The organism is Desulfothermus naphthae, assembly GCF_054657475.1.
Window position 1 is genome coordinate 633,960 of sequence record NZ_BAAHYQ010000001.1, and the last position, 53,541, is coordinate 687,500.

Annotated in this window: 50 protein-coding genes, 2 tRNA genes and 2 rRNA genes (2 of these 54 running past the window's edge); 41 read left to right on the forward strand and 13 right to left on the reverse strand. The window is 34.6% G+C overall.

The annotated features are described in order from the left end of the window. The 13 genes from ACYQ1E_RS03025 to ACYQ1E_RS03085 form a co-directional block, all read left to right on the forward strand. Positions 1 to 631 carry the 3' portion of an aspartate aminotransferase family protein gene (locus tag ACYQ1E_RS03025; protein WP_459875210.1) on the forward strand. Its footprint begins 572 nt before the window's first position, so only the last 631 of its 1,203 coding nucleotides appear in the window; its start codon lies beyond the left edge, outside the window; the stop codon is at positions 629 to 631. Then, positions 628 to 1,470, forward strand: coding sequence for a 50S ribosomal protein L11 methyltransferase (locus ACYQ1E_RS03030; protein WP_459875211.1), 843 nt, complete (start codon positions 628 to 630; stop codon positions 1,468 to 1,470). The genes ACYQ1E_RS03025 and ACYQ1E_RS03030 overlap by 4 nt, the downstream gene beginning before the upstream one ends. A gap of 4 nt (positions 1,471 to 1,474) precedes the next feature. After that, positions 1,475 to 2,128 carry an endonuclease III domain-containing protein gene (locus ACYQ1E_RS03035; protein ID WP_459875213.1) on the forward strand — a complete coding sequence of 218 codons (654 nt, stop codon included), beginning with the start codon at positions 1,475 to 1,477 and terminating at the stop codon, positions 2,126 to 2,128. A 2-nt stretch (positions 2,129 to 2,130) separates the two neighbouring features. After that, positions 2,131 to 3,207, forward strand: a complete 1,077-nt coding sequence (locus ACYQ1E_RS03040) for a murein hydrolase activator EnvC family protein (protein WP_459875215.1) — start codon at positions 2,131 to 2,133, stop codon at positions 3,205 to 3,207. Positions 3,208 to 3,400: 193 nt separating this feature from the next. Then, the gene (locus ACYQ1E_RS03045; RefSeq protein ID WP_459875216.1) at positions 3,401 to 3,862 is read left to right on the forward strand and encodes a TIGR00725 family protein; all 462 of its coding nucleotides are present in this window, start codon (positions 3,401 to 3,403) and stop codon (positions 3,860 to 3,862) included. A 5-nt stretch (positions 3,863 to 3,867) separates the two neighbouring features. After that, the gene (locus ACYQ1E_RS03050) at positions 3,868 to 4,356 is read left to right on the forward strand and encodes an HIT family protein (RefSeq protein WP_459875218.1); all 489 of its coding nucleotides are present in this window, start codon (positions 3,868 to 3,870) and stop codon (positions 4,354 to 4,356) included. 26 nt (positions 4,357 to 4,382) lie between these two features. Beyond that, positions 4,383 to 4,712, forward strand: coding sequence for a LapA family protein (locus ACYQ1E_RS03055; protein WP_459875220.1), 330 nt, complete (start codon positions 4,383 to 4,385; stop codon positions 4,710 to 4,712). Between the two features lie 115 nt (positions 4,713 to 4,827). Continuing rightward, complete coding sequence (gene mutS, locus ACYQ1E_RS03060; RefSeq protein WP_459875221.1) at positions 4,828 to 7,476, forward strand: DNA mismatch repair protein MutS; 2,649 nt, start codon at positions 4,828 to 4,830, stop codon at positions 7,474 to 7,476. Beyond that, positions 7,457 to 7,897, forward strand: a complete 441-nt coding sequence (locus ACYQ1E_RS03065; protein WP_459875223.1) for a hypothetical protein — start codon at positions 7,457 to 7,459, stop codon at positions 7,895 to 7,897. The genes mutS and ACYQ1E_RS03065 overlap by 20 nt, the downstream gene beginning before the upstream one ends. Positions 7,898 to 7,900: 3 nt before the next feature. Continuing rightward, positions 7,901 to 9,835, forward strand: a complete 1,935-nt coding sequence (locus ACYQ1E_RS03070; RefSeq protein ID WP_459875225.1) for an aconitate hydratase — start codon at positions 7,901 to 7,903, stop codon at positions 9,833 to 9,835. A 4-nt stretch (positions 9,836 to 9,839) separates the two neighbouring features. Further along, on the forward strand, positions 9,840 to 11,726 hold the full coding sequence (locus tag ACYQ1E_RS03075; RefSeq protein ID WP_459875227.1) for a SurA N-terminal domain-containing protein: 1,887 nt from the start codon (positions 9,840 to 9,842) through the stop codon (positions 11,724 to 11,726). Between the two features lie 12 nt (positions 11,727 to 11,738). Continuing rightward, complete coding sequence (locus ACYQ1E_RS03080; protein ID WP_459875229.1) at positions 11,739 to 12,623, forward strand: SDR family oxidoreductase; 885 nt, start codon at positions 11,739 to 11,741, stop codon at positions 12,621 to 12,623. A 64-nt stretch (positions 12,624 to 12,687) separates the two neighbouring features. Further along, positions 12,688 to 12,763: transfer RNA gene (locus tag ACYQ1E_RS03085), tRNA-Asn, on the forward strand. A gap of 55 nt (positions 12,764 to 12,818) precedes the next feature. Here the strand turns inward: ACYQ1E_RS03085 and ACYQ1E_RS03090 are convergent. The 3 genes from ACYQ1E_RS03090 to ACYQ1E_RS03100 all read right to left on the reverse strand — a co-directional run bounded on the left by ACYQ1E_RS03090 (position 12,819) and on the right by ACYQ1E_RS03100 (position 14,980). After that, complete coding sequence (locus tag ACYQ1E_RS03090; protein WP_459875231.1) at positions 12,819 to 13,628, reverse strand: enoyl-CoA hydratase/isomerase family protein; 810 nt, start codon at positions 13,626 to 13,628, stop codon at positions 12,819 to 12,821. A 1,063-nt stretch (positions 13,629 to 14,691) separates the two neighbouring features. After that, a complete protein-coding gene (locus tag ACYQ1E_RS03095; protein WP_459875232.1) occupies positions 14,692 to 14,814 on the reverse strand; it encodes a hypothetical protein in 123 nt (40 codons plus the stop codon). Continuing rightward, complete coding sequence (locus ACYQ1E_RS03100) at positions 14,786 to 14,980, reverse strand: transposase (protein ID WP_459875234.1); 195 nt, start codon at positions 14,978 to 14,980, stop codon at positions 14,786 to 14,788. Before ACYQ1E_RS03100 ends, ACYQ1E_RS03095 begins: the two co-directional genes overlap by 29 nt. A gap of 134 nt (positions 14,981 to 15,114) precedes the next feature. On the opposite strand from ACYQ1E_RS03100, the gene ACYQ1E_RS03105 reads away from it, so the two are divergent. From ACYQ1E_RS03105 to ACYQ1E_RS03120, 4 genes are all read left to right on the forward strand, one after another. Further along, positions 15,115 to 15,279 (forward strand): hypothetical protein, encoded by a 165-nt coding sequence (locus tag ACYQ1E_RS03105; RefSeq protein WP_459875236.1) that lies wholly within the window; start codon positions 15,115 to 15,117, stop codon positions 15,277 to 15,279. Positions 15,280 to 15,408: 129 nt separating this feature from the next. Continuing rightward, positions 15,409 to 16,608 carry a tyrosine--tRNA ligase gene (gene tyrS, locus ACYQ1E_RS03110; RefSeq protein ID WP_459875238.1) on the forward strand — a complete coding sequence of 400 codons (1,200 nt, stop codon included), beginning with the start codon at positions 15,409 to 15,411 and terminating at the stop codon, positions 16,606 to 16,608. Continuing rightward, positions 16,608 to 17,462: a UbiA-like polyprenyltransferase gene (locus ACYQ1E_RS03115; RefSeq protein WP_459875240.1), complete on the forward strand. Its 855-nt coding sequence runs from the start codon at positions 16,608 to 16,610 to the stop codon at positions 17,460 to 17,462. Before tyrS ends, ACYQ1E_RS03115 begins: the two co-directional genes overlap by 1 nt. A gap of 4 nt (positions 17,463 to 17,466) precedes the next feature. Then, complete coding sequence (locus tag ACYQ1E_RS03120; protein WP_459875242.1) at positions 17,467 to 18,642, forward strand: TraB/GumN family protein; 1,176 nt, start codon at positions 17,467 to 17,469, stop codon at positions 18,640 to 18,642. Between the two features lie 100 nt (positions 18,643 to 18,742). Here the strand turns inward: ACYQ1E_RS03120 and amrS are convergent, their stop codons facing one another. Continuing rightward, positions 18,743 to 19,753, reverse strand: coding sequence for an AmmeMemoRadiSam system radical SAM enzyme (amrS, locus tag ACYQ1E_RS03125; RefSeq protein WP_459875244.1), 1,011 nt, complete (start codon positions 19,751 to 19,753; stop codon positions 18,743 to 18,745). Between the two features lie 400 nt (positions 19,754 to 20,153). Between amrS and ACYQ1E_RS03130 the strand changes: the two genes are divergently transcribed. Then, positions 20,154 to 20,417, forward strand: a complete 264-nt coding sequence (locus tag ACYQ1E_RS03130; RefSeq protein ID WP_459875246.1) for a TIGR04076 family protein — start codon at positions 20,154 to 20,156, stop codon at positions 20,415 to 20,417. Positions 20,418 to 21,045: 628 nt separating this feature from the next. Here the strand turns inward: ACYQ1E_RS03130 and ACYQ1E_RS03135 are convergent. The 3 genes from ACYQ1E_RS03135 to ACYQ1E_RS03145 all read right to left on the reverse strand — a co-directional run bounded on the left by ACYQ1E_RS03135 (position 21,046) and on the right by ACYQ1E_RS03145 (position 22,898). Continuing rightward, on the reverse strand, positions 21,046 to 21,252 hold the full coding sequence (locus ACYQ1E_RS03135) for a hypothetical protein (protein WP_459875248.1): 207 nt from the start codon (positions 21,250 to 21,252) through the stop codon (positions 21,046 to 21,048). A gap of 342 nt (positions 21,253 to 21,594) precedes the next feature. Then, positions 21,595 to 22,377, reverse strand: a complete 783-nt coding sequence (locus ACYQ1E_RS03140; RefSeq protein WP_459875249.1) for a J domain-containing protein — start codon at positions 22,375 to 22,377, stop codon at positions 21,595 to 21,597. 41 nt (positions 22,378 to 22,418) lie between these two features. Then, entirely contained in the window at positions 22,419 to 22,898 is a 480-nt protein-coding gene (locus ACYQ1E_RS03145) for a YkgJ family cysteine cluster protein (RefSeq protein ID WP_459875251.1), read from the reverse strand. A gap of 151 nt (positions 22,899 to 23,049) precedes the next feature. Here ACYQ1E_RS03145 and ACYQ1E_RS03150 point away from each other — a divergent pair, with 151 nt between their 5' ends. The 16 genes from ACYQ1E_RS03150 (at position 23,050) to tatB (ending at position 40,253) form a co-directional block, all read left to right on the forward strand. Next, the gene (locus tag ACYQ1E_RS03150; RefSeq protein WP_459875253.1) at positions 23,050 to 24,273 is read left to right on the forward strand and encodes a M24 family metallopeptidase; all 1,224 of its coding nucleotides are present in this window, start codon (positions 23,050 to 23,052) and stop codon (positions 24,271 to 24,273) included. Between the two features lie 42 nt (positions 24,274 to 24,315). After that, positions 24,316 to 25,923, forward strand: a complete 1,608-nt coding sequence (locus ACYQ1E_RS03155) for a DNA methyltransferase (protein WP_459875255.1) — start codon at positions 24,316 to 24,318, stop codon at positions 25,921 to 25,923. After that, positions 25,920 to 26,693: a TdeIII family type II restriction endonuclease gene (locus tag ACYQ1E_RS03160; RefSeq protein WP_459875257.1), complete on the forward strand. Its 774-nt coding sequence runs from the start codon at positions 25,920 to 25,922 to the stop codon at positions 26,691 to 26,693. The genes ACYQ1E_RS03155 and ACYQ1E_RS03160 overlap by 4 nt, the downstream gene beginning before the upstream one ends. A gap of 71 nt (positions 26,694 to 26,764) precedes the next feature. Then, entirely contained in the window at positions 26,765 to 28,279 is a 1,515-nt protein-coding gene (locus tag ACYQ1E_RS03165) for a sigma-54 interaction domain-containing protein (protein WP_459875258.1), read from the forward strand. Between the two features lie 11 nt (positions 28,280 to 28,290). Next, positions 28,291 to 30,840 carry a [protein-PII] uridylyltransferase gene (gene glnD, locus ACYQ1E_RS03170; protein WP_459875260.1) on the forward strand — a complete coding sequence of 850 codons (2,550 nt, stop codon included), beginning with the start codon at positions 28,291 to 28,293 and terminating at the stop codon, positions 30,838 to 30,840. A 3-nt stretch (positions 30,841 to 30,843) separates the two neighbouring features. Next, on the forward strand, positions 30,844 to 31,890 hold the full coding sequence (locus ACYQ1E_RS03175) for a hemolysin family protein (RefSeq protein ID WP_459875262.1): 1,047 nt from the start codon (positions 30,844 to 30,846) through the stop codon (positions 31,888 to 31,890). Further along, positions 31,890 to 32,294: a cytochrome c maturation protein CcmE gene (locus ACYQ1E_RS03180; protein WP_459875263.1), complete on the forward strand. Its 405-nt coding sequence runs from the start codon at positions 31,890 to 31,892 to the stop codon at positions 32,292 to 32,294. The genes ACYQ1E_RS03175 and ACYQ1E_RS03180 overlap by 1 nt, the downstream gene beginning before the upstream one ends. After that, positions 32,294 to 34,153, forward strand: a complete 1,860-nt coding sequence (locus ACYQ1E_RS03185; protein WP_459875264.1) for a heme lyase CcmF/NrfE family subunit — start codon at positions 32,294 to 32,296, stop codon at positions 34,151 to 34,153. The genes ACYQ1E_RS03180 and ACYQ1E_RS03185 overlap by 1 nt, the downstream gene beginning before the upstream one ends. Further along, positions 34,154 to 34,768 (forward strand): ABC transporter ATP-binding protein, encoded by a 615-nt coding sequence (locus tag ACYQ1E_RS03190; RefSeq protein ID WP_459875266.1) that lies wholly within the window; start codon positions 34,154 to 34,156, stop codon positions 34,766 to 34,768. A gap of 2 nt (positions 34,769 to 34,770) precedes the next feature. Next, complete coding sequence (locus tag ACYQ1E_RS03195; protein ID WP_459875268.1) at positions 34,771 to 35,442, forward strand: heme exporter protein CcmB; 672 nt, start codon at positions 34,771 to 34,773, stop codon at positions 35,440 to 35,442. Between the two features lie 5 nt (positions 35,443 to 35,447). Beyond that, positions 35,448 to 36,128, forward strand: coding sequence for a cytochrome c biogenesis protein CcsA (gene ccsA, locus ACYQ1E_RS03200; RefSeq protein WP_459875270.1), 681 nt, complete (start codon positions 35,448 to 35,450; stop codon positions 36,126 to 36,128). A gap of 19 nt (positions 36,129 to 36,147) precedes the next feature. Further along, positions 36,148 to 36,273: a CcmD family protein gene (locus ACYQ1E_RS03205; protein ID WP_459875272.1), complete on the forward strand. Its 126-nt coding sequence runs from the start codon at positions 36,148 to 36,150 to the stop codon at positions 36,271 to 36,273. Between the two features lies 1 nt (position 36,274). After that, a complete protein-coding gene (locus ACYQ1E_RS03210; protein ID WP_459875274.1) occupies positions 36,275 to 36,850 on the forward strand; it encodes a tetratricopeptide repeat protein in 576 nt (191 codons plus the stop codon). A 40-nt stretch (positions 36,851 to 36,890) separates the two neighbouring features. After that, on the forward strand, positions 36,891 to 38,354 hold the full coding sequence (guaB, locus tag ACYQ1E_RS03215; RefSeq protein WP_459875276.1) for an IMP dehydrogenase: 1,464 nt from the start codon (positions 36,891 to 36,893) through the stop codon (positions 38,352 to 38,354). Between the two features lie 13 nt (positions 38,355 to 38,367). Next, entirely contained in the window at positions 38,368 to 39,915 is a 1,548-nt protein-coding gene (gene guaA / locus ACYQ1E_RS03220) for a glutamine-hydrolyzing GMP synthase (RefSeq protein WP_459875278.1), read from the forward strand. A gap of 47 nt (positions 39,916 to 39,962) precedes the next feature. After that, complete coding sequence (gene tatB / locus ACYQ1E_RS03225) at positions 39,963 to 40,253, forward strand: Sec-independent protein translocase protein TatB (protein ID WP_459875280.1); 291 nt, start codon at positions 39,963 to 39,965, stop codon at positions 40,251 to 40,253. Positions 40,254 to 40,315: 62 nt separating this feature from the next. Here the strand turns inward: tatB and ACYQ1E_RS03230 are convergent, their stop codons facing one another. The 3 genes from ACYQ1E_RS03230 to ACYQ1E_RS03240 form a co-directional block, all read right to left on the reverse strand. Continuing rightward, positions 40,316 to 41,929 (reverse strand): 3-phosphoshikimate 1-carboxyvinyltransferase, encoded by a 1,614-nt coding sequence (locus ACYQ1E_RS03230; protein WP_459875281.1) that lies wholly within the window; start codon positions 41,927 to 41,929, stop codon positions 40,316 to 40,318. Positions 41,930 to 42,015: 86 nt separating this feature from the next. Further along, positions 42,016 to 42,786, reverse strand: coding sequence for a tetratricopeptide repeat protein (locus ACYQ1E_RS03235; protein WP_459875283.1), 771 nt, complete (start codon positions 42,784 to 42,786; stop codon positions 42,016 to 42,018). Between the two features lie 87 nt (positions 42,787 to 42,873). Next, positions 42,874 to 43,443 (reverse strand): hypothetical protein, encoded by a 570-nt coding sequence (locus ACYQ1E_RS03240; protein ID WP_459875285.1) that lies wholly within the window; start codon positions 43,441 to 43,443, stop codon positions 42,874 to 42,876. Between the two features lie 163 nt (positions 43,444 to 43,606). Between ACYQ1E_RS03240 and ACYQ1E_RS03245 the strand changes: the two genes are divergently transcribed. The 7 genes from ACYQ1E_RS03245 (at position 43,607) to ACYQ1E_RS03275 (ending at position 50,532) form a co-directional block, all read left to right on the forward strand. Beyond that, a complete protein-coding gene (locus ACYQ1E_RS03245) occupies positions 43,607 to 44,680 on the forward strand; it encodes an inorganic phosphate transporter (RefSeq protein ID WP_459875287.1) in 1,074 nt (357 codons plus the stop codon). Then, on the forward strand, positions 44,677 to 45,294 hold the full coding sequence (locus tag ACYQ1E_RS03250) for a DUF47 domain-containing protein (protein WP_459875288.1): 618 nt from the start codon (positions 44,677 to 44,679) through the stop codon (positions 45,292 to 45,294). Before ACYQ1E_RS03245 ends, ACYQ1E_RS03250 begins: the two co-directional genes overlap by 4 nt. 72 nt (positions 45,295 to 45,366) lie before the next feature. After that, a complete protein-coding gene (locus ACYQ1E_RS03255; RefSeq protein WP_459875290.1) occupies positions 45,367 to 46,191 on the forward strand; it encodes an RluA family pseudouridine synthase in 825 nt (274 codons plus the stop codon). A gap of 128 nt (positions 46,192 to 46,319) precedes the next feature. Next, positions 46,320 to 47,201, forward strand: a complete 882-nt coding sequence (locus tag ACYQ1E_RS03260; protein WP_459875292.1) for a CheR family methyltransferase — start codon at positions 46,320 to 46,322, stop codon at positions 47,199 to 47,201. An 18-nt stretch (positions 47,202 to 47,219) separates the two neighbouring features. Continuing rightward, on the forward strand, positions 47,220 to 48,440 hold the full coding sequence (locus ACYQ1E_RS03265; protein WP_459875294.1) for an HDOD domain-containing protein: 1,221 nt from the start codon (positions 47,220 to 47,222) through the stop codon (positions 48,438 to 48,440). 82 nt (positions 48,441 to 48,522) lie between these two features. Next, entirely contained in the window at positions 48,523 to 48,999 is a 477-nt protein-coding gene (locus tag ACYQ1E_RS03270; protein ID WP_459875296.1) for a chemotaxis protein CheX, read from the forward strand. 186 nt (positions 49,000 to 49,185) lie between these two features. Beyond that, the gene (locus ACYQ1E_RS03275; protein WP_459875298.1) at positions 49,186 to 50,532 is read left to right on the forward strand and encodes an adenylate/guanylate cyclase domain-containing protein; all 1,347 of its coding nucleotides are present in this window, start codon (positions 49,186 to 49,188) and stop codon (positions 50,530 to 50,532) included. A 56-nt stretch (positions 50,533 to 50,588) separates the two neighbouring features. Here ACYQ1E_RS03275 and ACYQ1E_RS03280 read toward each other — a convergent pair. From ACYQ1E_RS03280 to ACYQ1E_RS03290, 3 genes are all read right to left on the reverse strand, one after another. Then, a tRNA-Pro gene (locus ACYQ1E_RS03280) sits at positions 50,589 to 50,662 on the reverse strand. A 16-nt stretch (positions 50,663 to 50,678) separates the two neighbouring features. Continuing rightward, positions 50,679 to 50,795 (reverse strand): 5S ribosomal RNA (rrf, locus tag ACYQ1E_RS03285). Between the two features lie 40 nt (positions 50,796 to 50,835). Further along, positions 50,836 to 53,541 (reverse strand): 23S ribosomal RNA (locus ACYQ1E_RS03290) (it continues 646 nt past the right edge of the window).

Sequence of the window (53,541 nt, forward strand, 5' to 3'; positions counted from 1 at the left end):
GGTCATCCAGGGTGAGGGCGGCATCAGACCCCTTAAAAGGGATTTTGTCAAAGGTATAGAAGAGTTGTGTAAGCTAAAAAACCTTTTATTTATAATAGATGAAATCCAAACCGGGATTGGCAGGACAGGAAAGATGTGGGGGTTTGAACACTATAATGTAAAACCCCATATAATTTCCTGTGCCAAGGCCCTGGCAAATGGGCTTCCCATAGGTGCAATGATGGCTACAGAGAAAGTTGCAAAAGCATTTGTGCCTGGAACCCACGCAACTACCTTTGGTGGAGGACCAGTTGTGTGTATGGCTGCCTTAAAAGTCCTTGAAATTATCTTTAGGGACAATTTAATAGACAGGGCAAAAAAAATAGGCGAATTTGCCTTATCTGAATTCAAAAGATTACAAGACAAATATCCCACATTAATAAAAGAAGTTAGGGGTATTGGACTTATGCTTGGGATTGAACTAACGCCTGAGGTGGATGCAAAAAAGGTCTTTGATACAATTATAGATAAAGGATTTATCGTGAATTTGACCCAAGGCTCAACCTTGCGGTTGCTACCCCCTTTAATAATAGAGCAGGATGAAATCAAAGCTTTTTCCAATACCCTTGATGATATTTTAAGTAAACTATGAAAAAAGTATATTTTGTGCTTAACATAAAAATTGATCCCAAATTAATAGCAGATTTGGAATTATTTTTAGCTGAAAACATCTCTTGGGGGTGGGAAGAAGAGAAAAATTTAATAAAAATATATTTTGATTCTTTAGATGGAGCTAAGGATTTTTCAAAAAAAATAAAGAAAAAATTCAAAGGCCTCCAAATAGAGATCATAAAATATTTTGACCTAGACTGGTCAAAGGAATGGAAAAAATATTTCCAGCCAATTGAGGTAGGAAAATTTAAAATAATTCCCTCATGGGACAAAGGAAAGATTAGCCTGCATCCAGGCCAAATTCCAATCTACATATATCCTGAAATGGCATTTGGCACTGGTCACCATCCAACCACAAAACTATGCCTGATCTCTTTGTTAAAAATCCATAAAAAGGGTCTTGTAAAAACAAAAGATACCTTTCTTGATGTTGGAACAGGGACAGGCATTTTAACAATAGCTGCTACCCTGCTTGGTCTTAAAGGTATTGCCCTGGATATAGATAAGGTTATCATTAAAAATTTCAAAAAAAATATTGAGTTAAATGGATTAGATTTCTCCTGTTTTTTTATTGGCACGACTAATTGTTTAAAAAAAGAAAAAAAGTTTAGATTGATAATGGCAAATATTTTACTGGAGCCTATCCTTGATCTAAAAAATGATTTTGTATCCCTTTTAAATAAAGAAGGAATTATTATAATTTCTGGAATTTTAAATGAACAAGAAAATAGAGTCATACATTCTTATGAGACCAATTTTAGTGTTCTGGAGATTTTACAGGAAGGAGAATGGTCATCAATAATATTTAAAGGGAAATAGAAGAATGGATGAAGGGAGAAAAATAATCCTTAATAAGATGTTTAGTGTTTTGTACAACACACTTGGACCAAGTTATTGGTGGCCAGGTGATACGATTTTTGAAATATGTATAGGGGCTATTTTAACACAAAATACAAATTGGAATAATGTAGAAAAAGCAATATCTAACCTAAAGGCCAATAATTTGCTGAGTCCTGAAAGGCTATTTTTATTAGATGATGAGAAATTAGCAGAACTTATTAGACCTGCTGGTTATTTTAGAATCAAAACAAATAGAGTGAAAAATTTTCTCTTGTTCTTAAAACAAGAAGTAAATTTTGAAATAGAAAAATTAAAGGAGTATTCACTTTATGATTTGAGAAATAAACTATTAAGTGTTAAAGGCATAGGTCCAGAAACAGCAGATTCAATGCTTTTATATGGGTTTGAAAAAGAAATATTTGTAGTTGATGCTTATACCCATAGGATATTTAATAGACATAATTTGATAGAAGAACAGATATCATACGAGGACTTGCAAGAATTTTGCATGCACAATTTACCAAAAGATATCCATATATACAAAGAATTTCATGCATTAATAGTTAGAGTAGGAAAAAAATGGTGTAAAAAGAAAAAAGCAGATTGTAATACCTGCCCCTTATCTGACATTAATTAAATATGACAAAAAAGATTTACCTATCTGTTATATTTCTTATTTTCTTAGTCTTACCTCATGTATCCCAAGGATTTAATGATTCTTACAAAAAACAATTAATACAAAAAAAGTCCGAGCTTACTAAAAGGCAAAAAGAATTAAAAAAATTAAAACAAAAAGAAAAGAAAATTTATAATGAAATACTACATATAGAAAAAAATATAGATAGGATTACTGCATCTCTAAAAAAGAATAATAAAAAGCTTATTAATTTACAAAAAAAAGAGAGTGAGCTAAAAAAAGAGATTAGATCCCTCCAAAAAGATATTAAATCTAAATCAGAATATTTATATAAAATTTTAAATATGATGTGGGAGACATACTTACGCAAATTCTATTTATCAACTCCACAGGATTTTAAAGACATACATCTAAAATATATATGGTTAGAATATATTTACCAGGATTACAACAATAAATTAAAAGAAATAAGAAAAAAGCAAAAAGAGTTAGAGAATCAACAAAAAAAATTAGAAACACTTAAAATAAAAATAAAATTACAAACTAAAAAAATTGAGGAGCAAAAAGATGAGCTATTAAAAGAAAAAATGGTGTTGTTTTCAAAACTTCAAAATGTGCGGGCCCTGTCTATTAAAAAAGAAAAACAAATAGAAGAAATAATAGAGACTGTTGAAAAGCTAAAATACAATCTAAGGTTATTGAAAACAAAAAAGTTCAAAAATAGTAAAGGATTACTTCCCTATCCAGTTAAAGGTCAAAAAATAAAAAAAATAAAAAAAGGTGTTATTATCTATGCTGCTAAAGGGTCAACAGTAAAGGCATGTTTTTCAGGTAAAGTAGTGTTTCAGGACAAACTTCGGGGTTTTGGAAATGTGGTTATTATATATCATGGAGAAGGTTATTATACCCTTTATGCATTTCTTTCAAAGGTCTTTGTTAAAATGGGTCAAGTGGTAGAAGGTTCAAGGCCAATTGGTGAGGTAGGTTTTTCTCCCTTTGTAAGGACATATGGACTCTATTTTGAGATCAGAAAAGGCAAAAAAATCTTAAATCCCATGATGTGGTTTAACACAAATTAAAAAACAACAATCATTCTTTGTTTTGGATAATCTCAAGTTTGACAAGATGAGGATAAATAAGATAACAGATGCCTGTTTTTGCCTTGAGAAAGGTTGCATTTTTAGATAATTCTTAGTATGAACAATCATCAGGTGACTCAACTATTTATTGAAAAATTATTGAGACAACCATAAACATAAGGATTAATAGTTTATGCGAATATCTGTAATTGGTGCTGGTCAGTGTTGCCCAACAATATATAACGAAGCAATGGCCCTGGGCAGACTTTTGGCCAAAGAGGGCTTTTTAATTGTGTGTGGTGGACGTGGAGGAGTAATGGAAGCAGTTGCCCAGGGTGCAGCCATGGTCGGCGGCACAACCATAGGAATATTGCCAGGGAGAGATATAAAAGAGGCAAATAGATATATTACCTATCCAATTGCAACTGGTCTTGGTGAGATGAGAAATTTCTTGGTAGTATTAAATGGAGATATTGTTGTGGCTGTATCTGGTGGATATGGCACATTATCTGAGATTGCCCTTGCCAAAAAAATAGATAGACCAGTAATCGCACTTGGTAGGTGGAAAGAAATTAAAGGAGTCATACCTGCCAAAGACCCAAGAGATGTTATTCGCATTATAAAAAAGATAAAAGAGAATCTTAATAGGAGCTAATATTTATGAAGAGGTTATTTGCGCCCTGGAGGATTGAATATATTTTAGGTCCTAAACCCGATGAATGTGTGTTTTGCATAAAGGATATATTAGATGAAGATGAAGAGAGATTAATTCTTTGGAGAGGAAAATTTTGTTTTGTCATTATGAATAAATTCCCTTATAGTTCTGGACATATCATGGTCACCCCATATAGACATGTGTATTCTTTAGATGAACTGAACCCAGAGGAGCTAAATGAGATGATGCTGGTTATGTCTAAATGTGTGACTATATTAAAAAAGGTATTTAATCCACATGGTATAAATATTGGACTAAATATTGGTGAGGCTGCAGGGGCTGGAATAGAAGAGCATCTACACTTTCACCTGGTGCCTAGATGGAAGGGCGATCATTCCTTTATGGCCCTTTTTTCTGAGACAAATGTAATTCCAGAGCACTTGAATAAAACATATAAAAAATTAAAACCCCATTTTGATGAACTAAAATTTTAATAACTTTAAAACTAAGGGAGTTTATTATGAAGTTTATTAAATTACTTTTTTTTCTAATTGTCTTTGTATGCGGCATTGTTTTTTTTATCCAAAATTCAGTGTTTATTACAGAGAAAGTAGCATTAAATTTTGACATCTTTGGCATAAAATGGGCCACTAATCCAATCCCTCTTTACGTATATCTACTAACGGGTTTTGCCCTGGGCGCTATTGTCTCATTTTTTTATCTTTTGGGGGAAAAGTTAAGGCTAAGTGCACAAGTTAAGTCCTTAAAATCCAGGGTGAGAGAGTTGGAAGAAGAGCTTGCTCAATTAGCTACTGAGGAAGAGGAGGAAGATGAGAATCAAGAAGAATAACTTTTTCACCATGATTTTTATTTGACTTTCTAATCAGGATAGGTAGATGGGCAGATATTCTTAAATCCCATCTACCCCTACATTTACCCATGATCCTATTTTTAAAGGCACTTCTATGACAACTCAGAAAAAATTAACTCCAATGCTCAGCCAATATCTCACCATAAAAGAACAATATCCTGATGCCCTTCTTTTTTTCAGGATGGGGGATTTTTATGAGCTTTTTTTTGAAGACGCTGAAATTGCATCTAGGGAATTACAAATTGCATTAACTTCCAGAAATCCCAATGATGAAAACCCTGTTCCCATGTGTGGAGTGCCTTTTCATGCTGTTGATGAATATTTAAAGATACTTCTTGAGAAGAACTATAAAGTGGCAATATGCGAGCAAGTAGAAGATCCTAAACAGGCAAAAGGACTTGTAAAAAGGGCAGTGACAAAGGTTCTCACCCCTGGAGTGATAGTAGAAGAATCCACTTTAACCTCTAAAAACAATAATTTTCTGGCATCTATTTTTTTTAATAATTCAAACTCAATTGGGGCCGCTACCTGGATAGATTATTCAACAGGCGAGTGGCTTGGTTTTTATTCAAAGGACCTTAAAGAGATATGGAAGTGGATATGTAAGGTAAACCCCGCAGAAATAATCTGTCCTGAAAATTATTCAGTTCCATCTGAATATTCCCATCTAAATTCAAAAATCACCTATCTTCCAAAAATGATGTTTGATTTTAAAAGGGCAAAAAAATTAATAGAGCAACATTTTTTGGGGGATAATCTAATTTTACCGCGAATTGACGCAAAAAAAGAGCTAATCCAAGCCTGTGGAGGCATTATCCTCTATTTAAATAAAACCCACAACGAAAATCTCTCGCACATAAAACCAATAAAGATTGTAAATCTGGATAAATTTCTAATAATAGATGAGGTTAGTGAAAGGAATTTAGAGCTATTTCAAACCCTTGATGGTAAGCGGGGTGAAGGAACATTGCTCTCTTTATTAGATAAGACCAAGACCCCTATGGGTGGTAGATTTTTGGTAAATAGACTTAAATACCCCTTAAGAAATCTAAAAGAGATAAATTTTGATTTAGATGTTGTTGAATATTTTGTTAATAATTCTAAATTATTAGAAGATTTAGTTGAAAATCTTAAAGAGATTAGTGATTTAGAAAGACTTATAAATAGAATTTTTTTAAATAGGGCAAATCCACGAGACTTTTTTTGGCTTAAAAACAGCCTTAAAAAACTACCAGGTATTTTAAATGTATTAATAGATGATACTTTGCCTGATAGATTAAAAGAAATAGTCTCAAACTGGGACAACTTAGATGATCTGTATAATCTATTAGATAATGCAATAAAAGACAATCCACCACAGGTTATAACTGATGGCGGGATATTTAAACAGGGATATAATGATGAGCTGGACGAGTTAATTGAATATGCAGAACATGGAGAGTCAAAATTAAGAGAGTTGCTCAAAAAAGAACAAGAAGAGACATCAATTTCTAAATTAAAATTGGGTTATAATCGGGTATTTGGATATTATTTTGAGGTGCCAAAGAGTTACAGAGGGCCTATTCCTGATTATTTTATAAGAAGACAGACCTTGGTTAATAGCGAAAGATACATAACAGATGAGTTAAAGGAGATTGAAGATAAGATATTGACCAGTGAGGAAAAACGAAAATCATTGGAATATAGATTGTTTTTAGAATTAAGAGATAAGGTAGTTGCATATAGGGACAGAGTATTGAACATGTCTTCTATTTTGGCAAAACTGGATTTTTATGGAGCCATGGCTATTTGTGCAAAAAAATATAATTGGAATAGGCCTCAGTTAAGTGAAGATATAAATATACTGATAAAAGAAGGAAGACATCCAGTAGTAGAATCATTTATTGGGAGCAGTAATTACATTCCAAATGACATAGAAATAAATGATGAATCAAAGATACTCTTGATAACTGGTCCTAACATGGCGGGAAAGTCTACAGTTTTAAGGCAAGTTGCCTTAATCTGTATCCTTGCTCAGATGGGATCTTTTGTGCCAGCAAAACAAGCCCATTTAGGGATTTGCGATAGGATTTTTACAAGGGTGGGCGCCTCAGATAAGCTTGCACTTGGACAATCTACCTTTATGGTGGAGATGTTAGAAACTGCTCGTATATTAAAACAGGCAACCAAGAGGAGTCTGGTAATTTTAGATGAAATTGGAAGGGGAACAAGCACCTTTGACGGACTTTCCATTGCATGGGCAGTGGTGGAATCTTTAGCAAATAAGTATGGTGGAATAAGGACACTTTTTGCAACACACTACCATGAGTTGACGGATTTAGAAGGAAAGATTAAAGGCCTTAAAAATTTAAATATTGCTGTAAAGGAATATAAAGGAGACATAATTTTTTTGAGAAAATTATTGCCTGGTCCTGCTGACAAGAGCTATGGAATTGAAGTTGCAAAACTGGCAGGTCTTCCAAAAAATGTTATAAACAGGGCAAAAGAGATCCTTGAGATGTTGGAAAATAGGATGGTGAAGGTGCAGGGAAAAAAAGTAAAGAGAAGACATTCTTTCGTGCTCTTAGATGAGGTAATTAAAAAAAAAGAAAAAAATGTAATTAAGGAAACTTCATCTTATAATGGAGATCATCCCATATTAAAGGAGCTTTTTATGTTAAATCTGGATAACATTACTCCAAAAAAGGCATTGGAAATATTATATACGTGGAAGGAGAAGTGGGGTGAAAAAAAACAGTTATAAATTATTTTGTATCTTTTTCATATTGATTTTATTTTTTTCTTGCGGAAGAAAAAAGTGGCCTACGCCTATAACAGAGGAAGATACATTTAAATTTGACAAAATTGTGGTCTATAAAAAGAATGATTGTCTAAAGATAAATGGAAATATCATAGGTAATACAAAAAATATAAAAGAACTTTTGTTAGAGGTAGAAGAGCTTAGTTCATGTATCAAATGTCCATTTAAACCTACCCTTAGGATAAGATATTCCCTTTCCTCTGAGGATTTGCATCTAAAAGATAATTCTTTTTTGTTGACATACTGCAAAAACAAAGGACATAAAGTTTCAAGGCTAAGGATTGTGGGGATAAATAAATTCAAGGTGTTGGAGCCAGTTTTTTCTGAAATTATTGTTGTAAAAAATTTAGATGAGGAGAAGTAGTATATGAAGATGAATCTTGCAAAAAAAATAATTTCTTCACACCTTATAGATGGAGAAATGATTTATGGAAAGGAGATTGCGATAAAAATTGATCAAACCCTAACCCAGGACGCAACAGGCACAATGGCCTATTTACAATTTGAAGCAACAGGTGTTCCTAGGGTGCGGACTGAGCTATCTGTAAGTTATGTGGATCACAATACACTTCAAGTGGGTTTTAGAAACCCAGATGACCACAAATATTTGAGAACCGTTGCTATGAAATATGGGGTTATATTTTCTCCTCCAGGAAATGGCATATGCCATCAACTCCATCTGGAGAATTTTGCAGTTCCAGGCAAGACATTGCTTGGATCTGATAGCCATACTCCTACTGCTGGAGGAGTTGGATCTCTGGCAATGGGTGCTGGAGGACTCTCAGTTGCCCTGGCAATGGCAGGTGAGCCATATACTCTCTCTATGCCAAGGATTATAGGAGTACACCTAAAAAACAGTCTTAAAGGATGGGCATCTGCCAAAGATGTTATTTTGTATTTGCTTAAAAAACTCACAGTAAAGGGTGGTGTTGGTGCAATAATGGAGTATTTTGGGGAAGGAGTAAAGACTTTGACAGTGCCTGAGAGGGCAACAATTACCAATATGGGTGCAGAACTTGGAGCTACTACATCTATCTTTCCAAGTGATGAACAAACCAAAAGATTTTTTAAATTAATGGGCAGAGAGCATGATTTTGTGCCTTTGAGAGCAGATGATGGATGTGAGTATGATGAGATTATAGAAATAGACCTATCAAAAATAGAGCCTATGGCAGCCTGTCCCCACATGCCTGACAATGTGGTGACAGTCAGGGAATTAGATGGCATGAAAGTTGATCAAGTGGCAATTGGGTCTTGTACTAATTCTTCTTATCTAGACCTAAAAATGGCAGCAAATATTTTAAAGGGAAAACAGGTAAATAAAGACCTAGATGTGCTGCTCTCTCCAGGTTCAAGGCAGGTTGTTAAAAAATTGATTGAAGAAGGAATTTTTGAAAATTTTATTGATGCTGGAGTCAGGATTTTAGAGTGTGCTTGTGGTCCCTGTATAGGTATGGGGGGTTCTCCAATTAGTGGAGGAGTTAGTGTTAGGACATTTAATAGAAATTTTGAAGGAAGGAGCGGGACATTAGATGCCAAGGTATATTTAACCAGCCCAATTACAGCGGCCCATGTTGCAATATCTGGAAAATTTTTAGACCCGGCTAAATGGGGAGATCCTGTGTCTTTTGATCTTCCAGATAAAATGCCCTCAATTAGGGAACACTTTATCTTTCCCCCTGATGATACAAGTGATATTGAAATTTATAGAGGACCAAATATTGTTCCATTATCTAAGTTTGAACCCCTGCAGGATAGGATTGAAAAAAAAGTAGCAATTGTTGTGGGAGACAACATTACAACTGATCATATTTTACCTGGAGGCGCAGAAGTCACATCTCTTAGGTCAAATATCCCTGCAATAAGCGAATATATTTACTCACGGGTTGATAAGGACTTTGTGCCCAGGGTAAAAAAATATGGTGGCGGTATAATAGTTGGTGGGGAAAATTACGGTCAGGGCTCTAGTAGAGAACATGCTGCCCTTGCACCCCGTTACCTTGGAATAGTGTGTATAATCGCCAAATCCTTTGCACGGATACATCGGGGAAATCTGGTAAATTTTGGAATACTTCCTTTGATCTTAAAAAACAAACAAGATTATAAGCTATTTAAAGTAGGACAGGAGATTTTAATCCCAGTAAAAGACATCTCTGCTGGAAAGGAGATAGAGATAACAATTAAAGATATATCAAAAAATATTTTGGTAACAAATGATTTAAGTGATGGGGAGTTAAAGATAATCTTGTCTGGTGGGAGATTGGCTTATGTTAGAGAGAAACTAAACAACAAAGGAGAATAAATTCATGTTAGATGGAATGAGAAGGAATGCACGATCATGGGTGATTAAACTAATATTTGGTATTATTATTCTTGTTTTTGTGTTTTGGGGTGTTGGTGGTCTTAGGGTAAATAAAAGGAGTGTGCTTGCTAAGGTAAATGGCGAGCCAATAATGACCCAGGAATTTTTAAAGGCCTATCAAAGTCAGTATGAGAGGATTTTAAAGCAAAATCCGAATTTGACCAGTGAAGATTTAAAGAGGTTTGGACTAAAAAAAGCGGTATTTGATCAGCTTGTAAATCAAAAATTGCTCCTTCAAAAGGCAAAAGAATTGGGGATTTATGTATCTTCTGCCCAACTAAGGGATAAGATAACCTCTATGGATGTATTTAAGGACAAAGATAAGGTTTTTGATCCTAAAAGATACCAAATGGTGCTTGCTTCAAATAATTTAACACCATCAGAATTTGAATCCCTTGTTGAAAATGATATGAGAATTAAGGCCTTAAAAGAACTGATTACGTCATCAGTTACTGTTACAGAATCAGAGATAAGAGATTTATATAATTTTATAATGAGAGAGGGAAAAATAAAATACCTTGTATTTGATCCCAAAGATTATGTGGATAAGGTATCAGTTACAAATGAGGAAATAAAAAATTATTATAATGAACACAAAAATGAATTTAAAGAACCAGAAAAGATACAAATAAAGTATATAAAGATAACACCTGATAGTCTTGCTCCATTAATGAATGTGACAGATAAAGAGATAGAATCTTATTATGAGAAAAATAAATCTAAATTTTATGAACCTGAGACAAGAAAAGTAGCCCATATTTTGATTAAAATAGACAAAAACCATAAGGATGGTAAAAAGGCCAAGAAAAAGATAATGAATATATTAAAGAAGATAAAAAATGGAGAAGATTTTCATAAATTGGCAAAAAAGTATTCTCAAGGTCCAAGTGCAAAGGATGGTGGAGATATTGGGTGGATAAAAAAAGGAGATACTGTAAAAGAGTTTGAACAACTGACTTTTTCTCTAAAAAAGGGAGAGGTTGGCGGTCCTGTTAAGACCATATTTGGATATCATCTTATTTTAGTTGAGGACATAAAAGCTGCCCATTATAAGTCTTTGGATGAGGTAAAATTGGATATAAAGGATACCCTTGCCAGGGAAAAGGCAATGGATAAGATAGAAGAATACTTAGATAAGGCCTTGGACCTAGTATTTAATACAAATAGTTTAGACAGTGCTGCAAATAAATTAGATTTGACTGTTCAAAGTACCAAACTACTTTCCAAAAAAGAGATTAAAACTCTATTTAATCTAAAACCAGAGGATATTGACCAGCTTTTTTTAATGGAAAACAACAAGGTATATGAGACTCCAATAATCATCAAAAATGGATATATGATAGTTAAGAAGGTTAAGGATGTTCCAGAAAGGATAAAGGCGTTAAAGGAAGTTAAAGAGATTATTTTAAAGGAATTAAAGAGGCAAAAGGCAGAAAAACTTGCAAGGGAAAAGGCAAATAAGGTATTAAATATACTCAAAAAAGGAGATGTCCCCAAAAATTATAATGAATTAATTAAGGAGTCTGAGTTTTTTAAATTATCAGATAAATATATCCCAAATTTAGGTTTTAGCGATGCCTTGACAAAGGATTTGCTGTTATCCCCTACGGGGAAGTGGCTACCTGGAGTATATAAAATTAATGAGAAATTTGTTCTGGTAAAGTTAGAAGAGGTTAAGGGTGCAGATGAAAAAAACTGGAAAGAGCAAAAGGTCTTCTGGGAAAAAATGGCAGAGCAAAGGAAAAAAGAACTTATTTTCAGGGACTTTTTAAATGGAATAAGAAAAAATGCTAAAATTGAGATTTTAAATCCTGAATTTTTACAGGGGTAATTTAAGGGTGATATGAAAAAGTCAAAAGTGGTTATATTAGGAGGTAAAAGAGGGCTTATTGGAAAGGCCCTCTCCTATGTCTTTTCCAAGGATCCAGGCTATGAGTTAATTTTACACGATAAATCTGAATTTGATGTCCTGGATTTTGCTAAATTGTCTGAATATTTAAAAGATATAAAACCTGATATTGTTTTGAATGCTGTTTCCTATAATCTGCCTCTTAGTGCAGAAGAAAATCCTGAAATGGCCAATAGGGTGAACTTTGAGCTTCCCAAAAAAATAGTAGAAATATTAAAACATTGGGACAGTTATTTAGTTCATTTTAGTACTTATATGGTATTTGATGGTAAAAGAAATGTACCATATGTAGAGGAAGACAAGCCAAATCCAAAGTCTGTGTATGGGTTATCAAAATTAAAAGGAGAAGAAGCTCTTATTAATGGAAATCTAACCAAGTGGTTTATTATTAGAACTTCATGGCCCTTTGGTCCATGGGCTGCAAATTATGTGGACGATATTATAAAAACTGTGTTAAAACAGGATAGGATTTGTGCATGTCATAAAAATATAGTCTCTCCAACATATACCTTAGATCTTGCGGATTATACATGCAAGCTACTCAAAAAAAAGGCAAAAGGTATCTATCATGTTGTAAATAGCGGCCAGGCCAGTTTATGTGAAGTTGCCCAAGAAATTATAAACTTACTTGGGAGGCAATGTGTCGTGGAACCAGTTGTTGAAGAAGACAGGTCAATACAAGGAAAATTTCCTGAATATGGAGTGCTTGATATTTCAAGACTGACAGGTTTTCTTGGTGAAAAACCTAGGTCCTGGATTCTTGCCCTAAGGGAATATATTTTTTCCTATTATAAAAAACAATTAAAACTAGAATATTAAATTTGCCAAGAAAAAAATCTTGACATCTCAAAGATAATAGATACAATTCTCTTCGTTGTTTCAATCCCCGGTAGCTCAAGCGGCAGAGCGGGTGACTGTTAATCACCATGTTGGCGGTTCAAGTCCGCCCCGGGGAGCCACCTTAAAAAAGAACTTTCTATTTTTAACCCTATCACAAAGCAGTAAATTTACTTTTTATTTTCCTTTAAAATTGGGTTTACGTTTTTCAAGAAAGGCCTTTTTTGCTTCCTCTATATCCTCACTGTTTATTGCCTTTAATATCAATCTTGCTGCCTCAATATTTTTTTCCCTACTGAGTTCTTGTTCTTCAACAAAGTATCGAAAGATTTTTTTCATGCCCCTTACAGCAAGAGGGGCATTTTGCACCAAAGTATTGGCTATAACCATTGTATAATCTTCTAGACTTTTTGTATCAGGCAGAATTTCATGAACTAGACCATATTTGAGTGCTTCTTTAGCAGAGATAGATTTACCCAAAAATAATAGCTCCTTAGCTCGTGGAACACCTAAAATATTTATTAACCTCCTAATCCCCTCTGGATTATAAACAATCCCTAGCTTTGCAGGAGGAATTGAGAATTTAACATTTGATGTAGCATAGCGAAAATCGCAGGCTGCAACAATATCTAATCCTGCACCAATGCAATGACCTTTAATCATGGCAATAACTGGAACGCCAATTTTTTCAATTGTCCTTGTAATTTGTTTTACATAATCGGTCCTTTCCATTTCTTCCATAGCCTGTTCTAAACTCATATTTGCATAGTCTGGTAAAGATGCTGTGATATCATAACCTGAACAGAATATATTGTTGCCTTGTGCAGTTAGTATGATTACGCGAATTCCTTGCTCTTCCATGGAATGAAGTTCCTTAATTATAGTCTTCAAAATATCTTCATTTACTGCATTCTTTTTTTTAGGATTATTGATTGTTATAATTCCAATGAGGTCGTGCTGCTCCACAAGCACCATTTCTCTTGTCATTTTTATTTCTCCTCCTTTAAAACACAGGGCAAAAGGATAAATGCCCCGAAAAATCCAAAGGCCTTGGTAAATGTGCCAATTACAATATCAGCTCTCCCTGTAGTAATCTCCCTACCCTATTTTCCCATTGCTCCAACAGAATGGGCTGTAGTGTAAAAAAATTTGGGTAAATTTTTTATAGAAAAATGGGCATCATCCTTTAGGGTGAGGTGAAAGGAAAAAATAACCTAAAAAACCCATAAAGGAGGATGCCCTATGTCTATATTCGAATGCAAGATTAGTTTGCCTGAAATTAAGGATTTTATCAAGGACTTAGTTTTAGTTCCAAAGATATTTTTAAGTTGATAAGAAGAGATATTAAGGACCACCTAGGGAAATTTCTGACAAAGATGATGGAAACTGAACTTACTATTTTTTAGGAAGGCAGAAATATGAGAGGGTTAAAGGAAAAAGGGAAGGGAATTATAGGAATGGATATACAACTAAGACATTTGCAATAAAAAGAACTAGGTGTCTTGGTTCAGCGTAAAATGGAATTTTCCTGGATAAAAATAAGCTAGTTTTAATTTCCAAAAGGGTCTATAAAAGACAGATGTCCCTCTAACACACATCAAAGGGGTGTCAAGGACAAGCCTTTCAGGTGCGCCTTTGGCGCATCCTTGACACCCCTTTTTCGTGTGTTGATTCTGAAGGTGCCGACGGCGGGGGGACGCGGACTCTTCCTTTACCTCTGGCGAAGGAACTATTATTTTTTTGTATAGTACCCTATGCTTAATTTTTTTCACTTTTGACGCAATACTTTTCTACGTTCTCTAGCCTTATAAAGTTTACGATTTCGTTCTACAAATATCTCTTTATCTTTTCCTTCAAGCTTATCTTTTGGCATTATATATTCTATGGCACTAGGAAAACGTTTAAAATTGTAGTATTCTACAAAATCACCTACTATTCTCCTGGCATCACTGATTTTGATTTCGGTTTTTTGGGACCAATAATTAAAAAATGCCCACTTTATCTCTAATATCGTGTGCTACCCACATATCATTTAAATTTTCCCAAAAATTTATTTTAAACTTACATATTCTTCCATGAGCTCAGCCAACACTTCATTCTTCTGAGAAAGTTTGTCTTCTAAAGCAGCAATCTTTTTCTCTAATCTAGAAATATGACCCTTTTTCTTTTTCAAAGACCATGCTTCCTTTTTCAAAAAATTCCTTCTGCTCTCTATAAAAAAGTGTAGGATGTATATTATATTCATCACATACATCTGATACGGACCCATTTTCCAATAGATTTTTCTTCAAAATCATCACTTTTTCTTGGGGGGTGTGATGTCTTCTTTTCTTACTCATGACTCTCCTCCTCAAAGTTTAATCTTTGCTAACATACTTTGAGGAAAATTCCAATTCCGTCTGAACCGCTGTTTCTATGGCGCTTCACACCGACTTGTAACCCATGATGTTCGATGTAGGTTAATAGGCAATAAATGAAAAGATCGTGTTATATTATAGCCGATCCTAATGGAGTAGGAAAGCGAACTTTTGCCAGAAGACTCCTTTCATTTCCCTATCATAGATATTCATTATATCAGATCGTTCTTATTATATCAAGTTCTGTAGGATACTATAATTCATGCATTTCAAAAGCCTAAAATTCTCTTGCAAATCAGAAGTAGTAAGGCTAAAAATTTAAATCAAATCTTACAGCTGAGAAGCAAGATTGTTATGCAACTTAAAATTAACGTGAGTTTATTAAAAATATAGTCAAAAGGAGTCTTTTTATGGAAACAGATGTAAAGAGCGCGCTTGAACTTATAAAACGTGGTACAGTAGAAATTATAGAAGAAGAGGAACTTATAAAAAAGCTACAAAAAAAAATACCTTTAAGAGTAAAGGCAGGATTTGATCCAACTGCGCCAGATCTCCATTTAGGCCATACTGTACTCATTCAAAAATTAAAGCATTTTCAGGAACTTGGACATAAAGTCCTGTTTTTGATTGGTGATTTTACTGGAATGATAGGTGATCCTACAGGGAAATCAGAGACCAGAAAACCATTAACAAGGGAGGAAGTTTTAAAAAACGCAGAGACCTATAAGAAACAAATATTCAAAATCCTGGATGAGGAAAAGACAGAGATTATGTTTAATTCCCAGTGGCTGGATAAATTCACTGCCTCAGATTTTATAAAATTATGTTCAAGATACACTGTTGCCAGAATGCTGGAAAGAGATGATTTCTCAAAGAGGTTCAAGGAAAACAAACCTATTGCAATCCATGAATTTATCTATCCATTGATACAGGGCTATGATTCTGTTGCCATGAAAGCAGATGTGGAACTTGGGGGAACAGATCAAAAATTTAATTTGCTTGTTGGAAGAACCTTGCAAAAACAAGAGGGAATGGAGCCTCAGATTGTAATTACCATGCCCCTTTTAGAAGGACTAGATGGTGTCAATAAAATGAGTAAGTCCCTTGGAAATTATGTTGCTATAGAAGATCCTCCTTTTGAGATGTTTGGTAAAATCATGTCCATATCTGATGAACTCATGTTTAGATATTATGAATTGTTATCAGATAAGGATACTGTTTACATTGAAAAGATGAAAAGAGATATAGAAGCAGGCAACTTACATCCTAAAAAGGCAAAAGAAGACCTCGCCTTTGAGATAACAGCTAGATTTCATGGAATATCAATGGCAAAAAAAGCCCAAGAAGAGTTTAACAGAGTGTTTTCAAAACACAATATACCTTCAGATATTCCAGAAGAAATCATAGAAAGTCCTGATGTTACATTAATTGACCTGTTGGTTGACAAAGGGTTGTGTAACTCAAAGGGTGAGGTAAGAAGATTAATAAAACAAAATGCAATATCTATAGACGGCAAAAAAATCCATGATCCTTACATCAAATTTGATATTGGAGAATGTGTAGTTAAGGTTGGCAAAAGGAGATTTTTAAAGGTTGTAAGGAGAAGTTAATGGAAAATAAATTTAAACTATTTTTAAACATGATAAAGATTGAACATTCCCTTTTTGCCTTGCCTTTTGCTTACATAGGTTGTTTTCTGGCAAATTCAAATTGGCCAGGTCTAAGGGTCTTTTTATTAATCTCCATTGCAATGGTGGGCATGAGGTCATTTGCAATGGCAATGAACAGGATTATAGATCTAAAATTTGATAAAATAAATCCAAGGACTCAGGACAGACCTCTAGTTACTGGTGATATTACCCTAAAGGAATCCTGTTTATTTTCCATTATTTTTGCCTTTATTTTTATACTTGCCTGTTATGGATTAAACAGGCTATGTTTTTATCTATCCTTTTTTGCACTTGTATGGGGGGCTCTGTATAGTTTTTCAAAGAGGTTTACCACCCTATGTCATTTTTGGCTTGGATCTGTTCTGGCAATGGCGCCTATTGGTGGCTGGCTTGGAGTTGATCCCCATGTACGTCCAGTAGCGGTGACATTTGCATTTGGTGTCCTTTTTTGGGTAGCTGGTTTTGACATTTTGTACAGTATTCAGGATAAGGAATTTGACAGAGAACAAGGGCTTTTTTCTCTGCCTTCAAAATTGGGTATAAAATCCGCCCTCTGGATATCTTATTTTTCTCACATTATTTCTATAATTTTCTTTTTTTTAGGTGGATGGTTGGCTGGTCTTGGGACAATTTATTTTATTGGTTGGTTAATTGTAAGTTGTATTCTTATTTTCGAACACATAATTGTTAATGAAATTCGCCTCGATAAAATAAATATGGCCTTCTTTCAAATGAATGCATATGTATCTTGTATACTTCTTTTAGCAGTTTTTACAGATATTTTTTTAGGATAAAGACATGGATATATTAGAAAAATTAAAGGGAAAACTCATTAGGGTAGAGTATGGAGAAAAGGAAATATTTATTCTTGGTACTGCCCACGTATCAAAGGAGAGTGTTAGGGAAGTAAGAGAAACAATAAAAGAGATAAAACCTGATACAGTATGTGTGGAGCTTTGTGAAGCTAGATATGAGTCTATGTTCAATGAAGATAAATGGAAAAACATGGATATTGTAAAGGTGGTTAAACAAAACAAGGCCTTTTATCTGTTGATGCAGCTTATACTCTCATCTTTTTATAAAAAAATAGGTGATAGATTAGGAGTTAGGCCAGGGGCTGATATGATAGAAGCTGTGTGTGCTGCTCAGGAGATTGGCGCTCAAGTAGTTCTGGCAGACAGGGATGTTAATATCACCCTAAAAAGGGTGTGGGGATATTTGGGATTTTTAAAAAAAATGAAATTAATCGCTCTTCTGATTTCATCTATTTTTTCAACAGAAGAGATAACAGAGCAAGATATTGAAAAACTAAGGCAGAAGGATCAACTGGAAATTGCCTTGGAGGAAGTAGCTTCTTCACTCCCCGAAGTGAAACAAAGACTATTAGATGAGCGAGATATATACTTAGCTGAAAAGATAAAGTCAGCCCAGGGAAAAAAGATATTGGCAGTTGTTGGTTATGGACATGTAAATGGAATTGTGTCCAATATCCCAAAGGAAAATGATCTGTCACCCTTAGAAAGGGTGCCTCAAAAAGGCAAGATAGGTCAATTTTTAAAATGGCTAATTCCTATTTTGATTTTAGGCCTGCTTATATATGGCTTTATAAAGGGTGGCAAGGACTTATCTCTTGAATCCATTTCCTTATGGATAGGGATTAATGGCAGTCTTTCTGCTTTAGGTGTTGCCTTTGCCCTGGCACATCCTTTAACAATTATTTCCGCGTTTTTGGCTGCTCCCATAACCAGTCTTAATCCCATGGTAGCAGCAGGTTGGGTTGCAGGTCTTGTCCAGGCCTGGGTTCGAAAACCCAAGGTACAGGATATTGAAGAACTGCCTAATGCTATTTTGTCTGTAAAGGGTTTTTGGACAAATCCAGTGACTAAAATACTTTTAGTTGTTGCATTTGCAAATATTGGTAGTTCTATTGGAACTTTTTTGGCTGGGACTATGATAGCAAGTAAATTGTTTTAGTTTTAAAAAAGGGCTTTTGGTTTAATGTATTTTTAAACTATGCTCCCTTTTTTAAAATTGAAAGTGAGCCAGTAAATTTTTTGAGATTTCCAAGAGAATTTTAATTCCATATTCCTTCTATTTTTGTTTCGCAATAGGGGCAGATTCCATTTTTCAAATTAAATTTAGAGATATAAAATCCCTCTCTTTCTATAAGGAGTTTTTTACAATTAGGGCAATATGTATTTTTTCCATGGTTTCCTGGCACGTTTCCTGTGTAAACATACTTTAATCCTTCTGATAGTCCTATATCTCTTGCTTTATAAAGAGTTTTTTCAGGGGTTGGTGGTGGAGTCATAAGTTTATATTCAGGATAAAATTTGATAACATGCCATGGAATAGTGGGATCTAAAGAAACCAAAAATTTTGCTATGTCTTTTAATTCTTTAGTACTATCATTATATCCTGGAATTATTAAAGTTGTAACTTCTAGCCATATTCCTAAACTTTTTATGATCTCTATGGTTTTTAACACATGTTTAAGTTGTGCTCCACAAAGATGTTTGTAAAACTGACTTCTGAATGATTTCAAATCCACATTTGCAGCATGCAGATAAGGATAAATTTCCTTTAAACATTCTTTAGTCATATAACCGTTTGTTACAAATACATTTTTTAGACCCTTTTCAATTGCTATTCTTGCTGTATCAAAACACAATTCAAAATATACTGTAGGCTCTGTGTATGTATAGGAAATACTTTTTGCGTCATTTTTTATTGCAAAGTCTATTATTGCTTCAGGGGGAATTAATTCCCCTATGATTTTATTATAATCATGAGGTAGTTGAGATATTTTGTAATTTTGGCAAAATTTACATCTAAAATTGCATCCCACTGTAGCAATAGAAAAAGTTGTACTCCCAGGAATAAAATGAAAAATGGGCTGTTTCTCAATGGGATCTAAAAGTGGTGCAAGAACTTTATCATATACTAAGGAATACAAAATCCCCTTTCTGTTTTCTCTTACTCTACATATTCCCTTTGAGCCTTCCTTTATCATACACCTGTGATTGCATAGATTGCATCTTATCTTATTTTGCGCTAATTTTTCGTATAAATAAGCCTCCTTCATTTACTTTTTCCTAATTTTTTTATTTTTTTAAAAACATAGTTTTTATTTGTTTTTTTTCATTCTTTCAGGTGTAGTTTTCTTTTATTTTACTTTATTTAATTTTTTATTTATATTGTTTTTCTCCCTTTAATCTTTTAATCTAAATAATAAAAGCATTTATACAATTACTGAATATTAACCTAGAAAGGGATTAAATGTAAATAGCTAAGTTTTTGGGGGATATGGTGTTTACGAAAATTATAGGTTGACTAATAGGAGAGCAAGCATTAAATAATAAAAATTATAAACCAAAGAAGATATACGGATAAAAAAGAGGCCTTTTTCACCAAAAAAGTTTGGGGGTTGAGAGCACATTTTTATAAAGAATGAAAATTTTAAAAACACAAAGGAGGTGCTTGAGATGGCAGTAAATTATCCAAAACTTGGTAACAAAGTAATTGCAAAGATCGTAGGGATGGAGGGTCAGTGTAGTATAGGCATGAAAGAAGGGGAAGAATATGAACTAAGCGTCCACAAATGTGGAGATTTTTGTGGTTTTTTTTATCATAATCTATTCGGTTTAATAAATATCCTCCAATTTGGTGGCTCCTTCCCTGTAATGGAATGGGAATGTCCAAATGGCAAAAATAAAGTAAAAGTCCAGTTGAGAGTAGAAAAGCAGTAAAGAACGGGGTAAGATTTACGTGTACCTTTTGGCAGTCAAAATTTGAATTAGTGGTGATAGTATTTCTCTCGATAAAAGAAATAGAAGACAAGCCGTAAAGTGAAGGCAGTTTCTGATAATACCCCATCAATTTTTGAGGACGCAGGGAGGATTTTGAAGAGAGATTTTTTTGGAAAGATAATAACATTCTTTGTGCCAATCCTTAATTGTCAAAATTAGAATGAGTAGCCATACTTCTTGTGGTTCATCTTATGGTTATTTCCATTCTAGCCAGATTGAGAGGTTTAAAGAGGGAGTCTTTAATAGGAAAGACTCCCTTAATTTTTGTTATTCTACTGAGTTCGCTAAGCGGATATGCATAAATATTTATAACAAATATTAAATAATATTTTAAAAGATAATTGCCCAACAATATCTAACATTGCTACATTTAATACAGCAAAAAGATCTTACGTTTTCTTTTGTTTATAAATACTTCTAATTGCCTCATGCCCTGCAGGGTGTTTTATTGTACATTGTGATAACTCTTGCTTTTCTGGGTATGTTCATTCCTTCTGCCCAAAGGAATAAATAATTATTACTTTTGCAAATAAGCACTAGCTAGCGAATTACTGCATGTTTCTCTTCTCTAGTTTGTGCTGTCTAAGCAACTTGTTTTAGCTAGGCCTTTGCAAGTATATCCCATGTCTTCTAATGCCCGTAGAACCGTATCTAAACTAACCTCCATATTTAAGTCTCTTCTTGCAGCATGAGTTATTAATAAAACAGTCCACGCGTTTTCCTGAAGGCCATGCATTAAAGGAAAATCTGAAGTTATTGTTTTTATATATTCCATTATTTTTTTCCTTTTATCTTTTGGCCTAAATGGTGAAAATTTAAGAACAAATCCTTAGATGCCATAAGTCATATAACGTTTAATCTAGTCTCTAACAGTGTGCGGATGGCGCTTAAACACCTATGCTATCTGAGGTAGGAATTTCCCCTTAGCGTTCAAAAGCACCTTAAGGCTTTTTCTGAATCTTTTGATATTACCTAGGGACGAAAATTTTCAACTGCCCTTCGTTGATTATTTGATAGTTGTAGCCTACTCCAAAAAATCTTTGATCAGGATTTCATCTTTTAAAAAACTATTCAAGATTTATAAATCTTTACGCATTTCTGCTTATTGTCTTTGTGATTATTTATAAAAAATTCGAATATATAAATCTCCCTTAAATGGTCCAAGCCTTTTTCCCAGTCCTTTTAAACGAATTGCCTTTCCAACTACATAATTTTCTGGTATTTTAGTTATTATTTGCGTTGGTCTTTTCTTAAATTGGGTTATTTGAAATTTGAGTTTTGCACCTGGAATAATCTGTTTTTTCTCCAGATAAATTATATGTTCATGGTCTAGCTGAGACTTAAGCCAATTTTTAATATTAGAAATACTAAAGATGTCAGTGATTTTTTTTACTTGTTCAAGGGGGGATAGTCTTGTAACCCTGCCTAGTGGTAGATTGTTTCGATAAATGGACCTCTTTTTTACTTCCCTGAAAATATCTTCAAATACCTGTCTTGCAAAGGGATCGTTTAATATATTTTTTAATATCTCCTCTTGTGATAGGGAAGATGTATATGTTGTAGTCTTCTCTTCTTTCCGTGTTTTGGTATAATGCTTCTGAGATCTATATTTTTTTGAAAAAAATTCTTTTTTTGGTGTTGTGTAATATGCATTTTTCTGTACATTTTCGTAAGTTGTATATGGTTTAGATCTTCTCTGATGGGAAGGCTTCTTTTTATATTCAGAGATCAGAAATACATAAGCTTCATTTAATTCTTGAAATTTTTTAGTAGCATCTTTTAGACGTGGATTTAGGTCCGGGTGATACAAAAATGCAAGCCTTCTATAGGCCTTTTTTATTTCATCTAATGATGCATTTTGATTAATTTTTAGTATGCTAAGTGCCCGATTTTTGTCCATAATAAATTATTGGGCCTGTTACATTATTTATGTAATTCTAATTAAAAGTGATCTGTTGTCCACTCACTCTGACCACTCACACTGATCTTCAGGGCATTAGGTCCATTTTCCTCGTCTTTTATAAGATTATGTTTTTTTAAAAAAAAGTAACCATATTTTTTGAATTCATCAAATTTTGTATGCCTTAAAATGCCAGGACAATACTCCTTTGCCATCAAAAAACTGTATTCATCCTCTAGATTGCCTTTAAAAAAAGGCCATGCCAGACATATATCAGGTTTTACAGGGTGAACTGTACACCCTTTTTTTTCAGTGTCAAAAAAAACACACCTTCCATCTTTTTTTACTGCCAGTGATAATTTCCCATCTGGAGTTTTACATATAAATTTATCCATAAAATCAGATGGTGTTAAAGAAAGGTATTTAGCCATCCTTTGTATCTCTTTTAAAGTCACAATTATTCCGCCTTCTCCTTTGCAGCATTCCCCACACATCTGACATTTAAAAACCTTATTTTCCATTGACAACTCCCAAAAATATTTCAAATATTTTATACATTGCTAATAAGCACAAATTTGTCTAAACTAAGCATCCAAATGAATCTATAATCTATTTTATTTTCTTTAATTGGGCAATATTGAAAATAGAGTAAAAATGTAAGTAGGGGGGATGATGTTTGAAGCCTTGGAAATAATACCCAGAGAAGAACTTGAGATAAGATGGAACAGATTGAGAGAGCTTTTAGATAAATATCAGCCTGAGTCACAAGGCATACTCCTATTATCCAGGGTCCGCATATATTGGGCAAGTGGGCACTTTGCAACTGGAATGTTCTGGCTACCTAAAGAAGGAGAGCCTTATCTCTTTATAAGAAAAGGGATTGAACGGGCAAAAATAGAATCATTGGTAAAAAATATATTTTCATATCGCTCCTTTTCAGATGTGTTTAAAATATTAGAAGATGATAATAATCCGCTCCCAAATGTGTTTTCAGTAGAAATGGATGGGGTTTTGTGGTCAACAGGAAAATTAATGGAGAAAAAGTTTCAGGCTAAAAAACTCCTAAGTGGTGATTTTGTAATAAATGCAGCGTGCGCCAAAAAGACCAGTTGGGAGCTGGAAAAAATAAAACTTGCAGGAAAGAGACATTATCAGGGGATATGCGAGATAGTTCCCAAAAAGATAAAGCCAAATATGAGTGAGAGGGAAATCGGCGAAGTTGTCTTGGACACATATATGTCCCTTGGTCATAGTGGCATTATTCGTATGCAAGGGGCATACGAAGAGCTCTTTATTGGACATATTAGTGCTGGAGATTCAGGTATTTACCCAACCTGTTTTAATGGACCTGTTGGGGGCAGGGGGATCCACGCAGCAGTTCCCCATTTTGGCTACAGTGGTAAGGTGTGGAAGGAAAAAGAAATACTTATGGTAGATACAGTGTTTTCCTTAGAGGGCTATCAAACAGATAAATCCCAGGTTTTTTTTGCAGGAAAAGAAAAAGATATGCCAAGAGAGCTAAAAAGGGCCCAGGAATTTTGCCTCATGGTTCAGACTGAATGTGCCAAAATGCTTGTCCCAGGACAGTGTCCTGAAAATTTATATTTATTTGCCACGCAGCTTGCAAAAAAATATGGATTTGAGACTGGTTTTATGGGGCTTTCAGGGAATAAGGTTCCATTTATTGGACATGGCCTTGGCCTATATTTAAATGAATGGCCACCTATTGCAAAAAAATTTATACAACCCTTTGAAGAAAATATGGTGATTGCCCTAGAACCAAAGGTTGGTATTGATGGTGTGGGTATGGTTGGGGTGGAAAACACCTTTTTAGTTACTCCCAGTGGGGGAGTGTCTTTAACTGGTGATAATTTTGATGTGATTTTTATTGAATAAGTCTTTACGCTACAAAGCCGTATGTAACATCTGGAGATGATTATGAATCAATTGACCTCATTCGCACCAGATAAGAGATTAATAACTGTTCAGGAAGCAAGTAAATGGGCTTCTCAATATTTAGGGAGGAAAATTACAGTATCTAATATCTCTTATTTATTGCAGTATGGAAGGATAAAAAAATATGGTGACAATGGAAATCCATTAATTGATATAAGTGAATTAAAAAATTATTATGATACCTTTTTTCGGAAAGAAAAGGAATGGAGAAAAATTTTGGGAGATGATCTTAATTGGCACTTGTCTTTTGTTGAATATAAAGAGTCTGAAAGGACAAAACATGTCCATAGGTTACATCCATATAAAGGTAAATTTATACCTCAATTAGTTGAGTATTTTTTAGATGGACATACCGACGAATTTAAGAAAGAAATATTTTTTAATAAAGGTGACATAGTGTTAGATCCATTTTGTGGTAGTGGAACCACCCTTGTTCAAGCAAATGAACTTGGAATTCATGCAATTGGAGTAGATATATCTGCTTTTAATGTTATGATTAGTAATGTAAAAATAGAAAAGCATAATATTTTTCAACTTCACAAAGCAATTCAAAAATTGACTTTTGAATTAGAAAGATTTGAAAGAACAAGAAATAATATATTATTTGAAGAGCATTTGCTTAATGAACTGTCTGTTTTTAATAAAAAATATTTTCCTTCACCTGATTATAAAATAAAAGTTAGACAGGGGTTAATAAATGAGGAAGAATATGCAAAGGATAAAGAAAAGAAATTTTTATCAATTTATTGGAATTTAGTTAAAAGATATAACATACAGGTTAAACAAGATAAAAATGAAACCTTTCTTGATAGATGGTTTTTGGCTCCTGTAAGAGAAGAAATAGATTTTTTGTGTGAAAAAATTAAGGAAATAGAAGACAATAAAATTAAAAAAGTTTTAGCAATAATATTGAGCAGAACCGTCCGCTCTTGTAGGGCAACTACCCATGCTGATTTGGCTACGTTAAAAGAACCTGTCACTACCACCTATTTCTGCAAAAAACATGGCAAAATTTGTAAACCTATATTTTCCATAATGGGATGGTGGCGGAGATACTCTGTTGATACTTTGAATAGACTCAGTCAATTTGACAAACTTAGAACCAATACAATGCAGATATGTCTCGTAGGAGATAGTAGGACAATTAACATAATAGAAGAACTTAAGAAGAAAAAGCCCAAGCTAGCTGAGATGGTATCTAAACAGGGCATAGCAGGTATTTTTTCTTCGCCTCCTTATGTTGGTTTAATAAATTATCATGAGCAACATGCCTATGCATATGAGATTTTTGGGTTTGAGCGAAGAGATGAATTAGAAATAGGTCCATTATTCAAAGGCCGTGGAAGAGAAGCAAGAGAATCATATGTCCAGGGAGTGGCCAAGGTCCTTCTTAATTGTAAAAAATATTTAAAAGAAGATTACAATGTATTTTTAGTTGCAAATGACAAATATAATTTATATCCGCGTATAGCAAAATTGGCTGGAATGAAAATAGTTAACCAATATAAAAGACCGGTACTTAATAGAGTAGAAAAAGATAGATCTGCATATTCAGAGATTATTTTTCATTTAAAGGAGCAGCGATTGTGAGTTTAACAACAAAACAAATTTCTAAAATCGAAGAGGTAATAAAAGAAAGTTTAAGAAAAAAATTTCAGAGTTACAATCCAGAAACTAAGAACATGCCATTTCACTATCGCCTATTAGGTAAGGATAGAATGGCATTATTTTCTTTTATTCATTCTCTTAATACGACCTTTGGAACATCTATTTTTGAACCAGTGGCAGAGACATTGGCAAGTATAAATTTTTTAGAGGCCAAAAAACAATATATTTTAGGAACAAATATAAGTGAAAATGCTCAGATTGAAATTCAACATATAATAAACGAATTAAGTACAGGTAAAAATCCTGATAAAAAAAATGAGATTCAAAGGATACGTAATGTTGCTACCACCGGAAAAATGAATAAATTAAAAACTGTAAAAGTAGATTTGTTTTTAAGAGATACCAAAGGACGTGTTCATTTATTTGATATAAAAACAGCGAAGCCTAATATTAGTAATTTTAAAGACTTTAAACGTACCTTATTAGAATGGATAGCAATTTATTTAGCTAAACATCCAGAAGCAGATGTCTATTCGTATATTGCAATTCCTTATAATCCATATGAACCTAAACCATATGAACGATGGACATTAAAGGGAATGCTTGATTTGAGCCAGGAATTAAAAGTAGCTGATGAGTTTTGGGATTTTTTGGGAGGCACTGGTGCTTATGTAGAATTATTAAATTGTTTTGAAAGAGTTGGTATTGAATTGAGACCTGAAATTGATAGATATTTTGAGAAATTTAAATAAAATATGTGTTAATTGATTCTATGTGGAATAAAAATTATTAAATTTAGTCTCTACCACAAAAAACATTATCTATGAATTTGACTTATAATGACCTGCTTGCTTTATACGAAATAGCAAGGGTGGTTGCATCTGAAGAGGATATTCAAGGCCTCATGTCAAAGGTCTTGAATATCTTAAGTGAAAAGTTGGGCATGAATAGAGGTATGATTTCAGTCTTAGACCTCCAGTCTAAAGAAGTGTGGCTGGATATTGCCAGGGGAGTTGAGATTGGCCAGGAGAAAATAACATATAGGCCTGGGGAAGGGATAACAGGTATAGTTGCCCAGACAGGAAGACCTATGGCAATTGCAAATTTAGGCAAAGAGACCCATTTTCTGGATAGAACTGGTGCAAGGAGTAAAATTAATAGAAAAGAGCTCTCATTTTTGTGTGTCCCAATCTTTTTTAAGGGAAAGGTCGTTGGGATTCTTTCTGCTGATAAACTTAGCAGGGAAGTAGAAGACTTAGATAAGGAATTAGAACTTCTATCTTCAGTTGCCCATTTACTGGGAAAGGCGGTGTATTTTAGGGCAGTTGAAGAGGAAAATAGAAAATTAAGAAAACAACTTGCTACTGCTAGCAGGCCAAAGACTAATATAATTGGAAGGTCAAAAGGAATACTTGAAGTCCTGAAATTAATAGATCAAGTTGCCAACACAGACACCACTGTTTTGATCACTGGGGAGACAGGAACAGGAAAGGAGCTTGTGGCCAGTGCTATCCATGAAAATAGCAGCAGGGCAAAAGGTCCTTATATCAAGGTTAATTGCGCGGCAATGCCCGAGAGTTTGCTTGAAAGTGAGCTCTTTGGTCACGAAAAAGGCGCATTTACAGGTGCGCTTTCCAGAAGAAAAGGGTGTTTTCAAGAGGCAAATAAGGGAACCATATTTTTAGATGAGATTGGTGAACTTTCTCCTATGGCACAGGCAAAGCTCCTTAGGGTTTTACAGGACAAGGAAATTCAACCAGTTGGAGCATCTAGGACCATAAAAGTAGATGTGAGGGTGATCGCTGCTACAAATAAAGATCTAGAACAAGAGGTAGCTAAAGGTAGATTTAGATCAGACCTTTTTTTTCGACTCAATATTTTTCCAATATATATCCCTCCGCTCAGGGAAAGGGGGTCTGATATCCTTTTGCTTGCTGATTTTTTTGTAAATAAGTACTCAAAAATTTTTAAAAAAAATATAAAACGCATCTCTACAACTGCAATTGATATGCTCATGTCTTACCACTGGCCAGGAAATGTGAGAGAGCTGGAAAATTGTATTGAACGTGCAGTTTTGATTGCAGAGGGTGAAACCATTGAGTCACATCATCTTCCCCCTTCCCTTCAAACAAAATCAAAGAGTGAGAAAGGTAAATTTCACGGAAAATTTGACATATTAGTGGCAAACTTTGAAAAGGACTTAATTATTGATGCATTAAAAGAAACAAATGGAAACCAGAGTTCTGCAGCAAAGATCTTAGGAACTACTAAAAGGATTATACAATACAAAATAAAGAAATATGGAATTGACCCAAAAAGATTTAAAAAAAAGAAATAAAAATTTATTATATGGGCGCTATAAAAAAAATTACAAATAAATTAAAGGAAAAAAGAGATAAATTTATTCAATTATGTGAAAAGGATGTGGTGGGGATAAATGCAGTAAAATCATACGCAAAGGAAATTATAGATGTTTTTTCTAATTATTTAAAAGGATTAAATCTTGATAGGTTATGTATTTTTGCATCTGGTGGGCTTGGTAGAGGAGAAATTAGCTTTGACTCTGATTTAGACCTTGTTTTTTTACATCAAAACAGATTGTCAAAGAATTTAAAGTCCCTCATTGAATCCATCATCTTATCTTTATGGGATGCTGGTTTTGAAGTTGGACAACAGGTGTCCTCTTTATCTGGACTTATTCGCCTTGCACGATCTGACTTCTCTGTATGCACTTCTCTTTTAGAAACAGAATTTTTAGGTGGCGATAGGTATCTCTATGAAAAATTTAAGACTAGTTTTATTGATAGTTTGAGCTCTACAAGACAAAAAAGAAGTTTTTTAAAGAAACTAAGACAATACAGGGATGAGAGAATCAAACAATATGGAGAGAGTATTTATTTAATTGAGCCAAATATAAAAGAAGGACTGGGGGGAATTCGGGATGTACATTGTATTAAATGGGGAGCTGCTGTTTTATTAAATACTCCTGATTTAAATACAATATTAGCACTTGGATGGATAAATCAAGATGAACTTGAGTGGATATTAAAAGGTTATGATTTTTTATGGAGGACTCGTATCCAGTTACATAGAATTGGTGGAAACAGAAAAGAACAATTAACCCTTGAAGATCAACACACAATTGCACCTAAATTGGGATTTTCTAATGGAGAATTTATATCCTCAGAAGAATCTTTTATGAGGATGTATTATACCCATACATCCAGAATAAAGAGAGTAACGAATTTTTTTATAGATAAACTATTTGATAGATTTGTGGAAAAAAATAAAAAAGAAAAAATAATCCCTGGCCCATTTATTGTTAGAGGTGATATAATAAGGTTTAAAGATCCAAATGATGTAAATATTAGGCCAGAAATCTTAATGGAACTATTCTGGAACGCATCAACATACAAACTTAAGTTTCACCATGATACAGGAAGAATTATAAGAGAAAATCTAAAATTAGTAGATAAAATAAAATCCAATGAAAAAGTTGTTTCCATGTTCTTTGACATTCTCCTAAATCAAGAAAATAGTTTTGAAATATTAAAGGTAATGCATGAGACAAAATTTTTAGATACCTTTATTCCAGAATTTTTACATCAAAGATATAGGGTTCAATATGATACATATCATACTTATACTGTAGATGAGCACCTGCTTAGAACTGTTAAAGAGATGCATGAATTAAAAAAAGGAGAATATGGATATCTCTTTAAAGAGGACATAAATGAAAAAATTTTGTTTTTAGCAGCGCTTTTACACGATATTGGTAAAGGTTATGGGGAAAATCATTCAAAAAAAGGAAAGGAGCTTGCCAAGGAGATTGGAAAGAAACTTTTTCTTACCCATGAAGATATAGAACTTTTGTGTTTTTTAATTGAAAATCATTTATTACTTGCAGAAACGGCCTTAAAAAGGGATTTAGAGGAGGAAAAGCCAGTTGAAACATGTGCAATAAAGATAGGTTCTTTAAAAAAACTCTATATGCTTTTTTTGTTGCAAATTGCAGATTCCGTGGCTACCGGCGAAAGGGCATGGAACCCATGGAGAAAAACCCTTTTAGACCAACTATTTATTAAGGTTAGAAATATACTTCAGGGCGAGACTTCAAATGGAAAAGATATTAAAAAATTAATAGAACAAGTAAAAACACAGGTGATAAGCCTTTCAGATAGAAATGAAATATCAGGTGTTAAAAAGTGGCTTGATGGGCTTTCCATGAGGTATTTGCTCAGTCAATCGCCAGAAGATATTTATCTACATTATAAATTGGAACACATATTTTCTCAAAAAAAGGACGTTGTTTTAAATTTAAGAGGTCAAAATGGGTTCTGGGAATTTATTTTTGTATGCAAAGATCATCCAAGACTTTTTGACTTTATTACAGGAATATTGTGGATAAGTGGAGTAAATATATTATCTGCTGATATTTTTACAAGAAATTATGGTGTAGCTGTAGATATATTAAAAGTAGCAAACATACCAGATCCATTTAATTTAGAAAGATTTTGCAATAGAGTTGAAAAAGATTTAAAAAGTTTACTTTCAGGGGATTTGAAATTAGAAGATCTATATAAAAAAAGATATTACAGAAATTTTCCAAAATATAATTATTTAAAGAGAGAAGATAGAGTGGTAATAAATGAAGAGGCTTCTGACTTTTATACAATTATTGAAGTATATACATGGGAGCGTCCAGGAGTTTTACATACTATTTCAAAGATTTTGCATGAGTTTAATTTAAATATTAAAATGGCTAAAATTACTACTCCTGGGGAACAAGTAGTAGATGTGTTTTATGTGACTACTCATGAAGGCACCAAGATATTAGATCCAGAGTTACACAAACAAATTAAGATAGCACTACTTAAGGCATTAAAGGAATTTAGTTAAAATATGTGGTTACTTGCTATATCTTTTGCACTGGCAGTGGGTATATCATCCCTATGTTCTCTCACAGAAGCGGTTTTATATTCTGTATCCTGGAGTTATATAGAGACATTGAGAAAAAAGGGCAAGAAAACAGGTGATATTTTATTTCAGCTCAAATCAAATATTGACAGACCCATTACTGCAATCTTGACATTAAACACAGTTGCTAATACAGCTGGAGCGTCAATTGCTGGAGCTGCTGCTGTTTCGGTTTTTGGAGAAAAAAATCTCTATATTTTTTCCATAGTTTTTACCTTAACTATATTATTTTTTTCTGAAATAATTCCCAAGACCGTGGGAGTGCTCTATAACAGGACCTTTGCCCAAATACTGGCAAGGCCGCTTTTGGGACTTGTTGTTTTATTTTTGCCCCTTATAAATATTATCTCTTTTACAATAAAATTTTTAGAAAAAGGTAAAAAAGGGGTAGATACCTCTGAGGAAGATGTGCTTGCACTTGTTAGTCTTTCTAGAAAGACAGGAGTCATTAAGCAATTTGAAGAAAAATACATTCACAATGTGCTTAAGCTTGATAATCAGCGGATTATGCAGGTGATGACTCCAAGGACTGTTATGTTTTCTCTACCTGCTGAGATGAGTATAAAGGACTCAATAGATGTGGATAACATGTGGCCATATAGTAGAGTTCCAATATTTTTTAATGGTGATATTGAGGACATCAGGGGAATTGTCTATAAAGTGGATGTGCTAAGATATCTTATTAAAGGAGAAGGTGAAAAAAAATTATATGAGCTTAAAAAACCTGTTCATTTTGTTCTGGAAACTATAACTCTGGACAGGCTACTTGTTACATTTTTAGAATCTAGAATTCCTATGGCAATAGTTTTAGATGAATATGGTGGTATTTCAGGGCTCATTACTTTAGAAGACATTTTAGAAGAAATCTTAGGTAAAGAAATAGTTGATGAAACTGATAAAGTAGAAGATATGAGGACTCTTGCAGAAAACAAAAAACAAGAAATCCTGTCAAAAATACAAGGAGAAAAATAATGAAAAAATCGAATAAAAATACTTATTTATTTGCTTTTTTATTAATTTTGTGTGGATTTATATTTCTTATTTACACATCTATTAAATCTGAAAGTGTTTATTTTTTAAATGTATCTGAAGCCCTTGCAAAACAAGATTTAAAATCAAAAAATGCGAGATTATTTGGAATAGTTGGCAAAAATATAAAGAAAAATAGAGATTATATAGAATTTCCACTGGTTGATAAAGATCATCCAGATGAAAAGATATTGGTAAAATATAGTGGGGGCATACCTGATACCTTTAGAATTGGCAGTGAAGTTATTGTAGAAGGTACTTTTAAAAATCATATATTTGACGCTCGGACACTTATGACAAAGTGTCCATCAAAATATCAAAAACAAAATAGAGGAGATATGGGATAATGGCGCTTGTTTGTTCATTTTTTATGGTTCTGGGATTTTTTTCATGTGGTTTTTTCAGTATTTTTTTACTATATTTGTTTTGGACAAAAAAAGATGTTGAATTTGCTGAATTGGTTCAACAGAGTGTATTTTTTTGTGTTAGCTTTTGTTTTTTAATACTTTTATTTGCATTTTTAAAAAGGGACTTCTCATATGTGTATGTTGCATCATATACTGACACATATCTTCCCTGGTATTATGCCTTAACCGCAATCTGGGCAGGACAGGAAGGCTCCCTCCTTCTCTGGCTTTTTTTTATTGCAGGATGTGGAGTGATATTTTTAAGACAAACCCAGTATAAAAAACTTGATCTTAATGTTAAGGCCATTTTCTGGTCTTTGTTTTTTGCGACTGAGGCCTTTTTTTTTCTAATACTAATCACAGTTGCCAATCCATTCTTAATAAACAATCCTCCTCCTAGTCAGGGAAATGGTTTAAATCCACTCTTAATTCATCCTGGCATGATATTCCATCCACCAGCACTCTTTTTGGGGTATGCATCTTTAGTGGTGCCAGCACTATTAGGACTGTCTATGAGGATATGTGGAGTTAGGCAAGAATTATATGAAGTGATTAGAAAATGGACCATGTTTTCCTGGGTGTTTTTGTCTATTGGTATAATACTTGGCATGTGGTGGTCATACTATGAACTTGGTTGGGGTGGATATTGGGCATGGGACCCAGTGGAGAACTCCTCACTGATTCCATGGCTTTGCACTACTGCTTTTTTACATGTAAATATTGTTGCAACAAGAGAAAAGTCCCTTGAGAGGACATGGGGACTTATTTTGGGATTGACTTTAATAAGCTGTTATGTAGCCACTTTTTTAACCAGAAGTGGGATAATTGAGTCTCTCCATGCCTTTAGTGAAGGTGGTGTTGGAGAGCCATTTTTGTTTTTGATATTGAGCAACTTAATTTTGGTATTGTACATAACTATTTTATTCCCAGCTAAAAATACTAAGAACTTAAGTGGAATGTTGTCAAAAAATGGTGTTTTAATTATTAGTTCATGGATATTTTTAGGACTTTGTTCAATAATTTTAATTGGGACAATGTATCCTGTTATCAGTAAGGCTATCTTTGCTCAGTCAAAGGGACTTTCTGCTTCTTTTTATAATAAAGTATTTCTGCCTATTGCAAGTTTTCTAATATTTTTGATTATTTTCTGCCCATGGATCAAATGGAAAAAAGAATCCATACAAACAGAGGGGTTTATATTTTTTGGGGTTTTTGTTGCGTTATCTGGTTTGTTATGGTTTTTAAAAATTAAAAATTTATTGGTTATCTTAACTATTGCATCTTCTATATCTGCGCTTTTATCTGTTGTTTATTTTGTATTTAAATATAATCTATATTCAAAAATAAGCACCCTTGGTAAATGGGGTATCCATTTTGGAATAATAATAATAGCTATCTCCATTGCAATATCCGCAGGATATAAAAAGAGTGCAGATTTTATATTGGCCAAAGGACAAAGTATAAAATTTGAAGATTATAATATTAGTTATCAGGATCTTAAAAAGAAAAATTATAAAGATAAAATTATCTATAGCTATAAGTTTAACATCCATTTTAAAGACAGCTATTTGGGTACATTAACCCCTGAAAAGATATATTATCTTGTTCAAGATAATTTATTTTCAAAGGTAGCAGTATATAAAAGATTTTTTGATGAGTTGTATATAAGTGTATTGCAAAGCACTGAAGAGGGAATTTTAAAGATTGAGGTTCAAAAAAATCCAATGGTACACTGGATCTGGTTTGGGGCCATAATCTTAAGCTTTATGGGACTTTTAGCAAACTTTAAAAGGACGTAAATGTTAGAGTTAATAGGGATAAGTAAAGTTTTTGGCCAGAATCTTATCTTTAAAGACGTGAGTTTTTATGCCCAAAAGGGAGATGGAATTTTCATATTAGGACCAAATGGTTGCGGTAAATCCACCTTAATAAGGATAATTGCAGGGAGCATAAAGCCAACCGCTGGTAGCATAAAGTTTGATAGTCAGGTAAAAAGAATTGGATATATGGGACATTTTTTCTCTGTTTACGGGGAGTTGAGTTCAATTGAGAATTTGAGATTTTGGTCTGAGTTATATAGTTTAAATCATAAAGAAGAAGATCTCAAAGATATTCTTGATAGAGTTGGTTTAGGTCCAGTTTGTTATGAAAAGGTCTCTATATTTTCAAGGGGTATGATACAGAGGTTAAATATAGCCAGGCTGATGGTAATAGATCCCCATATTTATCTTTTAGATGAGCCAGAAACAGGTCTTGATATTAAATCAAAACAGATGCTTAAAGATTTTGTTGCATCTGAGTTACACAGGGGCAAGGTGGTAATTTGGGTAACCCATTTAACTACTGATAGTTTTTTTAAAAAAAGACTAATTTTTAAAAACAATACGTTTATATTTGAAGAGATTAAAAATTAATAATGTCTCCAATCATAGTAGTCCTAAAAAAAGACTTAACTATTTTATTTTTCAAAAAAAAAGGAATAATAGAGGCCCTTTTACTTGGACTCATAATTATCTTTACCTTTAGTCTGGCTAGTAGTAATCTTGAGGTGGTTCATCCAGTATGGTGTGGCACTATTTTCTGGGTATGTTCCTTGTTTTGTTGTGTGCTTATATTTAGAGAACTCTACAGGATAGAAGAAAGGGACAATGTGTTTGAACTACTCATTATTGCACCAATATCTAAAGAAGGGATATGGATTTCAAAGACAATTGCAGGGTTTATAACAACCTTGTTTTTACAAATTTTTTTCCTTATTTTAATGGTCATATTTTTAAAAATTGACCTAACAAATAGCCTTTTATATTCATTTATTTCAATTTTACTAATAGATTTAGGTATATGCATTATGGGATCCTTTTTTGGTGGGGCAATGGCTGGAAGTCATCTAAAAGACTCCCTTTTAACAACAATACTTTTCCCTTTAGAAATACCTTTAGTTCTGGGAGGAATAAAGATCTACACACAGCTTATTAGTGGCGGAAGTTTTGATGAGATAAGTGGATGGATTCGCATAATAATAGGATATGATGCGATTTTTGCTGGCATCTGCTTGTTTCTATATCCATATATTTTAGGAGATAGTTGAGGTTTATGAAAAATAATTTTACTATTCACACTACAGTGCTACTTTTAAGCGTTTTTTTTATTTGTATTGGTAGCTATTTTATATATGTATATGCTCCAATAGAAAAGGTAATGGGAATACCACAAAAGATTTTTTATTTTCATGTATCATTTGCCTGGTGGTCATTTTTTTCATTTTTTTTGGTTTGTATATTTAGTCTTTTATACATCTTAAAAAAGGATTATAAATATATATTATGGTCGATTTCTGCAGCAGAAATTGGTGTATTATATTCAACAGTGGTTTTAATAACTGGAATTATTTGGGCAAAGGCATCCTGGAATACCTATTGGACATGGGATCCAAGACTTATTACAACTCTTATTATGTGGTTTATGTATATAATATATTTAGTTATTGTAAACATAGATATACCAGAACATAAAAGATATATATTGGCCAGTGCACTTGGGATTGTGGCATTTTTAGATGTTCCCCTAGTGTTTTTGTCTGCCAGGATGTGGAGGAGCATACATCCAGCAATATTTGCATCTAAAGGTGGCGGTATGCCCAGAGAAATGTTATATACCATGTTGATTAATCTCTTTGCATATGGTCTTTTATTCTTCTATCTTTATATATTGAGAAAAAATCAATTGACTATCAAATATAAAATAGAACAAATAATGAGGAATAAAATTTTTTAAAATATTTGGAGCTTGTTATATGCATTATCTTGTAATTGCAAATATTCTGGTTTGGATAGGTATTGGAGGATATCTTTTGTATCTTGGAAGGGAAAACAGAAAAATTACCCAAAAATTAAATCAAATACAAAGAGAGTTTAAATAATATGAATATTACAAATTCAAATAGAGTAAAGATACTTATATTTTTTATTGGTATAAATGTATTTTTTATGATTGCATACATGATATATTATAAATTTCAAAATCCTTCACTGGTTGTTCAAAACAAAAACATAACTCAGGATGAAATGACGAAGGCGGACATTGAAAATATAATAACCAGGTATATGAAAAAGATAAAACAAGATCCAAATGATGTAGAAGCCCTAAAGTCTCTGGCCTCTATTTTTATGCAAATGAGGGCATGGGATAGGGCAGAGTTCTTTTTAAAAAGGGCATATAAAATTTTGCCAAAAGATGAGGAAGTAATTCTAAACCTGGCAATGTGTGATCTTTTTTTAAAAAAATATAATGAAGGAGCTAAATTACTTGAGAAAATTATAGAGATTGATCCCAAAAATTATATGGCCAAATTTAATCTGGCATATTTGTATGGATTTATTTTAAATAAAAAAAAGAGATCACAAATATTGTTTAAAGAGCTCATAAATAATAAAGATGTGCCTAAAAATATTAAGGACAAAGCAAATGAGTCTTTAAATGAACTAAATAAAAATTAATTTTTATTTTAATTATAAATCTTGGAGGTAAATAAAGATTATGATAAGTGAAAATAAAGTTATAAAGACAGCACTTACATTTGATGATGTATTATTACTTCCTGATTATTCTGAGGTGATTCCATCTGAAGTTGATATATCTACTTATCTTACTCCACAAATAAAATTGAATATTCCTATTATATCTGCGGCAATGGATACAGTTACAGAGGCAAGGATGGCAATCTCAATGGCAAGACAGGGTGGTATTGGGATAATTCACAAAAATTTAAGTATTGAGGAACAAGTACTTGAAGTAAAAAAAGTAAAAAAGTCTGAAAGCGGCATGATCATAGATCCCGTTAGTATTGAACCAGATGATACAGTTGGACATGCCCTTGAGATTATGGCCCAATACAGGATTTCTGGGCTTCCAGTTGTGAGGGGAACTAAAGTTGCTGGAATTGTGACAAATAGGGATGTGGCCTTTGTGGAAGATCTAGAGACAAAGGTTGAAGAGGTTATGACCAAGGAAAATTTAATTACAGTCCCACCTGGCACTGATCTGGAAGAGGCCAAAAAGATTTTACATGAAAACAGGATTGAGAAATTGCTGGTAGTAGATGATCAAAACAACTTAAAAGGGTTAATTACTATTAAGGACATAAATAAGATCAAACAATACCCTAATGCCTGCAAAGATAGTTTTGGAAGACTCAGGGTTGGAGCTGCTGTTGGAGTTGGAAAGGATCTTGAGATGAGGGTAGAGGCGCTTGTTCAGGCACAAGTGGATGTACTGGTCTTAGACTCTGCCCACGGGTACAGTAAAAATGTGATTAATGGGGTCAGGTTTATAAAATCCAATTATCCTGATATTCCTTTAATTGCGGGAAATGTTGCAACTTATCAAGGTGCAAAGGACCTTATTGAAGCTGGTGCTGATACAGTTAAAGTGGGAATTGGCCCTGGGTCTATTTGTACTACAAGGGTTGTGGCTGGAGTAGGTGTGCCACAGATAACTGCAATTATGGATGTGGTGCCTGCATGCATAGAAAAGGACAGGTGTCTTATTGCTGATGGAGGAATAAAATTTTCTGGAGATATTGTAAAGGCAATAGCAGCTGGCGCTGACAGCGTGATGATGGGGGGTATGCTTGCAGGAACTGAAGAAAGTCCTGGAGAGACAGTTTTGTATCAGGGCAGGAGATATAAAATATACAGGGGCATGGGCTCGTTAGATGCCATGAAAGAGGGCAGTAAAGATAGATATTTTCAAGAAAATCTTGAAAAGCTGGTTCCCGAAGGCATTGTTGGCAGGGTGCCATATAAAGGGCATGTGGCAGAGACTATATATCAGCTAGTAGGTGGCCTAAGGGCTGGGATGGGATATTGTGGTTGCAAAAATATTAAAGAGTTGCAAACAAAGGCCAAATTCATTCAAATAACCCAGGCCGGGTACAGGGAAAGTCATGTCCACGATGTAATAATCACCAAAGAGGCACCAAATTATCAGGTTGATATATAGGAAGGGCAAGATAATGGAAAATTTAAATAAGGTCGTAATATTAGACTTTGGTTCCCAATATACCCAATTAATTGCAAGAAGGATTAGAGAAGCTGGAGTTTATTCAGAAATACATCCATGCAATATTGACATTGAAAAATTAAAGAAAATAAATCCCAGTGCAATTGTTTTTTCAGGCGGTCCTGCAAGTGTATGTGATAAAGATGCACCTGATGTTGATACACAGATATTTAATTTCAATGTTCCAATACTTGGAATATGTTACGGAATGCAGCTTATAGCAAAAAAAATGGGGGCAAAGGTCACTCCTTCAACAAATAGGGAATATGGAAGGGCTAATCTTATTAAGATCAATGATTCTCTTCTTTTTAGAGATGTTTTTGAAAATGGTAGTTTAAGTGTATGGATGTCCCATGGAGATAAAGTAGATAGTCTTCCCCCTGGATTTATAACTATTGCAAAGACTGAAAATATAGATGTAGCTGCAATGGAAAATAGGGAGAAAAAAATATATTGTCTCCAATTTCATCCAGAAGTAGCCCATACTCAAAATGGAGAAAAGATATTAAGAAACTTTCTTTTTGATATAGCTAAATTAAAGCCTACATGGAATATGGCGTCCTTTGTAAAGAACGTTATAGATGAGGTTCCTAAAGTAGTTGGAGATGCAAATGTTGTGTGTGGAATAAGTGGAGGGATAGATTCTACAGTTGTTTCAGTGTTGTTAAACAAGGCAATTGGAAAAAAATTACATTGCATATTTGTGGATAATGGTCTACTTAGACAAAATGAGGGAAAAGAAGTTGTCCACTATTTAACTGAACATTTTGATTTAAATTTAAGATATGTAGATGCGTCTAAACTTTTTTTAACAAGACTTAAAGGGGTCGTTGACCCAGAAGAAAAGCGAAAAATCATAGGACGGACCTTTATTGAAGTATTTGAAAACGAGGCCAGGAAAATAGAAAACGTAAAATTCCTGGCCCAAGGGACCTTATATCCAGATGTAATAGAAAGTGTATCTTACAGGGGACCTTCTGCTGTTATAAAGAGCCATCATAATGTAGGCGGACTGCCTGAGAAAATGAATTTAGCGTTAATAGAACCACTTAGAGAATTGTTTAAAGACGAGGTTAGAAAAGTTGCATATGAGCTGGGCATTCCAGATTTTTTGGTGTGGAGACACCCATTCCCAGGACCCGGGCTTGCCATCAGGATAATCGGTGAAATCACAGATGAAAGACTTAAAATACTCAGACAGGCTGACAAGATAGTTGAGGAAGAATTAAAGGATTCAGGGTGGTATTATAAGGTATGGCAGGGATTTGCTGTATTGCTACCATTAAAGACAGTGGGGGTTATGGGTGATGAGAGGACCTATGAGCATGTAGTTGCACTAAGAATAGTGGATAGTTTGGATGCCATGACTGCAGATTGGTCCAGGTTACCCTCTGAGCTGCTTGCCAGGATATCAAACAGGATAATTAATGAAGTTAAAGGAGTAAACAGGGTAGTATTTGATATATCATCTAAACCTCCGAGCACAATAGAATGGGAATAATTTATATTTTTAGCAAAGTGTAGGTTTATACAAATGGGGAACAAAAAATGTTTGGTGTTGGAACATCAGAGCTATTAATAATCTTTCTTGTTGCGCTTTTAGTTATTGGACCATCAAAGCTTCCAGAAGTAGCACGGGCCCTTGGAAAGGCCTTAGCAGAATTTAGAAAGGTTTCAACAGATGTTAAAAGACAAATAGATCTAGAAGTGCAACTGGCAGATCTGGAGAAAACAACCCCTCCTCAAAATAAAGACAATACTGAATCTAATGAAATAAGCTCAAAAAATATTAAGGAAAAAAGTGAAGACACGCCTCCTTCTGATAATCAACAAAAATGACACGTTATATTATAAAAAATTGAAAGAACCTTATTTGAACAAAAAGTTTATTACTCATTTTTTCACCCAATTTTTTTATCGCCAGATACTAGAATTCTCCTTCTTGTTTTATTACTCTCGTCCTTTTTTTCCTCATTGTTTGGAGAGATATTTGAGATTTTGGGCATAGATTTAAAATATGTCCAATATGTGGGCCATAATTTTGTGATTTCTCCAGGATTTTCCAAAATTATCTCATATCCCATTAAAGAGAGCAAAGATAAAGCTATGCTCCAGTTGGGGGAAGGAGACTTGACCTTTATATTCTTTTTATTTACTTTTCTTGTATTATAAAGAAAAAGAACATCCTTTTTTAATTCATAGCTTATATTTAAACTGGTTAAAATATACTTTAAACTATCGTGCTCACACACAGGAATTCTTTTAATCTCTGTCTTGCTTGCAAGGGCTCCCAGAGCGACCGCAAGAGGTAAAGGCTTACTAGACCCTTCTATGTCCAAGCTGAGAAAATCCAACTTTTTCTTTTTGTATATTAGAGTAATTTTATTTTCCTCAACCCTTATGCTTGGAGCGATATTTTTGAAAATTTTTAAAAATAGGGCACCATCTTTAAAGTCCTTTGGATAGGTCCCTGTTATAATGGCTTCTCCTCCACAGATCACAACTATGGCAAGTAGATATGCAGTCAATTCTGGGTCAAGAATATGGGAAATATCTGGATGATAATTATTTTCTGGATAAACTATAATCTTGTCGTGTTCAATTTGGTATTTTATTCCTAGTAAATTGAATATAAAGAATATTCTATCAATAAATGGATTGGTTAAATCCCTTTTAGGAGCTAATATAGAAATTTTATTTAAATTATATGCAACGGCGGAGAGAAAAAGGGCCCAAAAAGCAGAATCTGATAATTTCTCTGAAACTAACAGGGTGTCATTAATTGTTCCTGTGGATTCAATCCTTATTGGAAGCCCATAGCTTCCAGGAATTAAGGGGGCTATTCTGGCCCCCATTTGGGGAAGCAGGGAGAAAAGTGGTCTTAGATCTAACGATTTTAAACTTGAACCTCCTGTAAATTTACATACTCCCGCCTGTGATATAGCTGCAAAAATAAGTAAATACAGGTTTAGTTCATCTTCTCCTGTAAAGATTGCTTTTTTGTTGAAATTGAGAAAGGGTCCATGTTTACGATATAAGAAGTCCCTATCCCAAGTAAAAGAGGCATTCAAAGCATTTAAAGCCTTAATGAGTTGATAAATTGAATCATTTAAGACCAGGTGTTTGATTTCTATTGGGAAATTTTTTAAGGCATATATATAGATTAAAAATCTTGTCAGCTCTGTATCAAAAGGACCGGCCAGATTGATAGTGACAGGTTTAATTTTAAAGGATTTGAGTTTAAAGACCTTTTCTTCTTCCTTTTCAGCTAATTCATGACATAAGTTGTTATAATAATTATAAAGAGTCCTGAGCATTTTGGAACTTATGCCCAGGACCTTAGTTTTTTGATTCCAGACTTTCCACAGCGTGCCTTCAAAGTCCCTAACTGAGATAGAAAGATTTTTTTTTCTTTTGTTTCTTAAATAATCTGAATAAAGTAATGTTCTTTTAATTAGTAAATCCAACAACTTTTCATCTAATTGTCTCACCTCTTTTAAAAGATCCTTTGTCATTGAAACTCCCATTTTAACAGCAGATTTCTGCTATAATCAGTAAATGTCTCTTTAAAAGATGTTAAATTTTTCGCCATAGGTCAATGCTATTTTTTGTATTTTTCTAAAGCTTTTTTTGCCATTTTGCTAAAGTATTGGTCATTAGAGTTTGCAGCGAGTTCTAAAAGTTCTATTCCTTTTGTCTTGTCTTTTTTTGTTGTTATCAACAAATTCCCATAGTCATACAATAATTCAGGACGAAATCTAGAATTCTCAGGCATGATCTTATATGCTTCTTCATAGTATTTTAGGGCTTTCTTTTTATCCCTTCCAGCATACCATGGCAAGACCTCCCAAAAACGTCCAAGGGCAAAAGCTGGTAAACCATCCTGATAGTTTTTGTTGATATTATATGCTTTTTCAAGAGCTTTTCGAGTTTTTCCTTTAAGACCTTCCTTTAAGGCGGTCAATACAGATACAGCATCTGCATAACTTCCAACACACAACCCATAGTATAAATGGCCCTCAATCTCACTTGGATTGAGTTTGATGGCTTTTTCAGCATATTCCATTCCCATTTTACCGTATTTTTTGCATATTTCTTTCCAATTAGGTACGCCCTGTTTTTTTGAATTATCAGCATATTCTCTGCACGCCATAGCTGTTTTCCAGTTTGCCTCATAATTTGAAGGATTGGCATCGGCTATTTTTTTGTATTCGGAGAGGGCCTTTTTTAAAATTTCTAAATCTTTTGTCTCTAAAAATTTGTGATAAAGGGCATCTGCAGTTTTAATACCTTCTGAGGCCTGGGCGAAAATTTGAGGTGCCTGACCAACCAGTAAAAACAAAATTCCTAATGTAAAAATTTTTTTTAACATTTCCTTCCTCCTTTTTTGAAAAATATACAAAGAAACAAAACACTTCCCCCTCTTAAATATTTTTATTATTTTTTAGACAATCAATTTTTAATTTTTGATTGTCTCTTTTCTGCTAAAAATAAATAAAAGTGTAATACTACTCAACAACCATACTGTAGAAGGTATGGGAACTGCTTGCAGGTCTACTCCCAATATAAAAGCCCTTTGTCCCTCCCCAGAACTGCCTGGTGGTCCATAAAAATAGTAATTTCCGTCCTTTTCAGAGATGCTATAAGGTTCATAATAGTTATCACTGTTTTTAAAAAAGAAACTAAAACTTTCAGAATCTCCTAAGGACATGGTCTTATTCACATCTACACCTTGGGTTATTTTTAGCTTCCACTTCCCCTCATTATTTAACTCATTATTTATCTGATAAACTTCAAACTTTGCCTGAAAAACTGTCGTGCCTTCAAGCAAAAGTAAACCATTATTCATGTTCTCATCATACACTCCAAAATACCATCCCCCATTTAACGGATAAAAAAACCCAAATTGGCTAACATTACTGTTCCCATCAGTGCTTACAAAAAGGTTTGTAATAGATGCTGCATTGCCTAATTGTATTAATCCCAAAACACTTGTAATAATAAATCCAATAAAATTAATTTTTTTCATTATAAAAACCCCCTAATATTTAAGGATTACCTATTATCTCTTCCCTTTTTAATTGAATTTATAACGAGAGTCAAGTGGTAAAAAAAATTTATAATCAGGCAAAATTGGACTATTGACTAAAGTAGTTAAATATATGAATCTGTTTGCCTAGATGGAGATTTTTATGGAAAATATATTTTTACATGTGGTGATAGGGACTGTTTTTTTATTTACTTTTGTTAATGGTTTTCATGATGGGTGTAATGTAGTTGCAACGATTATAGCATCTAGGTCCATGAGAGCCAAACAGGCCCTTCTATGGGCAAGTATAGCTGAATTTTTTGGCGTGATATTTCTTGGAACTGCAGTAGCCTCCACTATGGGAAGGGACATTATAAATCTGTCAATTATAAAAAGTGGATCATATATATTTTTAGCACTTATTTTTTGTGCAGTGCTAAGTGCTCTTTTATGGAATTTAATTACCTGGTTACTTGCTCTTCCTTCGAGTTCATCCCATGCACTGATCGGCGGTCTTGTTGGTGGTGGAATTGGTGCATTTGGTATAGAAGTAATTAATTGGGAAATTCTTTTGCTAAAAGTGATTTTAGTTATGTTCATAACTCCAATCATTGGACTATTTGTAGGTTTTTTATTAACCCGCTTTTCTTTTAAAATCCTGGCTAATTGTCCTCTTTCCATAAATAACTTTATTAAACGCATACAATTTTTTAGTATGTGCTTTTTAGGGGCATCCCATGGCACCAATGATGCCCAAAAATCCATGGGGTTAATAACATTGGCACTTACCAGCTATGGTGTGATAGACCATTTTTATGTGCCTAAATGGGTTATATATGGGTGTGGTCTTGCTATATCATTGGGGGTTTTAAGTGGAGGATGGAGACTTATAAAGACAATTGGTTTCAGGATATTTAATTTAGAACCATTACATTCCCTAAACTCCCAACTGGCGGCAGGGAGTGTAATATATATTTCTGGATTGTTTGGAAGTCCTGTTAGTACTTCTCAGATTATGAGTTCGTCAATTATGGGCGTTGGAGCAGCTCATCGGTTTAAACAGGTGAGGTGGGAAGTTGCTAAAGAGATATTTCTTGCCTGGTTTATCACCATCCCAATTGTTTGTATCTTCTCTATTCTTTTTTATTGGATAATTGCTTATTTTTTTGATTTACAACAGACTAGTATGTATATTATCTTAAAAAAAATTGAAATATATATGGAAATTATATTATGAGATTATTTGGTTTTTCAAAGAAAAAAAAATTAGATTTTTTTAAGTTACTTAATTTGCAAATGCAAAGAACATATGATGGTGTAAAATTACTTGATTATTATTTTAAGAAAAATGAAGAAGAAGTGTTAGACCGTTTATGTCAACTGGAACATGAAGCAGATGAATATAGAAGATTTATTGTAGACGATTTGAATCAAACATTTATTACACCTATTGATAGAAAAGATATATATGCGCTTTCCCGATCTATTGATGATATAATGGATTTAGCTAAGATAATTGTAGAAGAAATAGAGGTTTTAGAAGTTAATCCGAACCAATATATGCAAATGATATCTACTACTCTTGTGCATGCTACATCTAAATTAAACGATTCTATAAATCATTTAAAGGAACGTCCGAATTTGTCTCGAGAAGCAGCAATAAGATCTAATTTGCTTTTAAACAATCTACAGCACCTCTATTTTGAGGCAATAAAAGATCTTTCCGAGTTAGATACAGATATTTCCTATAGATTTAAATTAAGAGAGGTTTTTCACAGGCTGTTAGAACTTGCAAAACAAATTAAATTAACCAATAATATACTATTAGACATAATGATTAAAACCTATTAGAACATGGAATATAAAAAGACTCAAAACATTTCAATAGATCATAGAGCTGCGGGGAGGAAATTATTTCAGTTCTTGGAAAGTTTTTTAAATAAGCAAGTTCCAAAGTCTGCTATAATGAAATGGATACGCACAGGTCAGGTGAGAGTTGATGGAAAAAGGGCAAAACCTTTTGATAGGTTAAGAGAGGGACAGGTAGTTAGAATTCCACCTTACAGAAAAGAATATAGAAATATCATAGACAAAGAAGAAAGAAATCCTTATCTCCTAAAGAAAATTTATGAAGATGATAATTTGATGGTTCTCTATAAGCCACCCAATTTAGCCACTCAACCAGGCAAAAATTTAAAAGATTCACTTTATACTAGATTAAAAAAAGAATATCCAGAAAACACTCCTTTTTTAGTTCATAGGCTTGATAAAGACACTTCAGGTCTCATATTAGTGGCAAAAAGGTTTTATTATTTACAATACTTACAGTCATTGTTTTTATCAAAAACAATAAAAAAAATTTACCTTGCTTGGATAAAAGGAATTCCTAAATGGGAAAATTGGACAATTTTAAAAGATACCTTTGAAGAACAGCGAAATAGTAAAATAAAAAAGGTGGAAGCAATTAGCTATGTTAAAACTTTAAAAAATATAGAAAAAAATAGTCTTGTGGCTGTTTTTCTAAAAACAGGCCGAAAACACCAAATACGCATTCAATTTAGCATGAGAAACCATCCAATAATAGGAGATAAAAAATATTCTAATGAAAAAAAGAAAAGTTGTCTTTTGTTACATTCCTATATGATTAACTGGAATGAGTACTCTTTTTGTTGTTTGCCTGAACATTGGAAAGGAAAGTTTAAAGTAAATTTGAAAGATGTAGAAAAGATATATCCATTGCCTGAGTAGCTTTCTATTTAATTTTTCCCTTTAAAAATATTATTGAGTTGTCTCCTAAAATCTGTTAATTAAAAAAGCATGTAAGGACAAGACACATATATTTATTCTAAAAATATTAAAAAGGCGGGACTAATAATATGGCAATAACCCTTTCAAGAGAACACCTTTCTCTTAGAAAAACACCAAAATTGTCAAATGATGAGTTTAAAGAGCTAACAGATTTTATATATGAAAAAACCGGTATATCAATACCAGCAAGACGAAAGTATTTAATTGAAAATAAATTAGGAAAAAGACTCCTAGAGTTGAATTTAAAAACTTATGCAGATTATTTAAAATATTTGAAGTTTTCTCCTAAAAAAGAAAGTGAATTTAAGAAACTGTGCGAGCTGATTACGATAAATGAAACCTGTTTTTTTCGTGATTTGAAACAGTTGACTATGTTTAAAAATATTGTTCTACCTGAGATTATAAAAAAAAGGCAGGAACAAGATGTAAAAGCGCTCAATATTTGGTCAGCGGGGTGTTCAAGTGGGGAAGAACCTTATACTATTGGAATTATACTTCATGAGGTTTTAAAAGTATCTATTATTGGTTGGAACATAAAAATCTATGCAAATGACATTTCGCCAGCCATGCTTTTTAAGGCAAGAAAAGGAGTTTATAATGATTATTCTTTGAGGACAACTCCTGAGAATATTAAACAGAAATATTTTACTAAGCAAAGAGATGGATATAAGATTCATCCTAAGGTCCAAAAATTAGTAAATTTTCAGTTAATCAATTTAGCTAATCCAAAGGATGTAAAAAAAATACCCAAAAGTGATATAATATTTTGTAGAAATGTGATCATTTATTTTGACGATGCTGTTAAGCAAAAAGTTATTTCTCATTTTTACGAAAATTTAAAGGATGATGGATATCTTTTTTTGGGATACTCAGAAAGTATTCACAGAATAACTAAGTTATTTAAACCTCAAATTAAACCAGGTAGAATAGTCTATCAAAAAAACATGTAATTAATTAGGGGGATGAGAGTGAAAAAGATTTGTGTGGAATATATTGTTCCAGGAATGATCTTAGCTAAGTCTGTTGAAGGATTAGATGGTACAGAGCTTTTGGCGAAGGGAACAGAATTAGGCGAAAAAGAAAAGAATCTATTATTAGATGCAGGGGTGGATTACATATATGTAACTGCAAAAAATGAGGAACTTGAACAAAGTTTATTGCAAACATTGGCGGAAGAATATGTCTTTAAATTTTTTATGTATGTAAATCCTGATAATAAATTATTTGTTGAGTTATTTAAGATAACTGTTGAGTTAATATTTAATAAGTTAAAAAAAGGATGGGAACTTCCATGTGAAGATTATATCAGGGCCAAAAGTGTTGAAAGGATGAATGACCTCTTTTTAAAAGATATGGGTGGTCCTGAAGATATTGTAAAGCACGAGTTGTCTCTGGCGTCATTTCCTGATGTGTATTTTAGGTTAAAAAAAATTTTGGAAAGTTCTACCAGTTCAGCAAAGGACATAGCTCAAGTTATAGGTTCTGACGTAGCCCTAACCACTAGACTTTTAAAATTGGTTAACAGTCCTTTATTTGGGTTGACACAAAAAATCGATTCTTTGGAAAGGGCAGTTAGTTTGGTTGGAGAGGAAGAGCTGACAAGTCTAGTTTTAGGGATATCTGCAATTAGATATTTTAAAGACATTCCACCAGAGCTAATGGATATGCAAACCTTTTGGAAACATTCCTTGAGTTGTGCTATTTTTGCTAAAATTATTGCATCAAAATATAAAGATGTGACTGATGAGACCTTGTTTACAGCAGGTTTGCTTCACGATGTGGGTAAATTGATTTTATTCAAAAATATGCCTTATTCCTCAGTTGAAACATTGGTATTTGCCAGAGAAAATATGATTCCTTTGATAGAGGCTGAAGAGTATGTTCTAGGCTTTACCCACACAGAAGTCAGTAAATTGCTTATGGACAGCTGGGAATTTCCAGATACAATTAATGATATTGTTTCTAATCACCATAATCCCATAGAAGCATCTTTTGAGAAAGGCGCTGCAATTATACAATTAGCTGACAACCTGGCCAATGCAGTTGGACTATCTTATGGAACAACATTTGTGGTGCCTGGAATGGATGAAGAAGTCTTCGATAAATTGGACATTCCAGTAAACACATTAAAGTCAATTGTACAGCAACATAATAAATTGTTAAATGGTCTGTTGAGCACTTTAATGTAAGATACTATGTTGATAGCCCATTATTCATATTTTTCTAAATTAATTAAAAAAAATATTTCTAAAGGGTTTTAAACGGATAATTATGGCCAAAAGTTATGATGTCAATTTTATAAATCCCTTCTTAGGAGCTGTGATCAACGTATTAGAAACAATGGCCAATGTAAAAGTTAAACCTGGAAAGCCTTATATCAATAAAGAGAGAATAACCGTAGGCGATGTAACTGGGATTTTGGAAATTTCAGGACATATGAATGGAGTTATTTCTCTTACATTAACGAAGGATGCTGTTTTGACAATTGTAAATAATATGCTTTTTGAAAATTATACAGAGATTAATGAAGAAATTGCAGATGCAGTTGGAGAATTAACAAATATGATCTCGGGTCAGGCCAGAATTCAACTCTCTGAACAAGGAATGAAGTTTCAAGCTGGAACCCCAAAGATTATTATTGGGAAAGGCAAAGAACTAGAACACATCAAAAATGCCCCAATTCTGGCTATCCCATTTAGTATAGATTCTGGTGGCAAGGTGGTTGTGGAAGTAAGTTTTGAAATGTAAATAACTACCTTGTTATACATTCTTTATTTAATTAAAATTTTAGTAAATAGGCAAACATAAGGTTTTATAAAATACTATATTATAAAAATGAAATTTAAATATAAAATTTTTTTAGGCATCTTGATAATAAATTTCTTCATAACAGGTGCTACTGGTTCGTATTTTTATTCACAATCAAAGGAGGCATTGTACAGGACCATAAAAAAAGAATTACTTGCAATTTCACAGATAGCATCAAAAATAATTCCAGGAGATTTATTGGAAAAATTAACCACGCCCCAAGATATGAATAGGGTTGAATACAGAAAAATCCAACAGATCATTTCAAAGATCGAAAATTCCAATGATGAAATCTTATATGTCTATACCATGAGACTTCAGGGATCAAAAGTGACTTTTATAGTAGATTCTCCTCCCAGTGATGACAATCATGATGGAAAAATCACTGAGGACGAAATTCCATACTCAATTGGAGAGGAATACAAAAATCCCCCCAAATCACTCTTACTAGGATTTATAAAACCAACAACAGATGAAAGACCTGTAAAGGATGACCTGGGATGGACTATGTCTGGATATAGTCCCATTTACAATTCAAAGGGAGAGAGGATTGGATTAGTTGGTGTGGATATGTCTTTGGAAAAAATCCATAATAAAATGGCATTGATAAAAAAAGCAGGAATTATATCCTTATTTATAAGTATTGTTTTAAGTGTGTTGTTGAGCCTATATTTTGGTGAAAAATTTATCCAGCCCCTTAATTTGTTAAGGAATTCTTTTAGGGCCCTGTCAAAGGGCAAGTTGAAATATATAGAGGTGGAGAGAACCGATGAAATTGGAGAGCTATTTATAGATTATAATAAAATGGTGGCTGAATTAAAAGAAAAACAGATATTGAGATCCTTTATAGGAAAGATGGTGGATCCAGATATTGTAAATGATTTAATTAATGATAATCTCCGGATGAATGGTATTATTACAGAGGCAGTAGTGGTTTTTTGTGATATTAGAAATTTTACAACCCTATGTTCAAACCTACCACCTACCAGTGTAATAGCAATTTTAAATGAATATTTTACAGAAATGGTAGAAGTGGTTAATAAATGGGGAGGTTATGTAGACAAGCTTTTAGGAGATGGAATGCTGATTGTCTTTGGTCATCCAAAAAAGACTACTAATCCCCAGGACTTGGCAATAAGCGCATCTTTGGACATGATAGAAACCTGCCAGAAATTTAACAAAAAGTTTGTGTTAAAAAATTATGCTATATCTAACACAATTGGTGTACATGTCGGGCCGATCGTGTCAGGATTAGTTGGTTCTGACGAGCGACTTGAATATACTGTATTAGGTGATACTGTAAATACAGCTCAACGTCTGGAAAAAATAAACAGAAAACTCAATACAAAAATTTCTATTTCTAAAGAGGTTTATTCTAAACTAGATCCAAAGCTAAAATCGCACTTTCAAAATATGGGCATACATAATCTAAAAGGAAAACCTGAACCAGTAGAAATTTATTCTTACAGTTAGACACAAAATATCAGAAACAAAAAAAGGTCGACACGATGTTTTGTCGACCTTTTATATCGGGAAGACAGGATTTGAACCTGCGACCCCCTGCTCCCAAGGCAGGTGCGCTTCCAGACTGCGCCACTTCCCGAACATCCAAAAAAACATCCTGGCAGCTACCTACTTTCCCACGGATTAAGTTCCGCAGTATCATCGGCGGTGGAGGGCTTAACTTCCGAGTTCGGAATGGGATCGGGTGTTTCCCCTCCCCTATGGCCACCAGGACGAAATTTATATACAGGTGTGATGGGGGATTTTTTACAAAGGGTTAAGACGTTCGGCCTATTAGTACCCGTTGGCTGAACGCATCACTGCGCTTACACCTCGGGCCTATCTACCTGGTAGTCTCCCAGGGGCCTTCTGCTGAGCACCTAATGGTACTCGAAGGGAGACCTTATCTTGGGGGGGGCTTCCCGCTTAGATGCCTTCAGCGGTTATCCCGGCCGATCATAGCTACCCTGCTGTGCAGCTGGCGCTACAACAGGTCCACCAGAGGATCGTCCACCCCGGTCCTCTCGTACTAGGGGCAGCTCCCCTCAAGTCTCCTACGCCCGCAGCAGATAGGGACCAAACTGTCTCACGACGTTTTAAACCCAGCTCGCGTACCACTTTAAACGGCGAACAGCCGTACCCTTGGGACCTGCTTCAGCCCCAGGATGTGATGAGCCGACATCGAGGTGCCAAACCGCGCCGTCGATGTGAACTCTTGGGCGCGATCAGCCTGTTATCCCCGGCGTACCTTTTGTCCGATGAGCGATGGCCCTCCCATCTGGAACCACCGGATCACTAAGGCCGACTTTCGTCCCTGCTCGAGGTGTCCCTCTCGCAGTCAAGCTCCCTTATGCCTTTGCACTCTAACGGCTGGTTTCCAATCAGCCTGAGGGAACCTTTGCACGCCTCCGTTACCTTTTAGGAGGCGACCGCCCCAGTCAAACTACCCACCTGACACTGTCTCCTGGTAGGATTCACTACTCAGGATTAGAACTATAGACTACCAAGGGTGGTATTCCAAGGGCGGCTCCACCCAGGCTGGCGCCCAGGCTTCCCAGCCTCCCACCTATCCTATACATGGTAGCCCACAGTTCAATGCCAGGCTGTAGTAAAGGTGCACAGGGTCTTTCCGTCTTGCTGCGGGTAACCGGTATCTTCACCGGTACTCCAATTTCACCGAGTCTCCAGCCGAGACAGTGCGGGGATCGTTACGCCATTCGTGCAGGTCGGAACTTACCCGACAAGGAATTTCGCTACCTTAGGACCGTTATAGTTACGGCCGCCGTTTACCGGGGCTTCGGTTCGGAGCTCTCACCCCTCCCCTTAACCTTCCGGCACCGGGCAGGCGTCAGTCCCTATACTGCGTCTTACGACTTTGCAGAGACCTGTGTTTTTAGTAAACAGTCGCCCCCGCCGATTCTCTGCGGCTCCCAGGTGCTCCAGTAGCTCGTACCTTCACACCCAGAAGCACCCCTTCTCCCGAAGTTACGGGGCCATTTTGCCGAGTTCCTTGGCTGGAGTTCTCTCGAGCGCCTTGGGTTGCTCACCCCGCCCACCTGTGTCGGTTTGCGGTACGGTCTCCAAAGGAGTCTCGCTTAGAGGTTTTTCTCGGCAGCTTGGGCTCACCCACTTTAATGTCTTAAAGACTCGCCATCACCTCTCAGCGTTATCAGGGAGACGGATTTGCCTATCTCCCCCGCCTACAGGCTTGCACCGGGATATCCAACACCCGGCTGGGCTACCCTTCTGCGTCACCCCATCGCTCAAGCGACTCCCTCGGAGGCGCAGGAATATTAACCTGCTTCCCATCGGCTACGCCTCTCGGCCTCGCCTTAGGGGCCGGCTAACCCAGGGCAGATTAACTTTACCCTGGAAACCTTGGGCTTACGGCGAGGAGGTTTCTCACCCCCTTTATCGTTACTCATGCCAGCATCTTCACTTCCCTAACGTCCACCACTCCTCACGGATGTGGCTTCTGCCATTAGGGAACGCTCCCCTACCCCGAGCACCGAGCACCTAACACTTTAGGTGCTCGGTTGCTCAGCCGTGGCTTCGGTACCATGCTTAGACCCGTTACATTTTCGGCGCAGACCAGCTAGACCAGTGAGCTGTTACGCTTTCTTTAAAGGGTGGCTGCTTCTAAGCCAACCTCCTGGCTGTCTCTGCCGGTCCACCTCCTTTCCCACTCAGCATGGATTTCGGGACCTTAGCCGACGGTCTGGGCTGTTTCCCTCTCGACCACGGACCTTCTCACCCGTAGTCTGACTCCCAGGGTTCATCTTACGGCATTCGGAGTTTGGTAGGGTTTGGTAACCTGGTGAGGCCCCTAGCCCTTCCAGTGCTCTACCTCCGCAAGACATCCCCTGAGGCTATACCTAAATATATTTCGGGGAGAACCAGCTATCCCCGGGTTTGATTGGCCTTTCACCCCTATCCACAGGTCATCCGAGCAGTTTTCATCCTACACCGGTTCGGGCCTCCACTGGGTTTTACCCCAGCTTCACCCTGCCCATGGATAGATCACCCGGCTTCGGGTCTACTCCGTGCGACTTATTCGCCCTTTTAAGACTCGCTTTCGCTTCGGCTCCGCACATCACTGTGCTTAACCTCGCCACACAGAGTAACTCGCTGGCTCATTATGCAAAAGGCATGCTCTCACCGAGCACCTCACTAAACGTACTAGCTTAGACTCCTCTTTATCCTCTCATATAATATCTGCCTACTCCTTCCCCTCTGTTTTAACTTCCTTTCCCTTTCTCTAGCATCATCTTCACTTTTATAAGCTTCATAATATATTAACTCCCACTTCCTACCTCTCGTTGACCTATTCTCTCCTCTATTATGTTCTTCTATTCGTCTCTTTAAATTATTAGTATATCCTATATATCTTTTATCTCCTGACTTTATAACATACACATAATACATCCTTTCTCCTCCTAGCACGTTTAGTGAGGTGCTCGGCTCGAACAGCTTGTAGGC

What these genes read in the sequence shown, in the direction of transcription:
- ACYQ1E_RS03150 (WP_459875253.1), top strand. Translation starts at nt 23,050, where the DNA reads ATGTTTGAAGCCTTGGAAATAATACCCAGAGAAGAACTTGAGATAAGA.
- ACYQ1E_RS03050 (WP_459875218.1), top strand. Translation starts at nt 3,868, where the DNA reads ATGAAGAGGTTATTTGCGCCCTGGAGGATTGAATATATTTTAGGTCCT.
- glnD (WP_459875260.1), top strand. Translation starts at nt 28,291, where the DNA reads ATGGGCGCTATAAAAAAAATTACAAATAAATTAAAGGAAAAAAGAGAT.
- ACYQ1E_RS03195 (WP_459875268.1), top strand. Translation starts at nt 34,771, where the DNA reads ATGTCTCCAATCATAGTAGTCCTAAAAAAAGACTTAACTATTTTATTT.
- ACYQ1E_RS03155 (WP_459875255.1), top strand. Translation starts at nt 24,316, where the DNA reads ATGAATCAATTGACCTCATTCGCACCAGATAAGAGATTAATAACTGTT.
- ACYQ1E_RS03045 (WP_459875216.1), top strand. Translation starts at nt 3,401, where the DNA reads ATGCGAATATCTGTAATTGGTGCTGGTCAGTGTTGCCCAACAATATAT.
- ACYQ1E_RS03185 (WP_459875264.1), top strand. Translation starts at nt 32,294, where the DNA reads ATGGCGCTTGTTTGTTCATTTTTTATGGTTCTGGGATTTTTTTCATGT.
- ACYQ1E_RS03030 (WP_459875211.1), top strand. Translation starts at nt 628, where the DNA reads ATGAAAAAAGTATATTTTGTGCTTAACATAAAAATTGATCCCAAATTA.
- guaA (WP_459875278.1), top strand. Translation starts at nt 38,368, where the DNA reads ATGGAAAATTTAAATAAGGTCGTAATATTAGACTTTGGTTCCCAATAT.
- ACYQ1E_RS03165 (WP_459875258.1), top strand. Translation starts at nt 26,765, where the DNA reads ATGAATTTGACTTATAATGACCTGCTTGCTTTATACGAAATAGCAAGG.
- ACYQ1E_RS03145 (WP_459875251.1), bottom strand. Translation starts at nt 22,898, where the DNA reads ATGGAAAATAAGGTTTTTAAATGTCAGATGTGTGGGGAATGCTGCAAA.
- ACYQ1E_RS03140 (WP_459875249.1), bottom strand. Translation starts at nt 22,377, where the DNA reads ATGGACAAAAATCGGGCACTTAGCATACTAAAAATTAATCAAAATGCA.
- ACYQ1E_RS03130 (WP_459875246.1), top strand. Translation starts at nt 20,154, where the DNA reads ATGGCAGTAAATTATCCAAAACTTGGTAACAAAGTAATTGCAAAGATC.
- ACYQ1E_RS03205 (WP_459875272.1), top strand. Translation starts at nt 36,148, where the DNA reads ATGCATTATCTTGTAATTGCAAATATTCTGGTTTGGATAGGTATTGGA.
- ACYQ1E_RS03230 (WP_459875281.1), bottom strand. Translation starts at nt 41,929, where the DNA reads ATGACAAAGGATCTTTTAAAAGAGGTGAGACAATTAGATGAAAAGTTG.
- ACYQ1E_RS03120 (WP_459875242.1), top strand. Translation starts at nt 17,467, where the DNA reads ATGGATATATTAGAAAAATTAAAGGGAAAACTCATTAGGGTAGAGTAT.
- ACYQ1E_RS03090 (WP_459875231.1), bottom strand. Translation starts at nt 13,628, where the DNA reads ATGACAAGAGAAATGGTGCTTGTGGAGCAGCACGACCTCATTGGAATT.
- ACYQ1E_RS03075 (WP_459875227.1), top strand. Translation starts at nt 9,840, where the DNA reads ATGTTAGATGGAATGAGAAGGAATGCACGATCATGGGTGATTAAACTA.
- tatB (WP_459875280.1), top strand. Translation starts at nt 39,963, where the DNA reads ATGTTTGGTGTTGGAACATCAGAGCTATTAATAATCTTTCTTGTTGCG.
- ACYQ1E_RS03055 (WP_459875220.1), top strand. Translation starts at nt 4,383, where the DNA reads ATGAAGTTTATTAAATTACTTTTTTTTCTAATTGTCTTTGTATGCGGC.
- amrS (WP_459875244.1), bottom strand. Translation starts at nt 19,753, where the DNA reads ATGAAGGAGGCTTATTTATACGAAAAATTAGCGCAAAATAAGATAAGA.
- ACYQ1E_RS03175 (WP_459875262.1), top strand. Translation starts at nt 30,844, where the DNA reads ATGTGGTTACTTGCTATATCTTTTGCACTGGCAGTGGGTATATCATCC.
- ACYQ1E_RS03035 (WP_459875213.1), top strand. Translation starts at nt 1,475, where the DNA reads ATGGATGAAGGGAGAAAAATAATCCTTAATAAGATGTTTAGTGTTTTG.
- ACYQ1E_RS03260 (WP_459875292.1), top strand. Translation starts at nt 46,320, where the DNA reads ATGGCAATAACCCTTTCAAGAGAACACCTTTCTCTTAGAAAAACACCA.
- ACYQ1E_RS03135 (WP_459875248.1), bottom strand. Translation starts at nt 21,252, where the DNA reads ATGGAATATATAAAAACAATAACTTCAGATTTTCCTTTAATGCATGGC.
- mutS (WP_459875221.1), top strand. Translation starts at nt 4,828, where the DNA reads ATGACAACTCAGAAAAAATTAACTCCAATGCTCAGCCAATATCTCACC.
- ACYQ1E_RS03210 (WP_459875274.1), top strand. Translation starts at nt 36,275, where the DNA reads ATGAATATTACAAATTCAAATAGAGTAAAGATACTTATATTTTTTATT.
- ACYQ1E_RS03190 (WP_459875266.1), top strand. Translation starts at nt 34,154, where the DNA reads ATGTTAGAGTTAATAGGGATAAGTAAAGTTTTTGGCCAGAATCTTATC.
- ACYQ1E_RS03250 (WP_459875288.1), top strand. Translation starts at nt 44,677, where the DNA reads ATGAGATTATTTGGTTTTTCAAAGAAAAAAAAATTAGATTTTTTTAAG.
- ACYQ1E_RS03240 (WP_459875285.1), bottom strand. Translation starts at nt 43,443, where the DNA reads ATGAAAAAAATTAATTTTATTGGATTTATTATTACAAGTGTTTTGGGA.
- ccsA (WP_459875270.1), top strand. Translation starts at nt 35,448, where the DNA reads ATGAAAAATAATTTTACTATTCACACTACAGTGCTACTTTTAAGCGTT.
- ACYQ1E_RS03245 (WP_459875287.1), top strand. Translation starts at nt 43,607, where the DNA reads ATGGAAAATATATTTTTACATGTGGTGATAGGGACTGTTTTTTTATTT.
- ACYQ1E_RS03100 (WP_459875234.1), bottom strand. Translation starts at nt 14,980, where the DNA reads ATGAGTAAGAAAAGAAGACATCACACCCCCCAAGAAAAAGTGATGATT.
- ACYQ1E_RS03180 (WP_459875263.1), top strand. Translation starts at nt 31,890, where the DNA reads ATGAAAAAATCGAATAAAAATACTTATTTATTTGCTTTTTTATTAATT.
- guaB (WP_459875276.1), top strand. Translation starts at nt 36,891, where the DNA reads ATGATAAGTGAAAATAAAGTTATAAAGACAGCACTTACATTTGATGAT.
- tyrS (WP_459875238.1), top strand. Translation starts at nt 15,409, where the DNA reads ATGGAAACAGATGTAAAGAGCGCGCTTGAACTTATAAAACGTGGTACA.
- ACYQ1E_RS03080 (WP_459875229.1), top strand. Translation starts at nt 11,739, where the DNA reads ATGAAAAAGTCAAAAGTGGTTATATTAGGAGGTAAAAGAGGGCTTATT.
- ACYQ1E_RS03040 (WP_459875215.1), top strand. Translation starts at nt 2,131, where the DNA reads ATGACAAAAAAGATTTACCTATCTGTTATATTTCTTATTTTCTTAGTC.
- ACYQ1E_RS03115 (WP_459875240.1), top strand. Translation starts at nt 16,608, where the DNA reads ATGGAAAATAAATTTAAACTATTTTTAAACATGATAAAGATTGAACAT.
- ACYQ1E_RS03270 (WP_459875296.1), top strand. Translation starts at nt 48,523, where the DNA reads ATGGCCAAAAGTTATGATGTCAATTTTATAAATCCCTTCTTAGGAGCT.
- ACYQ1E_RS03070 (WP_459875225.1), top strand. Translation starts at nt 7,901, where the DNA reads ATGAAGATGAATCTTGCAAAAAAAATAATTTCTTCACACCTTATAGAT.
- ACYQ1E_RS03235 (WP_459875283.1), bottom strand. Translation starts at nt 42,786, where the DNA reads ATGTTAAAAAAAATTTTTACATTAGGAATTTTGTTTTTACTGGTTGGT.
- ACYQ1E_RS03105 (WP_459875236.1), top strand. Translation starts at nt 15,115, where the DNA reads ATGAAAAGATCGTGTTATATTATAGCCGATCCTAATGGAGTAGGAAAG.